Raw genomic sequence first — 55,336 nt, forward strand, 5'->3', positions numbered from 1 at the left:
CTCTTTGTCGAGGATGTCGCGGCGATCGATCAGCCGGGCCTCGGTGTGCCCGGCATACAGCGCCTGGACCTCTGCATCGTCCACCGAGAATGGCGGCCCGTCCATCTCGGACTGGGGATAGTCCAGCGTGATGAGCAGGCCGCGATAGCCGGCGGGCAGCCGGCCGTACACCCCGGCTGCATAGCCGGGGCGCATGGATTCCGGCAGGGCCACCAGCGCGGCGCGGTCGTAGGCGGCGGTGCAGCTTGCCAGCGTGGCGTCATCCAGGTCGTGTATGTCGCCGCAGAGGATCTCGATGTTGCCCGCCGCATAATGCACGCCCATGGCGGACTCGCGCCGTGTCGGGGCGAGGCCTTGTTCCTCGTAGAACTGCGTCACGGCCAGCTCCGAGAGCTCCACGCCCAGCACTGGATGGCCCTGGCCGGCCAGCCACATCATGTCGAGCGATTTGCCGCACAGCGGCACCAGCACGCGCGCGGTGCGCGGCAGCTGCAGGGTGGGCCAGTACTTGGCCAGCAGCGGCGTGACGCGCGCCTGGTGGAAATTCGTGCGGCCGTCGCGCCAGCGTTCCAGCCAGAACTCAGCCTCCATGCGCGGCCTCCCGGGGGGCGGGGATGGCCAGGCCGCGCTGCACCGCCGGCCGCGCCACGAAGGCCTCGAGCGCGCGGCGTACCTGCGGGTACGCCTCGAACTGCACCAGGTCGCCTGCCTCGTAGAAGCCCACCAGGTTGCGCACCCAGGGAAACACCGCCATGTCGGCGATGGTGTAGTCCTCGCCCATGATCCAGGGGCGGCCTTCCAGGCGGCCTTCCAGCACGCCCAGAAGCCGGCGCGACTCCGCCACGTAGCGGTCGCGCGGGCGCTTGTCTTCGTAGTCGCGGCCCGCGAAGCGGTGGAAGAAACCCAGCTGGCCGAACATCGGCCCGATGCCGCCCATCTGGAACATCAGCCACTGCAGCGTCTCGTAGCGGGAGGCCACATCCTCAGGCATGAAGCGGCCGGTCTTGCCGGCCAGGTAGACCAGGATGGCGCCCGACTCGAACAGGCCCAGCGGCCGTCCGCCAGGGCCGTCGGGGTCCAGGATCGCGGGGATCTTGTTGTTCGGATTGAGCGACAGGAACTCGGGGGAGAACTGTTCGTTGCGGTCGAACTCCACCCGGTGCGCCTCATAGGGCAGGCCGGTCTCCTCCAGCATGATGGAGACCTTCACCCCGTTGGGCGTGGGCAGCGAGTACAGCTGCAGCCGGTCCGGATATTGCGCGGGCCACTTGCGGGTGACGGGGAAGTCGGCGAGGGTGTTCATCGGACATCCTGTGCGGTGAGGAGGATGACACCATATCCCACGCGGGCCCGGGATGTCACGGTGCGCCGCCATGGAAAACGGCCGTGCGGGGCGCGTCGTCGCGCCTGCACGGCCGCTATGGGGCGCAGCAGGTTCAGCCTTCCTCGACGAAGGTCTCCTCGCGCTTTTTGCGGATCGAGGGCAGGGCCACGATCACCACCAGGACGATCGCGGCACCGAGCAGGCAGGCCGACAGCGGGCGGCTGACGAAGGTGGCGTAGTCGCCGCGCGACAGCAGCAGGGCGCGGCGGAAGTTCTCCTCCATCATGGGCCCCAGCACCAGGCCCAGCAGCAGCGGGGCCCCCTCGCACTTGAGCTTGGACCACACGTAGCCCACCACCCCGAAGGCCGCCGTCATGTAGATGTCGAACACGTTGTAGTTGAGCGAATACACGCCGATCGAGCAGAACACCAGGATGGCCGGGAACAGGATGCGGTAGGGCACCTTCAGCAGCTTGACCCACAGGCCGATCAGCGGCAGGTTCAGCACCACCAGCATCAGGTTGCCGATCCACATGGAGGCGATCAGGCCCCAGAAGAGCTCGGGGTGGCTCGTCATGACCTGCGGGCCGGGCTGGATGTTGTGGATGGTCATGGCGCCGACCATCAGGGCCATCACGGCGTTGCCCGGAATGCCCAGGGTCAGCAGCGGGATGAAGGAGGTCTGCGCGGCTGCGTTGTTGGCCGACTCGGGGCCGGCCAGGCCGGCGGGGTGGCCCTTGCCGAAGCGCTCGGGATTCCTCGAGAGTTTCTTCTCCAGCGTGTACGACGCGAACGACGACAGCACGGCGCCGCCGCCGGGCAGGATGCCCAGGGCCGAGCCCAGCGCAGTGCCGCGAAGCACGGCAGGGGCCGCTTCCTTGAATTCCGTCTTGTTGGGATAGAGCGAGCCGATCTTGTCGGTGATGTCCACCCGGTTCTCGCGCTGCTCGAGATTCGCCATGATCTCGGCAAAGCCGAACACGCCCATGGCGACGATGGCGAAGTCGATGCCATCCTGCAGTTCGGGGATGCCGAAGTCGTAGCGCGCGACGCCGGAGTTGACGTCGGTGCCGACCATGCCCAGCAGCAGTCCGAGCAGGATCATGCAGATGGCCTTGGGCAGGGAGCCGGAGGCGAGCACGACGGCGCCGACCAGGCCGAGCACCATGAGCGAGAAGTATTCGGCGGGGCCGAACTCGAAGGCGACCTCGGCCAGCGGGGGCGCGAAGGCGGCCAGCAGCACGGTGGCGACGCAGCCGGCGAAGAACGAGCCCAGCGCCGCGATGGCCAGCGCCGAGCCGGCGCGCCCGTTGCGCGCCATCTGGTGGCCGTCGAGCACGGTGACGACCGCGGAGGTCTCGCCCGGCAGCGCGACCAGGATGGCCGTGGTGGAGCCGCCATATTGCGCGCCGTAGTAGATGCCGGCCAGCATGATCAGGCCGGCCACCGGCGGCAGCACATAGGTGATGGGCAGCAGCATGGCGATGGTGGGCACCGGGCCGACGCCCGGCAGCACGCCGATCAGGGTGCCCAGGATGCAGCCCATCAGGGCGTAGAGCAGGTTCTCGGGGGTGAACGCAACCGAGAACCCCAGGGCGAGGTTGTGCAGCAATTCCATGGAGTGTCTCCTCAGTTCATGCCGAGAAAGGCGGGCCAGAGCGGGAAGATCAGGCCCAGGCCCTTGATGAAGGCCAGATACGAGAACACCACCAGGAAGACGGCGTTGCCGATGGCGACCTTCCAGCTGAACTCATGGCTGGCAAAGCTGCTGGCGACGACGAGGATGAACAGCGAGAGGTAGAGGCCGAGGGGGCGCAGCAGCGCGCCATAGAGCACCACCGAGCCCACCACCAGCCCGATGATGCGCCAGTCGAAGGTGCCGACTTCGGTCTTCTCCGCCTTGGGCGATAGCGCAGCCAGCGCAACGACCGCGCCCAGCAAGGCCAGGCAGATGCCCAGCCAGAAAGGGAAATAGCCTGGGCCCATGCGGCCGGCCGTTCCCATCTGGTAGCTGGTCGCCTTCAGCGCGAAGCCCAGCCCCAGCGCAATGAACATCACCCCGGACCAGAAATCCTGCTTCGACCGTAGGTTCATTTCGCCCTATCCATTGTTGATCGTTCCTTTGAATGTGTTATGTAGTCTTGCGGGCACTGAGGTCTTGCCCGGGGCTTTGCGCCGCAGCGCAATACGGCCCCTCACGATCGCGCGGGATCGTGGCGGGACAAGACTGTGCGAATCTTATGGAAAAGCCGGTGGGTGCGACATTACGGTTAGGTAATGTTCGCAGCGGCAGGCCCCGCGCTACACTTCGGGGCGTATACATTTCAGTCCGCATCGACAGGCCGTGGAATATGTGGCGCTGCCTCATCATCGAAGACGACAACGAGAACGCCCGCTACATCGCCAACGGGTTGAAGGAGATGGGCCACGTTGCCTCGATCTGCGGCGACGGCCCGGGAGGCATGCAGCGCGCGCTGGGCGAGCACTGGGACGTCATCGTGCTCGATCGCATGCTGCCCAACGAGGTGGACGGCCTGTCCATCCTCTCAGCGCTGCGCGCGCTGGGCAAGAAGACGCCGGTGCTGGTGCTCAGCGCCCTCACGGCGCTCGACGAGCGCGTGCGCGGCCTGAAGGCCGGCGGTGACGACTACCTCACCAAGCCGTTCGCCTTCCCGGAGTTGGCCGCCCGGCTCGAGGCGCTGGTGCGCCGCGCCACGCCCGGCCCCGACGCGCGGCGGCTGCAGGTCGACGACCTGGTGCTGGATCTCGTCACCGGGCACGTGGAGCGCGCGGGCCGGGCCATCACGCTGCAGCCGCGTGAATTCAAGCTGCTGGTCTACATGATGACCCACTCGGGGCAGGTGCTCACGCGCACCATGCTGCTGGCCGCCGTGTGGGACTACCACTTCGACCCTCAAACCAACGTGATAGACGTGCAGATCAGCCGCCTGCGCCAGAAGGTGGACGGGCGCCTGGGCAGGCCGCTGATCCATACCGTACGCGGCGCAGGCTACATGATCTCGGCCAGCGGCCAGCCGGCCCCGGCAACGTGATGCGCAGTCTGCTGGCCGGGATGCGCAAGCTGTGGAGCTCGGTCGCGTTTCGCCTGACGCTGAACTACAGCCTGCTTGCCCTGGCTGCCGCGCTGGCTTCGCTGGTGATCTTCTATTACCAGACTTCGCACCTGCTGACCTCGCAATTCTCGCGGCAGGTGACCATCACGGCGCAGCGCCTGGGGGCGCACTTCGAGCGTGGCGGTCTGGCCGGACTGATCGACGAAATCGAGCTGGAGCTGGCCGACCGGGTCAATACGGATACCGAGATGTTTCTGCTGCTCGACGGGCAGGGCCGTACGCTGGCCGGCAACATCGAGGCCGACGCCACGCTGCAGGCGGCGCGCCCCGGCGGGATGCGCCATGTCGTCACCCTGCGCGGCCGGCAGGCCGAAGGCTATCTGGAAGGGTACCTGCTGCCGGGCGGCGCGCGCCTCATCATCGGCCATGACCTGCGCGATCTGCAGGAAGTGCGCAGGTTCATGACGCAGATCAGCCTGGCGGCCATCAGCGCCACGGTGCTGCTGGTATTGCTGAGCGCGCTGTTCTTCCGCCGCACGCTGCAGCGGCGCGTCGAGGTCATACGCCGCACCGCCATGCAGATCGGCGAGGGCGAACTCACGCGCCGCATCCCGCCGCACCGGCGCGAAGACGAGTTCGCGCTGCTGGCCCACGACATCAACGGCATGCTCGATCGCATCGAGCGGCTCATGAACGGCGTGCGCAACGTTTCGGACGCCGTGGCCCATCACCTGCGCACGCCGCTCACTCGCATCCTGGTGCGGCTGCGCCAGGCCAGCGGGCCGGACGCCACGCCGGAGGCATTGCGGCATTGCGTGAGCACGCTCGTGGCCGAGGTGGAGGATCTCGCCAAGGTCTCGGAGAAACTGCTGCAGATCGCCGAACTGGAGTCCGGCACGCGGCGCAAGCGGTTCGGGCCGGCCCGCCTCGATCAGATCGCACGCGACGTGGCCGACCTGTACGAGGCCGTGGCCGAAGACCGGAACATTTCGCTGCAATGCCTCTGCGACCGGCCCGTGACGGTCCATGGCGACCGCGACCTGCTGGCCGGCGCCATTGCCACGCTGGTGGAGAACGCCATCCAGTACGCCGGCAGCGGCGCGCACGTGCGCATCGAGGTCGCCCTGCGCGACCTCAACGCGCACGTATCCGTGACCGACGACGGCCCGGGCATTCCCGCCGAGAAGCAGGCCCGCATCGGCGAACGGTTCTACAGGCTGAATCACGACGTCCCCGGCTATGGGCTCGGGCTCACCACGGTGATGGCCATCGCGCGTCTGCACGGGGCTGTCGTGTCCCTGCACGACGCCCGCCCGGGGCTGGCCGTGCGGCTGGATTTTCCTGCCGGCGTCTCGGGCTACGCGAAGGGCGAGCGGTGAGCTCCCGACATTGCCGTACCGTAATGCTCCGGTAATGCCGGACTCGCGCCGCTGCTGCCATGATGTGCTCCCTGGACCGGCGGCAGCCGGCGCAGGCATACGGAGGGCGCGACATGAGCAGGGTCCGGGCCGGCGAGGGCCTGAAGCAGGAATGGAAGATATTCAGGCACATGAGCTTTCATGACCTGGTCGACCTGCTGGCGTTCGGCCAGCTGAGCTTCACTGGCGCCCACCCGCGGTGGCACGACGGTTTGCTGGGCGGCCCGTCCGAATGCACGCCCCGGCGGCCGGGCGATGTCGTGGCGGTGCAGTCATGGTCGCTGCTGCCGCCCGGGGGGCCGCCCGACTGGAACGAGACCGATCTGTCCCGACCCCATGTGTGCGTGGTCTCCAGCCTGGGGGCGCTGGCCGGCGCCTTGGTGGCAGCGGATGTCGACGTGCACATCCGGCGTCTGGCCGACACCAGGCCGTCGCGACTGCAGGTGATCGCCTGCGCGGCGCCACGGGCCGGCGCGGCGGGGTCCGACCACAGCCTGCGGCTGCAGGTGGATCTCGGCACCCTGTTGCAGGGCGTGGCGGTGTCGTCGGGAGCGCCCGGCCGATTCATGGACCTGGTGGCCAGGCTGGTGCAGGCCAATACGCCGGCGCAGGTCATGCGCGCCGGCGTGAAGGCGGGCAGCCGCCTCTTCAGTTTCCGCCCATCATCAGGCGGGCCAGCTCGGCGCCCGGCTCCTCGGCGCGCATGAAGGCCTCGCCGACCAGGAAGGCGTGCACCTCGTGCGAGCGCATCAGGGCCACGTCCTCAGGCTTCAGGATGCCGCTTTCGGTGATCACGCGCTTGCCGGCCGGCACGCGCGGCAGCAGGTCCAGCGTGTTCTGGAGGCGGGTCTCGAAGGTGCGCAGATTGCGGTTGTTGATGCCCAGCAGCGGCGTCCTGAGCTCCAGGGCCACGTCGAGCTCCTGTGCGTCATGCACTTCCACCAGCACGTCCATCCCCAGGTCCAGCGCCACGGTTTCCAGTTCGCGCAGCTGGCCGGCGGACAGCGCCGCCACGATGAGCAGCACGCAGTCGGCTCCCATGGCCCGCGCCGATACGATCTGGTAGGGGTCGATGATGAAGTCCTTGCGCAGCACCGGCAGCGGGCAGGCTGCGCGCGCGCGGCGCAGGTTGTCGTGCGAGCCCTGGAAGAACTGCACGTCGGTGAGCACCGACAGGCAGGCTGCGCCATGCGCGGCATACGAGGCCGCGATCTCGGCGGGGTCGAAGTGCTCGCGCAGCACGCCCTTGGACGGCGAGGCTTTCTTGATCTCGGCGATCACGCCGGGCTTGCCCTGGGCGATCTTGTCTTCGATGGCCTGGGCGAAGCCGCGCACGTCCTGCCGCGCCTGCGCTTCGCGCAGCAGCTCGGCCTCGCTGCGCATCTGGCGGGAGGTCGCGACTTCCTCGGCTTTGACGGCGAGGATCTTCGCAAGAATATCGTTCATTTCTGGTACTTCCGGGTATGGGCGCAGAATTCCTCGAGTTTGTCCCGGGCTGCGCCGTTTGCAATCAGTTCGAACGCCTGGGCCAGGGCCTCGGGGATGGAGGCCGCCTTGTTGCCGGCATAGATGGCCAGGCCTGCATTCAGGGCGACGATGTCGCGGGCCGTGCCATCGACATTATCCAGCGCTTCGAGCACCAGCGCGCGCGACTCCTCGCGATTGGACACCTTGATGCTGCGGTTGGACATCATGGATAGCCCGTAGTCCTCGGGATGGATCTCGTATTCGCGGACCACGCCGTCCTTGAGTTCGCCCACCAGGGTGGCTGCGCCCAGCGAGGCCTCGTCCATGCCGTCCTTGCCATGCACGATGAGCACATGGCGCGAGCCCAGGCGCTGCAGCACCCGCACCTGGATGCCGACCAGGTCGGCGTGGAACACGCCCATCAGCTGGTTGGCGGCGCCGGCCGGGTTGGTGAGCGGGCCCAGGATGTTGAAGATCGTGCGCACGGCCAGTTCCTTGCGCAGCGCCGCGACGTTCTTCATGGCGCTGTGGTGCGCCGGCGCGTACATGAAGCCTATGCCGGTGGCCTGGATGCACTCGGAAACCTGCTCGGGCGTGAGGTCCAGGTTGGCGCCCAGCGCCTCGAGCACGTCGGCGCTGCCCGACGACGACGAGGCGCTGCGCCCGCCGTGCTTGGCGATGGGCACGCCCGCCGCCGCGGCCACGAACATCGCGGTGGTGGAGATGTTGAAGGTATGGCTGCCGTCGCCGCCGGTGCCGCACATGTCGAGCAGGTCCTGCGGGTTGGGGGTGTCGACCTTGGTGGCGAATTCGCGCATCACCTGCGCGGCGGCGGTTATCTCGCCGATGGTTTCCTTCTTCACCCGCAGGCCCATCACCAGCGCGCTGGCCATCTGCGGCGACATCTCGCCGCGCATCAGCATGCGCATCAGGTGCAGCATCTCGTCGTGGAAGATCTCGCGATGCTCGATGCAGCGCGTCAGGGCTTCGGTGGGCGTGATGGTCATGGTCGTCCCCTCGTTATCGGATGTTCAGGAAGTTGCGCAGCATGGCATGTCCGTGTTCGCTCAGCACGGATTCGGGATGGAACTGTACGCCATACAGCGGCAGGGTCTTGTGACGCACGCCCATGATGTCGCCGTCCGGCGCCGTGGCCGTGACCTCGAGTTCGTCGGGCAGGGTGCCCGGATCTATGGTGAGCGAGTTGTAGCGGATCACCGTGTACGGCGTCGGCAGCCCGGCGAAGATGTCGGTGCCCGCATGCCGGATCTGCACGGTCTTGCCATGCATGATCTGCTGCGCGCGCACGATGCGGCCGCCATAGGCGGCGCCGATGGCCTGGTGGCCCAGGCAGACGCCCAGGATGGGCAGCCTGCCGGCGAATTCGCGGATCAGCGGCACCGAGATGCCGGCCTCGGCTGGCGAGCACGGGCCCGGCGAGACGCAGATGCGGTCCGGCTTCAGCGCCGCCACTTCCTCCAGCGTGATCTGGTCGTTGCGCGCCACGCGCACGTCCTCGCCCAGCTCGCCGAAGTACTGCACCAGGTTGTAGGTGAAGGAGTCGTAGTTGTCGATCATCAAAAGCATGGTGTGTCCTCTGCGCTCAGATGGGCTCGTCCAGCCCGTGCTGCACCTGTTCGGCCGCGCGCAGCACGGCGCGGGCCTTGGCCTCGGTTTCCTGCCATTCCTTTTCCGGATCGGAGTCGGCCACGATGCCGGCCGCCGCCTGCACGTACAGCGTGCCGTCCTTGATCACGCCGGTGCGGATGGCGATGGCCACGTCCATCTCGCCGCCGTAGCTCAGGTATCCCGCCGCGCCGCCGTAGACGCCGCGGCGCACGGGTTCGAGCTCGTCGATGATCTCCATGGCGCGCACCTTGGGCGCGCCCGTGAGCGTGCCGGCGGGGAAGGCGGCGCGCAGCACGTCCATGCTGCTCATGCCCGGATGCAGGTTCCCCGTGACATTCGATACCAGGTGCATCACATGCGAATAGCGCTCGATGACCATGGTGTCGCTCACTTTCACCGAACCGACCTCGGCCACCCGGCCCACGTCGTTGCGCGCCAGGTCGATCAGCATCACGTGCTCGGCGATCTCCTTCGGATCCGCGCGCAGTTCCTCGGCCAGGGCCTGGTCTTCCTCGGGGGTGGCGCCGCGCCGGCGCGTGCCGGCCAGCGGCCGGATCGTCACCTGCGAGACGGCCTTGCCGTCCTCCATCGCGCTTTCCTGGCGCACCAGGATTTCGGGCGAGGCGCCCACCACCTGGAAGTCGCCGAAGTTCCAGAAGTACATGTAGGGCGAAGGATTGAGAGAGCGCAGCGCGCGGTACAGCGACAACGGGGCGTCGCGGAACGGCTTGGCGATGACCTGCCCCACCTGTACCTGCATCAGGTCGCCCGCCGCGATGTATTCCTTGGCGCGGCGCACTGCAGCGAGGTAGTCGGCCTTGGCGAAGTCGCGGCGTTCCTCGGTCTGCATGCTGGCGTGGCTGTAGGGGATTTCCACGGGCTTGCGCAGGCGCGCGCGCAGCGCCAGCAGGCGCTGCTGGGCCCGGGAGTAGGCTTCGGGCAGCGTCGGATCGGCGTACACCATCAGGTAGATGCGGCCGGCCAGGTTGTCGACGATCACCAACTCGTCCACGTGCATCAGCATGATGTCCGGCGTGCCCCCTTCCATGCCGGCCGGGTAGGGCTTGACGGCGGGGCCCAGGCGCGGCTCGATGTGGCGCACGGTGTCGTAGCCGAAGTACCCTGCCAACCCTCCGCAGAAGCGCGGCATGCCCGGACGCAGGGCCACCTTGAACCGCGCCTGGTATTGCTCGATGAAGGCCAGCGGGTCGCCCTGGTGGGTCTCGACCACCTCGCCGTCGCGCAGCACTTCGGTGGTCGTGCCGCTGGCTCGGATCACCGTGTGGGCCGGCAGGCCGATGAAGGAGTAGCGGCCGAAGCGTTCGCCGCCCACCACGGATTCCATCAGGCAGCTCATGCGGCCGCCCTGCGGGCCGCTATGGGCCAGCTTCAGGTAGATGGCCAGCGGGGTGTCCAGGTCGGCGTAGGTTTCGGCGACCAGGGGGATGCGGTTGTAGCCTTGTTTGGCGAGGGCCTTGAATTCCAGTTCTGTCATGTCGGTCTCGTGGGCTTTCGGGCGACGGACCGGGCATGCAACAAAAAACCCGGTCCAGTTGGCTGGGGTCCGGGTTTGCGGTTCTTGCTGCGACGGCGCTGGGCGGCAGGTGCGCTCAGGGCCGGGAATGCTTCATCGCCACCCGGAAGACGAACGCCACCAACGCCACGAGGCGTTGCGCACGAGAGGGAGGCGGAGGGCGTTCATCACGGATATGGGCGGATCTGGCAGTTCGGTATTGCAGGGGCTGGGTCTGGCCGGCTGAGGTTGCAGGCCGTGCCCGGCTCAGGTTGCAGGCCGCGCATTCCACAGCGAGATCCAGTGGGCCGCGTCGACAAGCGTGGCTACTATACCATCCGAGTCGAGCGCGTGCACATCCATGCCTTCGTTGTATCCATAGGGCACCACCAGCACCCGCGTGCCCGCCGCGCGTCCGGCCAGCGCGTCGTTGATGGAATCGCCGATGGTGACGGCCTCGGCGGGCCGCACCGCCAGCTGTGCGCAGGCATGCAGGATCTGGTCGGGCTGGGGTTTCTTGCCTGCGCAGGTGTCGCCGCACACCACCACCGGGAAGAAGCCCGCCAGGCCGGTGCGCTGCAGCAGCGGCAGGGTGAATTCGGTGGGTTTGTTCGTCACCACCGCCAGTTTCAGGCCTTGTTCCTGCATGGCCTGCAGCCCCGCGACCACGCCGTCGAACACGCGCGCCTTCTCGCCGTTGACCAGGTGATAGTGGCGGTAGAACGACTCGCGTCCGCGCGCGAAGAGCGCGGGGTCGTCGAGGTCTCCCAGTATGTTTCCGGCCAGGGTGCGCTGCACCAGCACGTCCACGCCCTTGCCCACGAACGTGGCCAGCACGTCCTCGCGCAGCGGCGGCATGCCCAGCTCCACGCGCATGGCGTTCGCGGCGTGGGCCAGGTCGGGGATCGAATCGAGCAGCGTGCCGTCGAGGTCCAGCAGGACGGCCTTGAATGAAGTCATGTCGGCCGGCCTCATGCGCTGAGGGTCTCGCCCTGCGCGATCTGGGCGCGCAGCGTGCGGATGACCTCGGCATAGTCCGGCTTGCCGAAGATGGCCGAGCCCGCCACGAAAGTGTCGGCGCCGGCGGCGCGGATCTCGGCGATGTTGTCGGTCTTGACCCCGCCGTCGACCTCCAGCAGGATGGGCTGGCCGCCGGCCTGCACCCACCGGTCGATGCGGTTGCGGGCTTCGCGCAGCTTGGCCAGCGTGGCCGGGATGAAGGCCTGGCCGCCGAAACCCGGGTTCACCGACATCAGCAGCACGATGTCCAGCTTGTCCATGACGTAGTCCATGAACGAAAGCGGCGTGGCCGGGTTGAACACCAGCCCGGCCTTGCAGCCGTGGTCGCGGATCAGCGACAGGGTGCGGTCGACGTGGCGGCTGGCTTCGGGGTGGAAGGTGATGATGTCGGCGCCGGCCTTGGCGAACATGGGCACGATGTCGTCCACCGGCTCCACCATGAGGTGCACGTCGATGGGCACCTGCACGTGCGGGCGGATCGCGGCGCACACCATCGGCCCGATGGTGAGGTTGGGAACATAGTGGTTGTCCATCACGTCGAAGTGGATCCAGTCGGCGCCGGCGGCGACGACATTGCGCACTTCCTCGCCCAGCCGGGCGAAATCGGCGGAGAGGATGCTGGGAGCGATACGTGTGGACGAAGACATGGCAGGAGTTTCCGGGGGCATAATGTGCAATTATTGTAGTTTGACGCCCCGGCGGCGCCTCGTGCGCACCCGGGAGCCCGTCCGACCGCAGGCCCGCCGCTTTCCGGCCGCCTGTGCCAACCCCGGGAAAGGCGAGTGAAACCCTACGATCTGACCGTATCCGTGACGCCGCGCTTCGTGCCGGAGCAGTCCGACCCGTCCCAGCACCAGTACGTCTTCGCGTATACCGTCCGGATCACCAACTCGGGAACCCAGCCCGCCCAGGTCATCAGCCGGCACTGGATCATCACCGACGGTCACCAGCGCGTACAGGAAGTGCGCGGCCTGGGCGTGGTGGGGCAGCAGCCGCTGCTGGCGCCCGGCGAAACCTTCGAATACACCAGCGGCTGTCCGCTGCCCACGCCGGTCGGCACCATGCGCGGCACCTACCACTGCGTCGGCGAGAACGGCATCCCGTTCGAGGTGCCGATCGCCGAATTCGTGCTGGCCATGCCCCGCACCCTGCACTGACCGCGCCCTAACCAGCCTTTTCCATGAGCCGTATCCCGCGATTCACCTGCCTGTTCCTGGCGGCCGTCCTGGCCGGCTGCGTCACGACCCACGAGATTCCTCCCGACGTTCCCGGCGCCGTCGCGCCGCCCGCCGCGGTCGACGGGCCGCTGGTCGTGCCGCCGCTGTCGGCGCTGCCCGACTCGGCGCCGCGGGCGCTGTCGGGCCGCTACAGCCGCGCCAGCTGGGCCGAGCTGCCGGGCTGGTCCAACGACGATCTCTCCCGGCTGTGGCCGCTGTTCCTGCGCAACTGCAAGGGCCTGATGCGGCCCACCGGCGGCAGCCTCACGGCGCCGGCCCGGGCCACGCCGCGCGCCTGGCAGCCGGTGTGCGCCGCCGCCGCCGATCCGGCGCAGGCCCCGGCTCCGGGCGATGCCGCGGGCGTGCGCCGCTTCCTGCTGGCGCATCTGCAGCCCTGGCGCCTGAACGGCGCCGACGGCGCGCCGGCCGCCAACACCGTCACCGGCTACTACGAGCCGCTGGTCCGGGGCTCGCGCCGCCAGGGCGGGCCCTACCAGTGGCCGCTGTATGGCGTGCCCGACGACCTGCTCACCATCGACCTGGGCAGCGTCTATCCTGAGCTCGCCGGCAAGCGGGTGCGCGGCAAGCTCGAGGGCCGCCGCGTGGTGCCCTATGATGCGCGCTCGGCCATCGACGCTTCCGACCGCAAGCCGCCCGTGCTGGTCTGGATCGACGATCCCGTGGACAACTTCTTCCTGCAGGTGCAGGGTTCGGGGCGCGTCGAACTGGTCGAAGGCCCCGGCGCCGGCCAGACCATCCGCCTGGCCTATGCCGACCACAACGGCCGGCCCTATGCCTCCATCGGCCGCTGGCTGGTGGAGCAGGGCGAGCTCCGGGCCGACCAGGCCTCGATGCAGAACATCCGGGCGTGGGCGAAGCGCAACCCGCAGCGCGTGCAGGAGATGCTCAATGCCAACCCGGCCGTGGTGTTCTTCCGCGAGGAGGCGATCGTCGATCCCGCGCTCGGCCCCAAGGGCGCCTATGGCATTCCGCTGGCCGAAGGCCGCTCCATCGCGGTCGATACGCGTTATGTGCCGCTGGGCACGCCGGTATTCCTGGCCACCACCCAGCCCGCTTCCACCCAGCCGCTGCAGCGGCTGGTGTTCGCGCAGGACACCGGCGCGGCCATCCAGGGCGCCGCGCGGGCCGACTACTACTGGGGCTACGGCGAGGCGGCCGGGCAGCAGGCCGGCCGCATGAAGCAACGCGGCCAGATGTGGGTGCTGTGGCCCAAGCAGGCCGGGGAGCCTTCCGCACGATGAATGCGCAGATCGTCATATGCGGCGCCGGCATCGTCGGCATGGCCAGCGCCCTGGCGCTGGCGCGACGCGGCCAGCGCGTGCTGATCCTCGCGCCGCGCGCCGAGGTGCCGCCCGCCGCCCCCGACCGCTACCATCCCCGGGTGTATGCCATCTCGCCGGCCAGCCGCCGCTTTCTCGGCGAGCTGGGGGTCTGGGATTCCCTGCCTGCCGGCCGCATTGCGCCGGTGCGCGCCATGGAGATCCATGGCGACGGCGCGGGCGTGGTGTCGCTGGATGCCTGGCAGGCCGCGCGCGAAGAACTGGCCTGGATCGTCGAGTCGGGCGAGATCGAGCGCGTGCTGCTGCAGGCGGTGCGGGTCTTCGGCATTCCGTGGGTGGACGACCGCTGCACCGGATGGCGCGACGGCGTCATCGAGACCGCCGACGGGCAGCGGCTGCATGCCGAACTTTTCGTGGGCGCAGATGGCGCCAATTCGCCGCTGCGCCAGGCCGCCGGCCTGCGCCACACTGCGCGCCCGTACGGCGAGACCGGGCTGGTGGCCCACCTGGACGCCGGGCTGCCGCACCAGGGCACGGCCCTCCAGTGGTTCCGCGAGGACGGCGTGCTGGCGCTGCTGCCCCTGCCGGATACCGCCGACGGGCCGCAGGTGTCCATGGTCTGGTCGTTGCGCGACGGTCGCGCGCAGGCCCTGCTGGCCCTGTCCGCGCCGCAGCAGGCCGAGGCCCTCGCCCGCGAGCTGGCCGCCGCCACGGGGGGGCGGCTGGGCAGCCTGCGGCTGCGCAGCGCGGTGCATGGTTTCCCGCTTACCCATGAACAATCGCAGATGACGGGCCCGGGCATCGCCCTGGCAGGGGATGCCGCCCACCGCGTGCATCCGCTGGCCGGGCAGGGCCTGAACCTGGGGCTGGGCGATGTCGAGGCCTTGGCCGCCGCCGTGGCCGGACGCGAGGCATTCCGCCCCGCGGGCGATCCCCGGGTGCTGCATCGTTATCGCCGCGCCCGCGCCGAACCGGTGCTCGCCATGCGCCTGGCCACCGACGGCCTGCATCGCCTGTTCGGCGCCCGCGGGGCTCCCCTGGCCTGGCTGCGCAATGCCGGCATGCAATGGGTCGACGCCCTGCCTTTCGTCAAGCGCCAGCTCATCGAAGGGGCGTCGCGCAACTGAACGGCCCGGCCGCGCTGCGCGTTCCCCGCAACAGGAGTCGCAATGAACTATCGTTTCCTCATCGGCCTGGCCGGCGCCGTGTGGGCGCTGGGCGCCATGGGTCCGGCAGCCTGCGCGCAGGACAAGGTCGTGTCCACGCGCGACGCGGGCCAGGCGGCCCGCGACGGCGGACAGGTCCATTCCACCGCGTCGCTCGAGGACCCCGCCGCCCGGCAGGTGCACGAACGCTTCGCGCAGCGGTTCTCGGGGCTGGACGTGGTGGCGGTGCGTCGCACGCCCTACGGACTGTTCGAAGTCCAGGTCGGCATGGACCTGCTCTATACCGACGAGAAAGTCACCTGGGTCATGGAAGGGCCGCTCATCGACGCCATGACGCGCCGCGACGTCACGCGCGAACGCCTCGAGAAGCTGGGGGCCGTCGACTTCGACGAACTGCCGCTCGATCTGGCCATCAGGCAGGTCAAGGGCAAGGGCACGCGCAAGGTGGCCATCTTCGAGGATCCGAACTGCGGCTATTGCAAGCAGCTGCGCCACACGCTGGAGAGCGTGGACGACGTCACCATCTATACCTTCCTCTATCCCATCCTGTCGCCGGACTCCACCGTCAAGACGCGCAACGTGTGGTGCGCCGCGGATCCGGGCCGGGCCTGGGACGACTGGATGCTGCGGGGCCGGGCGCCGGCCGCCGCCGATTGCAGCGTGCCCGTGGACAAGCTGCTGGCGCTGGGCCAGCGCCTGATGGTGCGCGGCACGCCCACGCTGTTCTTCGCGGACGGCTCGCGCATCAGCGGCGCGCTGCCGCTGGAGATGCTGCAGGCGCGCCTGGACGGCCGCCAGGGCGGGGGCTGAAGCGCCCCGGGCTTGCGTGGCGGGGCTATTCCATCGTGGCGCCGGAAAGCTTCACGATGTCGGCATAGCGGGCGCTCTCGCTCTGGATGAATGCGCCGAACTGCTGCGCCGACCGGGGCGGAGACATCTGCGCGCCCATGGCTTCCATGCGTGCGCGCAGCGCGGGATCCTGCAGCGCGGCGTTGATCTCGCGATTCAGGCGGTCCACCACCGCTACGGGGGCGCCGGCGGGCAGCACCACGCCATACCAGGCCGAGGCGATCATGTCCTTCACGCCGGCTTCCTCGAAGGTCGGCACCTCGGGCAGGGCTGCCAGGCGTTCGTGCGAGGCCACGGCCAGGGCGCGCAGCGCGCCGGCCTGCACCTGGGCCAGCGAGCCGGTGTCCAGCATCAGGTCCACCTGGCCGGCCATCAGGTCGGCCACCGCCGGTCCGCTGCCCTTGTACGGAATGTGCACGATGTCGACCTGGGCCAGGTGCTTGAGCAGCGCGCCGGCCAGGTGCTGCGACGAACCCACGCCGCCCGAGCCGTAGTTGAGCTTGCCCGGCGCGGCCTGCGCGGCGTCCAGCAGCTGCCGGGCCGACTGGTAGGGCGACTGCTTCGGCACTTCGAGGATGTTCGGGATGGCGGCGACGAAGGCCACGGGCGAGAAATCCTTGACCGGATCGAAGCCCAGGCGGGAGTACAGGTGCGGATTTGCGGCGTGGGTCGAGCTGGTGGCCATGAGCAGCGCATAGCCGTCGGCCGGCTCGCGCACGAAGGCTGCCGTGCCGATGTTGCCGCCTGCGCCTGCCTTGTTGTCCACGATGACGGTCTGGCCCATCTGCTGGCTGAGCTGCTGGGCCAGCATGCGCGCCAGCACGTCCGTCGCGCCGCCCGGAGGCCAGGGCACCGTCAGCTTGATTGGGCGCTCGGGGTATTCCGCGTGGGCGGCCGGGCCCAGGGTTGCGACCGCCGCCAGCAATGCGCAGCAGGCGCCGCGGATGAAGCCCATGGACATGAAAGTCTCCTCTGTATCGTTGCGCCGCTTGGTGCTCCGGTGCGCCGGCCGGATCGCCGGCACAGGCGCACCGCAGGGCCGGCGCTGAACCGGGTCCGACTATAAGCCATGCCGCGGGGTCCGCGTGGCCGCCGCGGAATGCGCCTACACTTCCGACTGCGGCAGGCGGCCTGCCGCGGATACCTGGCCAACGGAGGAGACATGAGAATCGCGATACTCGACGACTATCACGGCGTGGCCGACCGCTACGCCGACTGGAGCACGCTGGGTCCGGACGTGCGCGTAGACGTGTTCCGCGAGGCGCTGGCCGAGGGCGAGACCCGGATCGAGGCGCTGCGTCCCTACGATGTCATCGTCGCGATGCGCGAGCGCACGCCTTTTCCCGCCGGCCTGCTGCAGGCCCTGCCGCAGCTGCGCCTGCTGGTCACCACCGGCATGCGCAACAATGCCATCGACATGGCGGCGTGCCGCAGCCGGGGCGTTACCGTGTGCGGCGCGCCCGGCAGCAGCGAGGCCGGCACGGCCACGGCGGAGCTGACCTGGGCGTTGATCCTGGCGCTGTTCAAGCGCCTGCCGCAGGAATTCGATGCCATGCGGCAGGGTCGGTGGCAGACCGGCATGCCGCTGCCGCTGGCAGGCAGGCGCCTGGGCGTGGTGGGCCTGGGCAAGCTGGGGCGCGCCGTGGCACAGGTTGGGCAGGCCTTCGGCATGGACGTGGTGGCCTGGAGCCCCAACCTCACCGTCGAACGTGCCGCCGAGGCCGGCGTGGCCCGTGTCGACAAGCGCGAGCTGTTCGCCACGTCCGACGTGGTGAGCCTGCACCTGATACTCAGCGAGCGCACCCGGCATGTGGCCGATGTCGAGATGCTGGCCGCCATGAAGCCTTCGGCCTTTCTTGTGAACACCGCGCGGGCCGGCCTGGTCGACCAGGAGGCCATGCTGGACGCGTTGCGCAAGGGGCGGCTGGCCGGCGCCGGACTGGACGTGTACGCGGTGGAGCCCCTGCCTGCCGACGATCCGCTGCGCACGCTCGACAACGTGGTGCTGACGCCCCACCTGGGCTATGTCAGCGAATCGAATTTCCGCGCCTTCTACGCCAACGCCCGCGATGCGGTGGCCGCCTGGATGGCGGGCAAGCCGGTGCGCGTGCTGGGCGCCGACTGACGGCAGAACGCCGGCCCGCGGCGGTGGCGCTCAGCGCATGAACACCATGCGCTGCTCGGCCATGCCGTCGGCCGGCGCCGTCGTGCCGGTGTCGCCGGCACAGGGCTCGCCGGCGGTGTCGGGCTCGTGCGGATCCGCGTGGTCGAAGGCGATGTCGCCGTCCGGATCGGGCACGCCGGTGGGACGCAGGCCGGCGAAGTCGAACAGGTCGCGGTCCATCAGGTGCGAGGGCACCACCCGCGACAGCGCGTTGAAGACATTCCACGAGCGGCCGGGGTGCCTGCGGTCCCATTCCTGGATCATGCGCGTGACTTCCTTGCGCTTGAGGTTCTCCTGCGAGCCGCACAGGTTGCACGGGATGATGGGGAACTGCTTGAGCTCGGCATAGGCGACCAGGTCGCGCTCGGGCACGTAGGCCAGCGGACGGATCACGGTGTGGCGGCCGTCGTCGGAGACCAGCTTGGGCGGCATGGCCTTCATCTTGCCGCCATAGAACAGGTTCAGGAAGAAGGTGCCGAGGATGTCGTCGCGGTGGTGGCCCAGTGCGATCTTGGTCGCGCCGAGTTCGGACGCCACGCGGTACAGGATGCCGCGGCGCAGCCGCGAGCACAGCGAGCACATGGTCTTGCCCTCGGGGATCACCCGGGTGACGATGGAGTAGGTGTCCTGCGTCTCGATGTGGAACGGCACGCCCAGCGCTGTCAGGTAGCCGGGCAGCACCTCGGGCGGAAAGCCGGGCTGTTTCTGGTCCAGGTTCACCGCCACGAGCTCGAAGCGGAACGGCGCGCGCTTCTGCAGCGCAAGCAGGATGTCGAGCAGGGCGTAGGAATCCTTGCCCCCCGACAGGCACACCATGACCTTGTCGCCTTCCTCGATCATGTTGTAGTCGGAGATGGCGCGCGTGGTTTCGCGCGCCAGGCGCTTCGTGAGCTTGTTGCCCTCGTGGCGGGCCTTTTCCTGGGCGGGCGTGCGCGGCGCGTCCGCTGTGTCGGTAACCGGTGTGGCGATGGCGTTCATGGCGGTGATGGAAAGCGGCTTCAGCGGCTGAGCTGGATCTCGACGCCCACGGCGGCACAGTCGGAAAAGGCCATGGGCTTGCTGATGCGCAGGCGCAGCGCCCGGATGTCGGCGAACTCGGCGAGCAGCCGCTGGGCCACCTGCTCGGACAGCGTTTCGATGAGGTTGACGTGAGCCTGGGTGCATTCGTGCACGATGGCCTCGCGCAGGCGCCGGTAGTCCAGCACGCTGTGGATGTCATGGTCGTCCACCGCGCGCGTGATGTCGATGTCGAATTCGGCATCGACATGCAGCGGCTGCGTGGCGCGGCGCTCGTGCTCGAGGATGCCGATGCGGGCGTCCAGGGCAAGACCGGAAATGAAGATGCGGCGTGTGGGCATGATGGGAACCTGGGAGGTTGAACCGGGATTGTAAAGGCGAGGCCGGCGGCGCGCGGGTGACTACAATCGGCTGCAGCGCCGGCGCACGGGGCCGGCTACACGGAAGGGAAGCAATGCGGCAGTTCTACGACGCGGTCATAGTGGGTGCCGGTCCGGCCGGCGTGTCGTGCGCCATCTGGCTGGCACGCCTGGGCCTGTCGCCGGTGGTCGTCGAGGCGGGGGCGCGGGTGGGCGGGCTGGTGGCCGGCAATCCCTTTGCCGACGAGTGGAACGCCACGCTCCCCGGCCAGACCGGCGTGCAGGTGGCCGCCAATCTGGCCGAGAGCCTGGAGCGCGCAGCGGTGCCGGTGCGCCTGCAGGCCCCGGCCACCGGCGTGCGGCGATGCCACGGCGGCGTGCAGGTCGCGCTCGGCGGCGATCGGCCCGCCACGCTGGCGGGCGGCTGCCTGGTGATCGCCTCGGGGGTGCGCGCGCGGGGCCTGCCCGGCCATGGACCGGACGCGCGCTGGCCGGGCGTGCTGGTCGGCCCGGGCTCGCCCATCGTGGCGCAGGACTACTCCGGGCGCGCCGTGGCCGTGCTGGGCGGCGGCGACAACGCTTTCGAGAATTTCGTCTATGTGCGCAACCGGGGCGCGCGCGAAGTGCACCTCTATGCCCGCACCGTGCGGGCCCAGCAGCAATGGGTGGCGCGGGCCGGCACGCAGGGCGTGCGCGTGGGCCCCTATGTGGTGGATCCGGCGGCACGCACCGTCGACGGGCGCGCCTATGACCTCATCCTCGTGTTCTACGGCTGGGAACCCCAGGCTGCCTTTGCCGACGACCTGGCGCTCGCGCGCGACGCGCGCGGCTACATCCACACCGATTTCGCCACGGCGCGCACCAGCGTGCCCGAGGTCTACGCCATCGGCGAAGTGGCCAACCGCATGCACCCCTGCGTCGTGACCGCCATGGCCGACGGCGTCGTGGCTGCCAAGGACATCCAGCGGCGCTGGGAGCGGGCATAGGGTTCCGTCCCGCAAGTTGCCCGGCGACGCGCTGCGCGCGCGGGTAAACCTGCAGGACAGGACACCAGCCCCCGGCCTCGCTCAGCCTGCCGACAGCACGCAATCCAGCGCTTCGGGCGGACCCAGCCGTACGCTATACGCCCGCAGCTCATCGCGGCGGAACACATGCACGGTGATGCGCTCTCCCGGGCGATACTGGGCCAGCAGCACGTCCAGGCCGGAAGGCGGCTCGACCTTCAATCCGTCCATGGCCACCAGCACGTCGCCCGCCGACAGCCCCGCATGATGGGCGGCGCCGCCTTCGAACACGGTGGCCAGCGCCAGGGCGTCGCCCTGCTTGCGCGTACGCACGCCCAGGCTGGGTACGTTGAGCGCGGGCTTCCAGCGCATGCTGATGCCCTGGCTGGCCAGCAGCTCGGCCAACGGCACGTCGGCGGTGCCCTCGGCATGGCGGGCGATGAAGCGGCGCACGTCCACCCCGGTGGCTTCGCGCACCAGGGCGGGCAGGGCGTCCTCGGGCACGCCCTGCGGCCTGCCGCGGTAGAAATCCCGGCCGTAGCGCTGCCACAGCAGGCGCATCACGTCGTCCAGCGAGCGGGTGCCGCCGCTGGCCTGGCGCACGGTGAGATCCAGGCCCAGCGCCACCAGCGCGCCCTTGGTGTAGTAGCTGACCAGCGCGTTGGGCGAATTCTCGTCCTGCTTGTAATAGCGCGTCCAGGCATCGAAGGAGCTCTCTGCCACCGACTGCTTGCGGCGGCCCGGCGTGCGCGCCACCGAAGTGATGGTCTTGGCCAGGAGCCGGAGATAGTCGTCGCGCCCGATGACGCCCGACCGCACCAGGAACAGGTCGTCGTAGTACGAGGTGAAGCCCTCGAACACCCACAGCAGCCGGGTCAGGTTGGGGCGGTCGAGCCGGTACGGCACGAAGGCCGCCGGCTTGATGCGCTTGACGTTCCAGGTATGGAAGTATTCGTGGCTGACCAGGCCCAGGAAGCCGCGGTAGCCGTCGCCCTGCCCCTGCTGGCCCAGCACCGGCAGGTCCTTGCGCGAGGCCATGAGCGCGGTGCTGGCGCGGTGCTCCAGTCCGCCGTAGCCGTCGCCCGTGACCATGGTCATGAAGACGTAGCGGTCGCTGCTGTCCAAGAACGGCGCCCGCTTGCTGCGCGGCTCGAAGAACGCGATCTGGGCTTCGCAGATGCGGCGCACGTCGTCGGCGATGCGCGCGAGATCCAGCCGCGGCGCCGCGCCGGTGAACACCAGTTCGTGTTCGGCGCCGTGGGCCGTGAAGCGCGCCACCTGCGGCGTGCCCATCTCCACAGGGTGGTCGATCAGGGCGTCGTAGTCGGGCGCGCGGTACAGGCCGAACCCGTGTCGCCGCGCCGCGCCGGGCAGCCCGCGCGCCTCCGGCAGGGCGGTGTAGACCTTCCAGCCTTCGATGCCCCGGGGCGGAAGCAGCTCCAGCAGGCAGGGGGCGTCGTCCTGGCCCTCGGCCCTGAGGAACACGCTGGTGCCATTGAAGAACGCGTGGGTTTCGTCGAGATGGGCTCCCCGCACGGAGAGATCCCAGGCATAGACCGTGTACGTGACGCGCAGCGGGCCGCGGCAGGGCGCCACCCGCCAGGTGTGGTTGTCGAGTTTGGTGGCGGCGACGGCGCGGCCGCCGGCGTGCGCGGCCAGGGTCTCGACCTGGCGGGAGAAATCGCGGATCAGGTAGCTGCCCGGGATCCAGGCCGGCAGCGACAGGCGCTGGCCTTCGGGATCCGGACGGGCAAGCAGGAGTTCGACCTGGAAGCGGTGCCCGGCCGGATCGGCGGGCTGCAGGCGGTACATTACGGGTGCGTCGTTCATCCATATATCTTACTTTCATCCCTACTGGAGACATGCCATGAGCGAATCCGAGTCCCTCGTGCTGGTCGAGACCCGCGGCCGGGTCGGGCTGCTTACCCTGAATCGTCCCAAGGCGCTGAATGCGCTCAATGACGCGCTGATGGACGAACTGGGCGCGGCGCTGCTGGCCTTCGACGCGGACGAGAACATCGGCGCCATCGTGGTCACCGGCAGCGAGAAGGCGTTCGCGGCGGGGGCCGACATCGGCGCCATGAAGAACTGGTCCTACATGGACGTCTACGGTTCGGAATACATCACCCGCAACTGGGAAACGCTCAAGCGCGTACGCAAGCCGGTGATCGCCGCCGTGGCGGGCTACGCGCTGGGCGGCGGCTGCGAGCTGGCCATGATGTGCGACATCCTGATCGCCGCCGACACGGCGCGCTTCGGCCAGCCCGAGATCAAGCTGGGCGTGATACCGGGAGCGGGCGGCACGCAGCGCCTGCCCCGCGCCGTCGGCAAGGCCAAGGCCATGGACCTGGTGCTGACCGCCCGCATGATGGGAGCCGAAGAGGCCGAGCGCGCGGGGCTGGTTTCCCGCGTGGTGCCGGCGGCCCGCCTGCTGGACGAGGCCATCGAAGCCGCCACCGTCATCGCGTCGATGTCGCTGCCTTCGGTCATGATGGCCAAGGAGTGCGTCAATCGGGCCTACGAATCCCCGCTCAACGAAGGCCTGTTGTTCGAACGCCGGGTGTTCCATTCGCTGTTCGGCACCGAAGACCAGAAGGAAGGCATGGCCGCCTTCGTGGAAAAGCGGGCGCCCGCGTTCAAGCACCGTTAGCCTTGGTTACAACGGCCCCGCTCCACCGCGGGGTCGGAACAGGCGCGCCGGCCATGCCGTAACAACTCCGGCGGCCCGCCGGCCGTCTTTTCGGGGCGCCGTGCGCGTTGCCCGTTGAAACCTTTGCGCAGCACCCTGTTGCATCTCGCCGACCTATCCTGAACGGGCGTGTTCAGAGAGGAGCCGCGACTGGTCGCAGCCTGTGCCCCGGGAGGGCCGGCGCGGGCCCTCGTGTCCTGTCCCACAAGTCCGTTGCCGCATGCTTGCGAGGCAGGGCATTCGTTTCGTTCCACAACGACGAAGGAGCCTCACATGCGTAATCACGTTTTTTCCGTCAGGCCACGGTGGCAGGCCGCGATCCTGGCCGGTGCCCTGGGCGCAGGCCTGGCGTGTTCCGTCCAGGCCCAGATGCCCATGTCCAGCCTGAGGCTGGTATCCGAGACGCCCACGGCCGCGCCGGCCCCCGTCATGACCGCCGAGGCACTGCGCGACGCGGCCGTGGACGCCTACGTCTATGCCTATCCCATGGTCCTGATGGAGGTGACCCGCCGGGCCGCGACCGGCGTGCAGACGGCCGTCGCGGGCCGCGCGCCCATGAACCAGTGGGGCCACCGCACCCAGTTCCCCGACCCGCAGACCACCGACGTGGCCTGGCCGGGCACCGAGGCACTGTATTCCAGCCTGTGGTATGACGTGACGCGCGAGCCGCTCATCATCGACGTGCCCGATGCGGGCCAGCGCCACGTGCTGCTGACCCTGCACGACATGTGGTCGGACATGTACGCGGCGCGCGGCACGCGCACCACCGGCAACGGCGCCCAGCGTTTCGCCATCGTGGGGCCGTCGTGGCAAGGCACGCTGCCGGCCGGCGTGGAGATGGTGCGCAGCCCCACGGGCATGGGCTGGGCGATCGCCCGCATGCAGACGGCCAGCCCCGCCGAGTTCGGCATCGTCAACCAGTTCCAGGGCAGCCTGGCCGCCACGCCCCTGCGCGTGGCGCAGCCTTTCGGAACGGCGGCGCCAGGGCGTGCCGAGCCGGCGTGGAGCGCGTCCCAGCAGGCCACGCCGGCCGAGCAGGTGGCGGCGATGGACGCGGCCAGCTACTTCACGCTCTTTGCCCAGCTGCTGCGTGACAATCCGCCCCATGCGAACGACCACCCCATGCTCGACCGCCTGCGCCGGCTGGGCTTCGACGGCATGCGGCCGTTCAGCTTCGGCACCTTGAATCCGTCGGTGCAGCAGGCGCTGGCGGAGGCGGCGCCGATCGCGGGCCGGCGGATCGCCGATGCCGTGCAGAATCTCGGCACCGAGGCAAACGGCTGGAGCGTGGTGCGCCATGGCATCGGCACATACGGCACCGATTACCTGCGGCGCGCCGCCGTGGCCTATGCCGGCCTGGGCGCCAGCACCGCGGAAGAAGTGCTCTATCCGGTGACCACCCGGGACGACGAGGGCGAGCCGCTGAACAGCGACGAAGACTACGTGCTGCACTTCGAGCCCGGGCAGTTGCCGCCGGTCGACGGTTACTGGTCGCTCATCCTCTACGACTCGCGTCTCGGCCTGGCCCGGAATCCGGCCAACCGCTATGCGATCCACAGCACCGATGCGCTTGCGTACAACCCGGACGGCTCGCTCGACCTCTACATCCGGCGCGACCCGCCGCGCTCCGGCAAGGAGGCGAACTGGCTGCCGGCGCCCCAGGAGGGCCCCTTCATGCTGAACCTGCGCCTGTATGCCCCGCGCGACACGGCCCTGGACGGTCAGTGGGCCCCTCCGCCGGTGCGCGAAGACTGAGCCGGGGCCTGGCGTGCCAGGCCTGTCCCGAAGCCGGCTGCGGCCTGCTGCATGGCGGCCGCAGCCGGCTTTCAATTTGCTGGCAGGGTTGGAAACAGGCTATACTCTGCGGGTTTGACGCTTGCGGGAAATCGATGCCGCCGCGTTGGCTGGGGGGCTTCACACCTGGGGATCAGGGGAGCTTGCCAGTGGCAGCGGCAGCGTGGCTCGCGGCGAGCAAGGCAGTCTGAACGAGGCAGTCCGAGAGACCGTCCGGGGAGGCAGCCGGCAGGCCATTACGGGCAGGCAGGTGGCGGGGCATCGTTGCCGGGCGGCCGCAGGATCATGCGGCTGGCGTAGTGCGGCGGGGTGCGGCCACGGATCTGGCCGGGGTTTGCGGGCGGGGAGCGTGATGCAGAAGAGTCTGGTCCTTACCGACGCCGATCGCGTCGCGCTCAATACCCGTGCCTGTCGGGAAATCGTCCTGGTACTTGTGGCTCAGGCTGCCATGGGGCTCGCGGCGGCAGCAATGGCGGGGATATTTGCAGGGGCGGCAGCGGGGCTGTCGGCGTTGCTGGGAGCGGGGGCGTATTTCTTGCCCAATGCACTGTTTGCATTGCGCTTGCTGGTCAATGTCGTCAAGTCTGCACGGTCCAACCCTTTTGCCTTTCTTTATGGTGAGCTGCTCAAGCTGCTCATGACGGCGGTGCTGTTGTGGCTGCTTTCCTGGCTCGCGCAGGGCTGGCTGGTCTGGCCGGCGGTGCTGCTCGGGCTGGTGCTCACCCTGAAGGGCTATCTCCTGTTGTTGATGCTGCGCAAGCTGTCATAGCGGTACTTAACAATCGTGCACCGTCCGGGCCGCAAGGTTCCGGACTACACAGCAAAGGGTAGGATTTCACATGGCTGCAGCCAGCGGCGCGTCGCCTCAGTCCGAGTACATCCAGCACCACCTGGTGCACCTGAACAACCTGGGCGAGAAGCAGAGCGCCATCGCCCAGTTCGAAGTCATCAACTATGACTCGATGTTCTGGTCGGCCCTGATGGGCCTGATTGTGGTCTTCTGCCTGTGGCTTGTCGCCCGTCGGGCCACGAACGGCGTGCCGGGCCGTTTCCAGGCCTTCGTCGAGATGATCGTCGACATGGTCGACGACCAGGCCAAGTCCATCGTGTCCAATGCCAAGAGCCGCCTCTTCGTGGCCCCCCTGGCCCTCACCGTGTTCCTGTGGATCGTGCTGATGAACGCGCTCGATCTCGTGCCGGTCGACCTGCTGCCCGCGATCTTCCGCTGGACGGGGCTGGGTCACCACCACGGCGATCCCCTCTACTACCACCGCATCCTGCCCACGGCCGATCTCAACGTGCCCATGGGCATGGCGCTGGGCGTGCTGCTGCTGATGCTCTACTACGGCATCAAGATCAAGCGCCCCGGCGGCTTCGTCAAGGAATTGTTCACGGCGCCGTTCCACGGCCATGGCCTGGCGGGCCTGGTGCTGTCGCCCTTCAACCTGCTGCTCAACCTGATCGAGTACGCCGCCAAGGCCGTCTCGCTGGGCATGCGGCTCTTCGGCAACATGTTCGCGGGCGAACTGATCTTCATGCTGATCGCGCTGCTGGGCGGCGCCTGGACCGGCCTCAATGCATCCAGCATCGGGTTCGGCATCGGCCACGTGCTGGCCGGCTCGGTATGGGCGATCTTCCACATCATGATCGTGCTCCTGCAGGCCTTCATCTTCATGATGCTGACGCTGGTGTATATCGGCCAGGCTCACGAGGGGCATTGATCCCGTTTTTTCCGGCGCGCGTTTCGCGGCGCGCGCCGGGTCGCAAGATTGTCTTGCAAATACGCGCAGTACCTGTTTTCCAACAATCCTGACTTCAGATTTCTAACCAAGGAGTTGTCATGACCAACGTCGCTTTCGTTGCTCTCGCTTGCGGTCTCATCATCGGTCTGGGCGCCATCGGCGCCTGCATCGGCATCGCACTGATGGGCGGCAAGTACCTGGAAGCTTCGGCTCGTCAGCCCGAACTGATGAACGCCCTGCAGACCAAGATGTTCCTGCTGGCCGGCCTGATCGACGCGGCGTTCCTGATCGGCGTGGGTATCGCCATGCTGTTCGCCTTCGCCAACCCGTTCGTCGGCTGATGGCGTCGCGCCCGCCGGCGTGAAGGGCGGGCACGGACCGGCGGCGGGTACCTTGGTGCCGCCTGCCGGCAAAGTATCGAGCTCCGCGTCCGCCTCGGCGGACGGGAGCGTAAGGTGTTAAAGGAACGACCGTGAATCTGAACGCGACGATCTTTTTCCAGATGCTCGTGTTCTTCGTTCTGGGCTGGTTCACGATGAAATTCGTGTGGCCGCCCCTGACGAAGGCGATGGACGAGCGCCGCCAGAAAATCGCCGACGGCCTGGCTGCCGCGGAGAAGGGCAAGGCCGATCTGGCCCAGGCCCAGGCGCGCGTCAGTCTGATCGAAGCCTCTGCCAAGTCCGAGACCCATGCCCGCATCGTCGAGGCCGAGAAGCACGCGGCTGCGCTGATCGAGCAGGCCCGTCGCGACGCCGAGGCGGAACGTGCCCGTATCGTGGCCCAGGCGGCCCAGGACGCAGCCCAGGAAGTCCAGCGTGCCCGCGACGCGCTGCGCGACGACGTGGCGGCGCTGGCCGTGAAGGGTGCCGAGCAGATCCTCAAGCGCGAGGTGGATGCCCGCGCCCACGCCGAGCTGCTGGACCAGCTCAAGGCGCAGCTTTGATCCGGGACGGGATGATGACCCCCACGCTCACTATTCGTTCGCTGCCTCCCGAGGGGGCTTCAGCCACCTCCGGGCGGCCGCGCGGAGGCTGACATGGCTGAACTTTCCACTGTCGCCCGTCCGTACGCCGAGGCCCTGTTCGCCGCCGCGCGCGAAGATCAGGCCGGCCTCGAGCAACTGGCCGGGCTGGTCGACGAACTGGCCCAGGTCGCCGCGAATCCCGACGTGCGCGAGGCCATGGCCGATCCGCGCCTCGACGACGCGCAGCGCACCCAGGTGTTCACCAGCCTGGTCAAGTCCGAACTTCCGCAGGCCGCGCGCAATTTCATCGAGCTGCTGGTGCAGAACGACCGGCTGCTGCTGCTGCCCGAGATCGCCCGGCAATTCATGGCGCTGAAGAATCGTCACGAGGGCACGGCGCAGGCGGAAATCACCAGCGCGTTCGAGCTCAGCGACGCCCAGGTCAACGAACTGGTCGCGGCGCTCGAGGTCAAGTTCGGCCTCAAGCTCAAGCCGCACGTGACGGTCGATCCGTCGTTGATCGGCGGCGTGCGCGTGGCAGTCGGCGACCAGGTCCTCGATACTTCCGTACAAGCCCAATTGGCCCGCATGCGGGATACGCTGGCCGCCTGAACACGACCAAGCCGGCCAGACAAACAGGATTCCAGGAGTCAATATGCAACTCAATCCCTCCGAGATCAGCGAACTGCTCAAGAGCCGCATCGAGGGCCTGGGCGCTTCGACCGATGTCCGTACCCAGGGCACCGTCGTGTCCGTGACCGACGGCATCACCCGCATCCACGGCCTGTCCGACGTGATGCAGGGCGAAATGCTCGAATTTCCCAACAACGTCTACGGCCTGGCCCTGAACCTCGAGCGCGACTCCGTCGGCGCAGTGATTCTGGGCGAGTACACCAGCGTGTCCGAAGGCGACCCGGTCAAGACCACCGGCCGCATCCTCGACGTGCCGGTCGGCCCCGAGCTGAAGGGCCGCGTGGTCAACACGCTGGGCGCCCCGATCGACGGCAAGGGCCCGATCAACGCCAAGGAAACCGACATCATCGAGAAGGTGGCGCCCGGCGTCATCGCCCGCCAGTCGGTGTCGCAGCCCCTGCAGACCGGCATCAAGGCCATCGACGCCATGGTGCCCATCGGCCGCGGCCAGCGCGAGCTGATCATCGGCGACCGCCAGACCGGCAAGACCGCGGTGGCCGTCGACACCATCATCAGCCAGAAGGGCAAGGGCGTCACCTGCGTGTACGTCGCCATCGGCCAGAAGGCCTCCACGATCAACAACGTGGTGCGCAAGCTCGAAGAGCACGGCGCCATGGAGTACACCATCGTCGTGGCCGCCTCGGCCTCCGACTCGGCCGCCATGCAGTACCTGGCCGCCTATGCCGGCTGCACGATGGGCGAATACTTCCGCGATCGCGGCGAAGACGCGCTCATCATCTATGACGACCTGACCAAGCAGGCCTGGGCCTACCGCCAGGTGTCGCTGCTGCTGCGCCGCCCGCCGGGCCGCGAAGCCTACCCCGGCGACGTGTTCTACCTGCACTCGCGCCTGCTCGAGCGCGCCGCGCGCGTCAACGCCGAGTACGTCGAGAAGTTCACCAACGGCGCCGTCAAGGGCAAGACCGGCTCGCTGACCGCGCTGCCGATCATCGAGACGCAGGCCGGCGACGTGTCCGCCTTCGTGCCCACCAACGTGATCTCGATCACCGACGGCCAGATCTTCCTGGAAACCGACCTGTTCAACGCCGGCGTGCGTCCCGCCATCAACGCCGGCATCTCGGTGTCGCGCGTGGGCGGCGCCGCCCAGACCAAGGTCATCAAGAAGCTGTCCGGCGGTATCCGTACCGACCTGGCCCAGTACCGTGAGCTGGCCGCCTTCGCGCAGTTCGCCTCCGACCTCGACGACGCCACGCGGCGCCAGCTCGAGCGCGGCAAGCGCGTGGTCGAGCTGCTCAAGCAGCCGCAGTACCAGCCGCTGCAGGTCTGGGAACTGGCCGTGTCGCTGTATGCCGTCAACAACGGCTACCTCGACGACGTCGACGTGGCGCAGGTCCTGGCCTTCGAGAAGGCCCTGAAGGATCACCTCAAGGCCAAGCACGAGGCCCTGATCCAGCGCATCGAAGACACCAAGGAGCTCTCCAAGGACGACGAGGCCGAGCTGGCGGCTGCGGTGCAGGATTTCAAGAAGCACGGTGCTTTTTAAGGCAGCAGTCTGACGCGCCGGCGGCCGGTCCGCCGGCGCGAGATGGGCCGGAACAGTCCAGCTGAGTCCGCCAAGCCGAATCAACAGGAAAGCGCAATGCCCGGAATCAAGGAAATCCGAACCAAGATCAAGAGCGTGCAGAACACGCGCAAGATCACCAAGGCGATGGAAATGGTCGCCGCGTCCAAGATGCGCAAGGCGCAGGACCGGATGCGGGCCGGCCGTCCGTACGCCCAGAAGGTGCGCGAGATCGCGGCGCACCTGATGCAGGCCAACCCCGAGTACAGCCATCCCTACCTGGTCGAACGCGACATCAAGTCGGTCGGCGTGGTGCTGGTCACCACCGACAAGGGCCTGTGCGGTGGCCTGAACACCAACATCAGCCGCGTCACGCTGGCCAAGCTCAAGGAATTCCAGCAGCGCGGCATTGCGGTGCAGACCACGGCCTTCGGCAACAAGGGCCTGGGCCTGCTGACCCGGGTCGGCGCCAAGCTGGTCTCCCAGGAAGTGCACCTGGGCGACAAGCCGGACCTCCACCGCCTGCTCGGCGCGATCAAGGTCCAGCTCGACGACTACCTCGAGGGCCGCATCGACGCCCTGTACGTGGCCACCACGCGCTTCATCAACACGATGCGCCAGGAGCCGGTGTTCCTGCGCCTGCTGCCGCTGGCGTCCGGACTGGACGATCCTTACCAGTCCGGCAGCGACGACCTCGAACAGGTTTCCGAGATCAAGTCGTCGTACAGCTGGGACTACATCTACGAGCCCGATGCCAAGAGCGTGATCGACGACCTGCTGCAACGCTACGTCGAGGGCCTGCTGTACCAGGCCGTGGCCGAGAACATGGCCTCGGAGCAGTCGGCCCGCATGGTTGCGATGAAGGCGGCGTCGGACAACGCGAAGAAGGTCATCGGCGACCTGCAGCTGGTCTACAACAAGACCCGCCAGGCGGCGATCACCAAGGAAATTTCGGAAATCGTAGGGGGCGCCGCCGCGGTCTGACCCGGCGGACACCCATCAAAATATCAAGGAATCGACATGAGCAACGGAACCATCGTTCAGTGCATCGGCGCCGTGGTGGATATTCAATTCCCCCGCGATAGCATGCCCAAGATCTACGAGGCGCTGACCCTCGTCGAAGACGGCTCTTCCTCGTACGCGGAAAAAGGCCTGACCCTCGAAGTGCAGCAGCAGCTGGGTGACGGCGTGGTCCGTACCATTGCCCTGGGTTCCAGCGACGGCCTGCGCCGTGGCATGCAGGTGCAGGGCACCGGCGCCCCGATCTCGGTGCCCGTGGGCACCGGCACGCTGGGCCGCATCATGGACGTGCTGGGCCGTCCCATCGACGAGGCCGGTCCGATCAAGTCGGACGTCAAGCGCGCCATCCACCAGCCCGCTCCCGCCTTCGACGAGCTCTCGCCCTCGGTGGAACTGCTGGAAACCGGCATCAAGGTGATCGACCTGGTCTGCCCGTTCGCCAAGGGCGGCAAGGTGGGCCTGTTCGGCGGCGCCGGCGTGGGCAAGACCGTCAACATGATGGAGCTCATCAACAACATCGCCAAGCAGCACAGCGGCCTGTCGGTGTTTGCCGGCGTGGGCGAGCGTACCCGCGAAGGCAACGACTTCTACCACGAAATGGAAGAGTCGAAGGTGCTGGACAAGGTGGCCATGGTGTTCGGCCAGATGAACGAGCCCCCCGGCAACCGCCTGCGCGTGGCCCTGACCGGCCTGACCATGGCCGAAGAGTTCCGCAACGAAGGCCGCGACATCCTGTTCTTCGTGGACAACATCTACCGCTACACCCTGGCTGGTACCGAAGTGTCGGCGCTGCTGGGCCGCATGCCGTCCGCCGTGGGCTACCAGCCCACGCTGGCCGAGGAAATGGGCAAGCTGCAGGAACGCATCACGTCCACCAAGACCGGCTCGATCACTTCGATCCAGGCCGTGTACGTGCCCGCCGACGACCTGACCGACCCGTCGCCCGCCACCACCTTCCAGCATCTGGACTCCACCGTGGTGCTGTCGCGCGACATCGCCTCGCTGGGCATCTACCCCGCCGTGGACCCGCTGGATTCCACCAGCCGCCAGCTCGACCCGCAGGTCGTGGGCGAGGAGCACTACCAGGTGGCCCGCGGCGTGCAGCAGACCCTGCAGCGCTACAAGGAACTGCGCGACATCATCGCGATCCTGGGCATGGACGAACTGTCGCCGGAAGACAAGCAGGCCGTGGCCCGCGCCCGCAAGATCCAGCGCTTCCTGTCCCAGCCGTTCCATGTGGCCGAAGTGTTCACCGGTTCGCCGGGCAAGTACGTGCCCCTGGCCGAGACCATCCGCGGCTTCAAGATGATCATCAGCGGCGAGTGCGACTCCCTGCCGGAGCAGGCCTTCTACATGGTCGGCACGATCGACGAGGCCTTCGAGAAGGCCAAGAAGCTGCAATAAGGATCCGATATGGCTACCCTGCATGTGGATGTCGTCAGCGCAGAAGAAGCGATCTTCACCGGTGAGGCGAAGTTCGTCGTGCTGCCTGGCGAGGCGGGCGAGCTGGGCATACTGCCCGGCCACACCCCGCTGATTTCGCGCATACGCCCCGGGACGGTCAAGATCGTCCGTGCCGACGAAGGCGAGGAAAACATCTTCGTCGCCGGGGGCATACTGGAAGTCCAGCCGGGCAGCGTCACGGTGCTGGCCGACACGGCCATCCGTGCCGCCGACCTCGACGAGGCCCGCGCCGTGGCGGCGCGCGAGAAGGCCGAGGAGGCCCTGCGCAACGCCAAGGACAAGGCTGACATCGCCGTGGTGGAAGCCGAGCTGGCCATGCTGGCCGCCCAGGCCGCTGCCGCGCGCCGGCTGCGCGAGACCAAGGCGCGTCACTGACGCTCGCGCGGCCGCACCGGCCGCGCCGCACGGGGCTGCAGGGGCACGATTGTGCCGCTGCAGCCCCGTTTCTTTTGGTGCGCGCCTCGCCGGTTCCTGCTGCAGCGGCGCCGCGGGCGCCGCCCTCGCGGGGCCGTGGCGTCGGGCCGTAGGTATGAGCCGCAGTGCGTCGACTGCGCATAGCCGGGCCGGGCAGCGCCCCGTAAGCTGCGTCCTGTGTCCGTCACGTCACAGGAAACGCAATGCGCGAAATTCTCGAATGTGCGGTTCTGTCCGCTCCGGGCCGGCCGGCGGGCCTGCCCTCCTGGGGCGGGTCTGCCGCCACCGGCTCCGTTCCCGCCCTGCCGCTGCGCCTGCATCTCGACGCATTCGACCTCGCCATCGGTGCGGCCGGCGATGAAGCCGGCCTGATCGCCGCGGCAGCCCTGCGCCTGCGCCGCTACGACGCCTGCCTGCTGCCGGTGGAACCGGCCACGCTGCCGTGGGTCCGCATGGCGCTGTCGCGCGCGGGGTCCGTGCTCACCACGCCGGTGATCGCCCTGGTGCGCGAAGTGCGCGCCCCGGCCATGGCCGACCTCTTCGAGCTCGGCGTGGCCGACTTCCTGCCCGCGCCGCTGTGCCAGGAAGAACTGCGCGCGCGCATGCTGCGGCTGCTGGAGCGGCGGCGCGCTTCTTCCGGCGCCCTGCAGCCGACCATGCCGCAGGCGGCGCCGTCATGGCCGTCCGCCGCGTCCGCCCGGCTCGAGGCGCTCTCCGAAGGCTCGCCCGGATATGGCGTGGGGCGGGGGCCGGCGTCATCGGGGGCGGAAGGGGCGGCTGGCGTGGCGGTTCCGTTCCGCGAGGCCAAGGCCCGCGTGGTGGCCGGCTTCGAGCGCGAATACCTGTGCCGCGCGCTCGAGCGGCACGGCGGCAACGTGGCGCGGGCGGCGCGGGCCTCCAGCAAGCACCGCCGGGCCTTCTGGGCGCTGATGCGCAAGCACCGCATCGATGCAGCGCCCTATCGCGGGCAGCCGCAAGCGCCGTCGCCCGAACCCTGAGGCGCGCGCGCGGCCGCGGATGCGGGGCAGGGGCGTAAAATCACGGCTTCCGCTTTCCAAGGATCGTCGTGGCCGGCTCCCCCCTCAAGAACGATGTCTTCCTGCGCGCGCTGCAGCGCCAGCCCGTGCCCTATACGCCCACCTGGCTGATGCGCCAGGCGGGCCGCTACCTGCCCGAATACAACGCCACCCGCGCGCGGGCCGGCTCGTTCATGAGCCTGGCGCAGAATCCCGACTTCGCCACCGAAGTCACGCTGCAGCCCCTGCAGCGCTACGCGCTGGATGCCGCCATCCTGTTTTCCGACATCCTCACGGTGCCCCATGCCATGGGGCTGGGGCTGGACTTCGCGCCCGGCGAGGGGCCGCGCTTCGCGCATCCGGTGCGCAACGAAGAAGACGTCGCCCGCCTGGCCGTGCCCGACATGGCGCGGCTGCGCTACGTGTTCGACGCGGTGGCCAGCATCCGGCGCGAACTCGACGGCCGCGTGCCGCTCATCGGCTTTGCCGGCAGCCCCTGGACCATAGGCTGCTACATGGTGGAGGGGCGGGGCAGCGACGACTACCGCCTCATCAAGTCCATGCTGTACGCCCGTCCGGACCTGCTGCATCGCATGCTGGAGATCAATGCGGAAGCCACGCGGCAATACCTCAACGCCCAGATCGAGGCCGGCGCACAGGCCGTCATGCTGTTCGACAGCTGGGGGGGCGTGCTGGCCGACGGCCTCTACCAGCGCTTCTCGCTCGCCTACATCCGCCGGGTCGTGGAAGGCCTGGTGCGGGAACACGAAGGGCGGCGCGTGCCCGTCATCGTCTTCACCAAGGGCGGCGGCGGCTGGCTCGAGGAGATCGCGGCCTGTGGCTGCGATGCGGTGGGGCTCGACTGGACGGTAAACCTGGGAACCGCGCGCCAGCGGGTGCGCGACGCCGTGGCCCTGCAGGGGAACCTGGATCCCATGACGCTGTTCGGCGGGGAGGGCGCGGTGCGCGCCGAGGTGCGCCGCACGCTGGATGCCTACGGCACGGTCGGCGCGGGCGGTCACGTGTTCAACCTCGGCCACGGCATTTCCCAGTACACGCCGCCCGAAGCCGTGGCGGCGCTGGTCGACGAGGTGCGCACCTACAGCCCTCGCTTTCATGGGCAGTGAGCGTGCGCTATCGGCGTAGAGCCGCCTGGCGCCATGCGTCTGCGCTCGAGTTGTGCACAGCACACAAGCAAGACGGGGAAACCCCGAAAACTTGCCTTACATTCTCGGAATTCGCCATATCTATATGATTTTTCTGGGAAAACAGGAAATTTGCATAAGCATGGTCTATCGTGGTAGGCCAGCTTATTGCCCGATGCCGTCATTCTTCCCGTCTTTTTCCCCAAAGTTATCCACAGCCCCGGAGGAGAAGTGGAGTTCTCCGAATCAGGAGCGCACCTTAGCGCTCAAAACGAGAATTCACTTTAAGTCGGGACTGGTTCCCGGCTGCGATGCGCCCCGTCATGGCTGAGGCCGTCGCTGCCGAAGCGGGAAATCCGGCCGTCGCCTGCTGGGTCAGGGTGGCGCTGGACGTGCCGCTGCCGGGCCCCTTCGACTACCGCTGCACGGCCCCCGTGGCGCCCGGGCTGCGCGTGATCGTGCCGTTCGGCAGGCGCACCCTGGTGGGTGTGGTGCTCGAAGTGGTGGGGGAGCCTGCCGTGGATCCGTCCCAGGTACGCGACGTGGAACAGGTGCTGCACGACCTGCCGCCGTTTCCGCCGGACTGGATGCGGCTGACCCGTTTTGCTGCCGACTACTACCAGCGTCCATTGGGCGAGGTGATGCTGCCGGTGTTGCCGCCGCCCCTGCGCAAGCCCTCGGCCTACCAGGGCAAGCGCTCCGGGGCGGGGCCTGTGGCGAGGCGCGAAGCCCGGCGCGCGCGCACGCCGGGCTCGCCCGTCACCCCCGACGAGCCGCCCGCGCTGAATGCCGAGCAGCAGGAAGCGGTGGACCGCATCGCGGGCCTGCATGCCTTCCAGCCCGTACTGCTGCATGGCGTCACCGGCAGCGGCAAGACCGAGGTCTATCTGCATGCGGCGCAGCAGGTGCTGGCGGCGGGCCGCCAGGTGCTGCTGCTGGTGCCCGAAATCAACCTCACGCCGCAGCTGGAACAGGCGTTGCGTGCCCGGCTGGAACCCTTGGTGGGCGCCCAGGCATTGGCGGTGCTGCACAGCGGCCTGGCCGACGGCGAGCGGGTGCAGGCCTGGGCCGACGTCCAGTGCGGACGCGCCCGCATGCTGCTGGGCACGCGCATGGCCGTGTTTGCGCCCATGCCCGAACTGGGCCTGATCGTGGTGGACGAGGAGCACGATCCGTCCTACAAGCAGCAGGAGGGGCTGCGTTATTCGGCCCGCGACCTCGCGGTGTGGCGCGCGCACGACCTCGGCATACCGGTGGTGCTGGGCTCGGCCACCCCGGCCCTGGAAACCTGGCACCATGCCGAGCGCGGCCGCTATCTGCGCCTGGCGCTGGCCGCGCGTGCGCGCACCGCCAGCGTGCCCACGGTCCGCCTGGTCGATACGCGGCGCCTGCAGATGCGCCATGGCCTCTCGCCGCAGCTGATCGACGCCATCGGCCAGCGCCTGGAGCGCGGCGAGCAGGCGCTGGTGTTCCTGAACCGGCGCGGCTATGCGCCGGTCCTGCATTGCAGTTCGTGCGCATGGGTGAGCCATTGCCCGCGCTGCACCGCCTTCACCGTGCTGCATCGCGCCGAAGGGGCCGGATACCGGCTGCAGTGCCACCACTGCGGCTACCAGGCGCCGGTGCCGCGCGCCTGCCCGGAATGCGGCGACCAGGACCTCGCTCCCATGGGGCGCGGCACGCAGCGCATCGAGGAGCATCTGGCCGAGCTCTTTCCCCAGGCGCGCGTGTCGCGCATCGACGCCGACAGCACCCGCCGCAAGGGCAGCGCCCAGGCCCTGTTCGCCGCCGTGCACGCCGGCGAGGTGGACATCCTGGTGGGCACGCAGATGGTGTCCAAGGGGCATGACTTCGCCCGGCTGGGGCTGGTGGGCGTGCTCAACGCCGACTCCATGCTGTTCGCCCAGGATTTCCGCGCGCCGGAACGCCTTTTCGCCCAGCTCATGCAGGTCTCGGGCCGGGCCGGCCGGCATACGGGCGGCGGCGAAGTGCTGATCCAGACCGGGTATCCCGAGCAACCGGTCTACCAGGCGCTGGTGCGCCACGATTATGCGGGCTTCGCCCGCCATGCGCTGGCCGAACGCGAGGCCATCGGCCTGCCGCCCTTTGCCTACCAGGCGCTGCTGACCGCCGAGGCGCGCGAGCTGGCCCAGGCGCTGGCGTTCCTGCAGCGCGCCCGCGACGTGGCGGAAGAGGCCGGCCTGCCTGCGCGCGACCTGGTTACGCGCTACGATCCCGTACCGCTGCGCGTGGTGCGCGTTGCGCATATCGAGCGCGCGCAGCTGCTGATCGAGAGCGCCAGCCGTCCTGCGCTGCAGGCCTTCCTGGCAGCCTGGTCCGCCTGGCTGCCGCACCTGGCGGGCGAGGCGCGGGTGCGCTGGCAGCTCGAGGTCGACCCGCTGGAAATCTGAGCGCGCCGCCACGGGTCGACACCACCTGATCGGCGCCACCCCGGCGCCGCCGCCCAACCGAACGAGGTCACGTTACCTGCATGTCCGCAAGCCAATCCGCCATCGGCGCCGGGATGAACCCGGCGCAGAAAGAAGCCGTGCTCTATCTCGACGGACCCTGCCTGGTCCTGGCGGGCGCCGGCAGCGGCAAGACGCGGGTCATCACGCAGAAAATGGCCTATCTGCTGCGCGAGTGCGGCTACATGGGTCGCAACATCGTGGCGCTGACCTTCACCAACAAGGCGGCCCGCGAGATGGCCGAGCGCGTCAAGGGCCTGGTCGACCGCAAGCTGGCCAAGGGCCTGACGATCAGCACGTTCCACGCGCTGGGCGTGCGCCTGCTGCGCGAGGAGGCTGCGCATGCCGGACTGAAGCCCCAGTTCTCCATCCTCGATGCGGACGACGCGCTCGGCATCATCCAGGACCTGCTCGCCACCACCGACCGCGGCCGCCTGCGCGAGGTGCAGTCCATCATCTCGCTGTGGAAGAATGCGCTGATGGATCCCGACGCGGCGGATCGCGCTGCGTCCACGCCCAGCGAGGTCGAGGCGGCGCGCGTCTATCGCAGCTACGCGGCCACGCTGGCGGCCTACCAGGCCGTGGATTTCGACGACCTGATCCGCATTCCCGCCGAACTGCTGTCGGCCAACGAAGCGGTGCGCACGCGCTGGCAGAACCGCGTGCGCTACCTGCTGGTCGACGAATACCAGGACACCAACGTCTGCCAGTACCGCCTGGTGCAGCTGCTCACCGGCACGCGCGCCATGTTCACCGCCGTGGGCGACGACGACCAGGCCATCTATGCCTGGCGCGGCGCCACCATAGAAAACCTGGCCAAGCTCACCACCGACTACCCGCAGCTCAAGCTGATCAAGCTGGAGCAGAACTACCGCTCGGTGCAGCGCATCCTGGCCGCCGCCAACAGCGTGATCGAGCGCAATCCCAAGCTGTTCGAGAAGAAGCTGTGGTCGGAGCTGGGCGTGGGCGAACCCATCACCGTGTCTCCCATGGACAGCGAGGAGCACGAGGCCGAGTCCATCGCCATGAAGATTTCCGCTTCGCGTTTCGAGCGCCAGGCGCAGTGGAAGGACTACGCCATCCTGTATCGCAGCAATCACCAGTCGCGGGTGCTGGAGCAGGCGCTGCGCAACCTGAAGATTCCCTACACCATCTCCGGCGGGCAGAGCTTCTTCGACAAGGCCGAGGTGCGCGACATCCTGGCATACCTGCGGCTGGTGGCCAACGACGAGGACGACCCGGCCTTCATCCGCGCCGCCACCACGCCGCGGCGCGGCATCGGCCAGGGCACGCTGCAGGCCCTGGGGCAGTATGCCGCCCAACGCCAGATCTCGCTGCTCGCCGCCGTGGACGAAACCGGCCTGGAAGCGCAACTCGCGCCGCGGCAGCTCGAGCCGCTGCGCACCTTCGCCGAATTCATCCGGCGCATCCAGTGGCGCGCCGGACGCGGCACGGCAGGCTCGGCCCCGCGCGCAGCCGAGCCTGCGGGCGTCATCCTCGACGACCTGCTCGGCGCGATCCAGTACGAGCGCTACCTGTACGACACCCTGGAGGAGCGGCCGGCCCAGAATCGCTGGCAGAACGTCCTGGAACTCACCGGCTGGCTCAAGCGCAAGGCCGAGGAAGACGGCATGACGCTGTTCGAGCTGGTGCAGCACGTGGCCCTGGTCACCATGCTGGAGCGCGGCGAGGACGAGGAGCCGGATGCGGTGAAGCTGTCCACGCTGCACGCCTCCAAAGGGCTGGAGTATCCGCACGTGTACCTGGCCGGCGTCGAGGAAGGGCTGCTGCCGCACCTCGGCAAGGACGACGAGGACCTGGGCGGACCGGAACGCGCCGCCGAGGTCCTGGCCACGCGCATCCAGGAAGAGCGGCGCCTGATGTACGTGGGCATCACGCGGGCCCAGCGCAGCCTGCACCTGAGCTGGTGCCGCAAACGCCGCCGCGCCCGCGAGGACCGCGTCTGCGAACCCTCGCGCTTCATCGAGGAAATGGGCCTGGACCAGCCCGGCATCAAAGAAGACGAGGCCACCCGCGCCATGAGCCCCAAGGAACGCCTCGGCATGCTCAAGGCCCTGCTCAACAAAACCTGATACGTTGGTGTCAGACACCTTTTGTACGTACAGCCGGTGTCAGACACCTGCTGTGTTGTACGTACAGATGGTGTCTGACACCTTCTGCGCCTCAGTCGAGTTCGCGCAGCAGCAGGTGCCAGAACTTCACGCGGGTCTCGAGGGTGGAGACGAGGATGTGCTCCTTGAGCGTGTGCGCGCCGTCGCCGTCGGCGCCCAGGCCGTCCAGGGTGGGCACGCCCATGGCGGAGGTGAAGTTGGCGTCGCTGCCGCCGCCGGTCATGGGGGCGTCGTCGAGCTGGAAGCCGGCTTCCCGGGCGTAGGCCCGCGCCTTGTCGAGCAGGGCGGCGGTTTCCGGCGTTTTCACCATGGGCGGGCGGTTGAGCTCCACGTCGATGTCCAGCTGGGTGTCGGGGTCTACGGTGCACAGCTCGCGCATGCGCCGCAGCACGTAATCGGCCGACGCCATGTCGGGGACGCGGAAATCCACCACGCAGCGGCAGCGCTCGGGCACGGTGTTGGTGGCGGTGCCGCCGCTGATGCTGCCCACGCTCACGGTGATGCCGCGCTCGTAGTCGGTGAGGGACTCCAGCGCCAGCACCTGGTGGGCCATTTCCTTGATGGCGCTGCGGCCCTTCTGGTGGGCCACGCCGGCGTGCGCCGGCACGCCCTTGACGCCCAGGCGCAGCATGCCGGTGCCCTTGCGCGCGGTCACGCACATGCCGCGCTCGGCGCGTGCCGGTTCGCAGACCAGCCCGTAGCGCGCCGTGGCGGCCAGGCGCTCGATGTGCACGCGCGAGGCGTGGCTGCCGGTTTCCTCGTCGGGGACCATCAGGAAGTCGATGGGCAGCCGGGTGGAGCCGGGCTGGTCCAGCCCCGCCATGGCCGACAGGGCGATGTAGGTGCCGGCTTTCATGTCGTAGCCGCCCGGGCCGTAGAGGCGGTCGCCCTCGATGCGGATGGGATTGTCGTCCAGCGTGCCGATGGGGTGCACGGTGTCCAGGTGCGCCAGCACCAGGATGCCCGGACGCGTGTCGCCCTCGGCGCGGTTGGTCACCTCGAGCAGCGGGCCGACGTGGTCGCCCAGCGGCGTGACCGTGGCCTTCAGGCCCAGCGCGCGCGCGTGCTCCGCCACCATGTCGGCCATGGCCGCCACGCCCGCGGGCGAGCTGGTGGGGGATTCGCAGCGCATCCAGGCCTGGATGCCTGCGACCAGTTGATCGGTATCGGGTAACGTGCTCATGGAGACCTCGCGGGAAAGCGGAAACGGGATCAGGCGACGTGCTGGCCGGCCAGGCGCGCCATCTCGGCGGCGTCGGGCATGCGGCCCTCGAACCACAGGCTGGCGCATACGGCCGACATGGCGCGGCCGTCGTGGCCGATGCCGGGCACCACCTGCAGCGTCCAGTTGAACGGCACGCCGCGCCGCGCGGCTTCGGCGCGGCCGGCCTCGAAGTAATGGTGGGCGCGCGCGAACCGGTGCGGGCCCTGGCGCAGGGCCGCGGGTTCGGAGGGCAGGTGCGGATCGTTGGTGGCGATGTCCTGGTCGCCCGCCAGGATGGTCATGGGATAGGCCAGCAGCTTCACCAGGTGCTCCTCGGTGAGGCCGACGCCATCCAGGCCTTCGGGAAACTTGTGGTCGAAGGTGGGCAGGGTGTACCAGCCCGGATTGCCCGCCGTGACGGCGTGGTAGGGATCATGCGGCTGGCTGCTCATGAGCCTGTGCACGAACTGGCCGCCGGCCGAGTGGCCGAACAGGTGGACGCGGCTGCAGTCGGAGATCTCCGCCTTGCGGATGTCGGCCAGCACGCGCGCGGGCAGGGCGTAGGTCCAGCCGTCGACGTGGCGCGGGTTGCCCGCCGGCGTATAGACGCGGCCGTTGTTGTAGCTCTCGACGCCGGGCCAGATCTCGTTCGAGAAAGTGGGCGCCACGATCAACAGGTTGTGGCGGTCGGCGGCGGGGATCCAGAAATCGCGGTATTCGTCGCCGTTGCGCAGCACGCCATGCTGCACGATCACCACCGGGCGGTCGGGCGTGTAGCCGAACGGCCGGTAGGTGTGCAGGGTGAAGGGACGGTCGGCGTTGCGGTCTTCGTCGACGTACGGAATGGCGTTGCGGCCGGCATGGCCCAGTTCCAGGGCCAGGCGTTCGGCGTTGCTGAGGTCTGCGGGTTTCATCGTGTTCAGGCGGACGTGTCGTTCAGGTGGCAGGCCGACCAGTGGCCGGGGGCGATGGTCTTGAGTTCGGGGCGCTGCTCGCGGCAGCGCGGCATGGCGTGGGGGCAGCGCGGATGGAACGTGCAGCCCGGGGGCGGATTCAACGGGGATGGGATCTCGCCGCGGATGGGCGTGAACTTGCGTCCGCGCCGGCTCACGTCGGGCATCTCGGCCATCAGCGCCTGCGTATACGGATGGTTGGCGCGCGCGAAGATGTCCGCCGCGCTGGCCTGTTCGACGATGCGGCCCAGGTACATGATGGCCACGCGGTCGGAGATGTGCCGCACCACGCCCAGGTCGTGGCTGATGAACAGGTAGGTGAAGCCATGCTGTTCGCGCAGGTCCATGAAGAGGTTGATCACCTGGGCCTGGATGGACACGTCCAGCGCGGCCACCGGCTCGTCGCACACCAGGAACCTGGGCGACACCATCAGCGCCCGGGCGATGCCGATGCGCTGGCGCTGGCCTCCCGAGATCTGGTGGGGATAGCGGTCGCGGTACTCGCGGTCCAGGCCCACCTCGGCCAGGGCCCGGTCCACCCGTGCGGGAATCTCGGCCGGCGCGGCCAGCCTGTGCACCTTGAGCGCCTCGCCCAGGATCTGGCGCAGGCGCTGGCGCGGGTTCAGCGAGGCCTGCGGGTCCTGGAAGATCATCTGCACGGCCAGCGTGTAGGCCAGGCGGTCGGCCCCGCGCAGCCCGTCGACGGCGCGCCCCTGATAGAGCAGCTCGCCTTCGGACTGCCGGTGCAGGCCGGCCACGACGCGGCCCAGCGTGGACTTGCCGCAGCCGGATTCCCCGACCAGGCCGACGACCTCGCCGCGCTGCAGGCTCAGCGACACGCCGTTGACGGCATGCACCGTGCGGCGGTCGACGGCGCGGCCGGCCAGCGCCAGCAGGCGCTGGGCCACGTCGGGGCGTTGTTCGAAGCGCTTGTGGACGTTGCGCAGCTCGATGACGGGGGTTTGGGCTTCGGTCATGCTTGGAGGATGGGGCGGGCGATGGGCGCGTAGCAGCGATAGCTGCGCGCGCCTTCCTGGATGGGGGCGGGTGCCTGTTCGGTGCAGCGGGTGACGGCATTGGGGCAGCGCGGCCGGAACGCGCAGCCCGACGGCCGGGCCGACAGGCTGGGCGCCATGCCGTCGATCTGCTGCAGGCGGGCACCGGGCCGGGTCTGGGCCGGCATGGATTCGAGCAGGCCGCGGGTGTAGGGATGGCGCGGCGCGTCCAGCACCTCGTCGACCGGGCCCGTTTCCACGATGCGCCCGGCATACATCACGGCCACGCGGTCGGCCAGTTCGGCCACCACGCCCAGGTCGTGCGTGATCCAGATCAGCGCGGTGTCGTGCTCGCGGCAGATCTGCTGCATGCGGTAGAGGATCTGGCCCTGGATCGTCACATCCAGCGCCGTGGTGGGTTCGTCGCAGATGATCAGGTCGGGCTTGTTGAGCATGGCGATGGCGATGGCCACGCGCTGGCGCATGCCGCCCGAGAACTCATGCGGATAGCTCTGCAGCCGCTTCTCCGGCGAGGGAATGCCCACCATCTCGAGGGCCTCGCGGCAGCGTTCCAGGGCTGCCGCGCGCGGCACGTCGGCATGCGTGAGGATGGCTTCCAGCATCTGTTCCCCGATGCGCAGCACCGGGTTCAGCGTCATCAGCGGATCCTGGAAGATCATGGCGATGCGGTTGCCGCGCAGCCGGCGCATCTGCTCTTCCGGCAGGCCGCGCAGGTCCTGGCCCTTGAAGCGGATCTCGCCGGCCACCACCTCGCCCGGCGGGTCTATCAGGCCCAGCAGGGAGAAGCCGGTGACGGACTTGCCGGAGCCCGACTCGCCCACCAGCCCCAGGATCTCGCCGCGGCGCACGCTGAGGTCCACGCCGTCGACCGCCGGCCAGGCGCCGGCTTCCGTATGGAATGCGGTGCGCAGGCCGCGCACGTCCAGGATCAGTTCGTTCGTTCGGGTCATGCTCGTCGCGGGTCCAGGGCTTCGCGCAGGCGATCGCCCACGATGTTGATGGTGAGGATGAGCACCAGCAGCGCCAGGCCGGGGAACATGCTGATCCAGTAGTCGCCCGACAGCAGGTACTGGAAGCCGTTGGCGATCAGCAGCCCCAGCGACGGTTCGGTGACGGGCACCCCGACGCCCAGGAACGACAGCGTGGCTTCCAGCACGATGGCATTGGCGATCTGGATGGTGGCGAACACCAGCACCGGGCCCAGGCAGTTGGGCAGCAGGTGGAACAGCATGATGCGCCAGGCCGGAAAGCCCAGGTTGGCGGCGGCCTCCACGTATTCCTTGCGGCGCTCCTGCAGTGCGCGGCCGCGCATGATGCGCGCATAGTGGGCCCATTGCACGATGACCAGCGCGAGGATGACCTTGTCCACGCCGCGGCCCATCATGGCCAGCAGCACCAGCGCCACCAGGATGGTCGGAAAGCCCAGGATGAAGTCCACGATGCGCATCAGCACGGCGTCGACGAAGCCGCCCGCATAGGCGGCCAGCAGGCCCACCAGGCTGCCGATCACGGTGGCCAGCGCCACCGCCGTCAGGCCCACCATCAGGCTGATGCGCAGGCCATACAGGATGGCGCTGAGCATGTCGCGCCCCTGGTCGTCGGTGCCCAGCCAGTAGGTGATGCCGTCCATGGACTCGGCGCCCGGCGCCAGGCGCCCGTCCAGCAGGTTCAGGCTGGCGAGGTCGTACGGATTCTGCGGCGCGAAGAAGGGGGCCAGCAGCACCAGCAGCACCAGCGCCAGCAGGGCCAGGCCGGCGCCGCGCACCGTGGGGCGGCTGCGCAGCTTCTTGATGATGCGGGCGCGCTGCGGCGTGTCGGCCAGCGGCTGGGCCGTGCGCGTGCGTGCGGTGTTGAGGGAATCTTGCATGGTTGTGTGCTCTTACTGGGCGGGCGCGACCAGTTGCACGCGCGGATCGAGCGCCGCGTACAGGATGTCGACGACGAGGTTGATGACGACGAAGATCAGGGTTACCAGCATCACGTAGGCCACCACCACGGGGCGGTCGAGCTGGTAGACGCTGTCGATGAGCAGCTTGCCCATGCCGGGCCAGGCGAACACGGTCTCGGTGATGGTGGAGTAGGCGATGAGGCTGCCGAATTCCATGCCGATCACGGTGACCACCGGGATCAGGATGTTGCGCAGGATGTGGCGGCGTACGATGCGGCCGGGGCGCACGCCCTTGGCCCGCGCGAACTTCACGTAGTCCTGCGAGCGCGCCTCGACCACGCCCGTGGCCGTGAGCCGCAATACCAGGGCGATGTTGGCCAGGGCCAGGTTGATGGCGGGCATGATCACGTGCGGCCAGCCGTCTGCCGTGAGCAGGGAGATGGGCACGCCCAGCACCTCGACGGTGTCGCCGCGTCCGGAGGCGGGCAGCCAGCCCAGCCAGACCGAGAACAGCAGGATCAGCATCATTCCCTGCCAGAAGTTCGGCAGCGAATAGCCCAGCACCGACGTCGCCATGATGCCGCGGCCCAGCGGCTCGTCGCGGTACAGGCCGGCCACCAGGCCGAGCGGGATGCCGATCACGCAGGTCAGGGTGATGGCCACCACCACCAGCTCGAAGGTGGCGGGGATGCGCTGCACGATCAGCTGTATGGCGGGGATGCCGTGCACGAACGAGGTGCCGAGGTCGCCATGCAGCGCGCGCCACAGGAAGTTGGCGTATTGCTGCCATACGGGCAGGTCCAGGCCCAGGCGCGCGATCATCGCCTCGCGGGCTTCCTGGCTGGCTTCGGGGCTCACCAGCAGTTCGATCGGGTCGCCCACCGCGTAGACGGCGAAGAACACCACGACCGAGACGGCCAGCAGGACGAACAGGCTCTGGATGAGCCTGCGCAAGATGAACAAGGCCACGTTGACGTATTTCCTGTCTTACAGCATGGGGCGCCGGCGCGTCAGGGCGCGGGCTTTACAGAAGAAGCGAGAGTGTACTGGTCGGCGCGGCCTTCGTACGTGAGGCCCTTGCGGAACGCCCAGAGCGTGCTCTCGAAGTGCAGCGGGATGGCGGGCAGGTCGGCGAGGGCCAGGGTGAGCGACTGCTGCAGCAGCTTCTCGCGCTCGGCCGGATCCATCGTGCCCATGGCCTTGCGGAAGACGGCATCGAGCTCGGGATTGCTGTAGCGGCCGTAGTTGCTGGTGCCCATGCCCAGCTCGGGCGCATAGGAGGTGACCCAGTACTGCAGGAAGGACGAGGCCTCGCCGGTTTCCGAGGCCCAGCCGCCCAGGGCGAAGCTGAACTCCCGCTTGGCCCGCCTGGGGAAGTACACCGAGCGCGTCATGGCGTCGACGTGCGTCTTGATGCCGACCCGCGACAGGAACTGCGCCACGGCCTGCACGATCTGCCCGTCGTTGATGTAGCGGTCATTGGTGGCCGAGAGGGTGAGTTCGAAGCCGTCGGGGTAGCCGGCCTGCGCCAGCAGCTTCTTCGCGCCTTCGGGGTCGTATGCGAGCTCCGGCGGGTTGGGCAGGGTGCCGGACATGCCGTCCGGCAGGAACTGGTATGCCGGCGTGGCCATGCCATCCATGATGCGCGCGACGATGGCCTTGCGGTCGATGGCCATCGAGATGGCGCGCCGCACGCGCACGTCCTGCAGCGGGTTCCTGCCGTCGGCGGCCTTCACCAGCGGGCTGGCGCTGCGCCCCACGTCGGGCTGGAAGTAGATCACCCGCACCGACGGCGTCATGACGTAGCCGAACCCGGGCGTGTTCTTGATGCGCGCGATGTCGCGCGCAGCGGGGCTCTCTATCACATCGAAGTCGCCCGCCAGCAGTCCGGTCAGGCGCGGGCCGGCGCTGGGCACCGGCGCCAGGTGCACCGTGCGCCAGGCCGGCTTCTCGCCCCAGTAGTCTTCATTGCGCACCAGGTCGATGCCGGTGCCCTTGGTGTAGGACTTGAGGGTGTAGGGGCCGGTGCCGATGGCGTTCTTGCCGCTGTTGAAGTCGGCCACCGCGGGCCAGGGGCCCGTCACGCCGCACTGGTTCTGCAGGTCGAACCGTATGGTCTCGTGCTGCGCGATGCCGCTCCAGAGGATGCCGGTGCGGGTCAGGTCGTTGGCCAGCAGCGGATAGGGCCGCTTGGTGTGGATGCGCAGCGTATGGGCGTCGGGCGTCTCGATCGATTCGAACTTCTGCACGATGGTCTCGAACGAGCCGCCGATCGCCTGCTCGTTGTTCATCACGCGGCAGAAGGTGAAGATCACGTCCTGGGCCGTGAACGGCTCGCCGTTGGAGAATTTCACCCCCTCGCGCAGCTTGAATTCCCAGGTGTTGTCGTCCAGCGTGCGCCACGACGTGGCGAGCTGCGGCACCAGGTTCATTCTTGCGTCCTGGGCGACCAGGGTCTCGAAGACATGCGCCGCCAGGGCGTTGTTGGGCGTTGCCTGGTGGTAGTGCGGATCCATGGCCGTCGGCTCGGATGCCAGCGCGATGCGCAGGGTGTCGTCGGCCTGGGCCTGCGCACAGGACGCCGCGCCGGCCAGCACGGCCAGCGCAGCGGCGCGCAGGCGGGAAAGCGGGGTGCTCATTGCGGTTTTCTCCTTGGACTGTTGTTCGTGATGGCCCGGGTTCAGGCGATGGGTTGCGCGAGGCGCAGCACCGTGACGCCGGGCCGCACATTGGCCAGCGACGGCATGATGAGCACGCAATCGTCGTAGGGGGTGCGCACCGGCACGCCTTCGTTCCAGCCGATGACCGTGCCCTGCTGCGGAATGGATTCCAGGCCCTTCCAGGGTTCGGCGAAGCGGAAGTCGGTGCCGGTGGCGGCGATGGCGTCGGTCACGCGCAGCGCCTGCTGGCGCGGGGCCGCGGGCGCCAGCCAGGCCGCGGGAATGTCGGCCTGGTCCAGCGCGCCCGACTTCACCAGGAAGCGGGCCATCATGTCCTCGGCCACGGCGCGGGCCGAGGGGGCGCCGTGGAAGCCGCACTCGATCAGCAGCGAGCGCGTGCCGTTGTCGCCCGGTTCGCCGAACCTGCCGTAATCGCGCATGCGCACGCCCGCGGCATGGCCGGCATCGGCGATCAGGTACTGCGGGTTGCCCAGCTCCAGGGCCAGGTCGATGTTGCGCTGCTGCAGGCCCGTCATCTGCAGCGGGACTTCGGAGTTGCTCATGGAATGGAAGTCCAGCAGCCAGTCGGCGCGCTGCACCCAGGGCAGCAGCTCGGCCGCGCGGCGGCGCTCCTGGGTGCCCGCGTCGGCCAGCTTGTCGTCGCTCCAGACGCGGTTCATGTCCTCGTCCACGAAGCGCGAGCGCAGGTAATTCTGCGGGTCGAAGCGGTCGAAGGCAGCCAGGTTGCAGAAGGCCAGGGTCAGCGTGCCGCGGCGCGGCCGCAGTCCCGAGGCGAGCAGCGTCTTGAGCGCCCAGGCGCCGCACAGCTCGTTGCCATGGATGAGCGCGGTGAGCAGCACGTGCCGCCCCGGTTCGCCCGAGTCGAAATGCCAGACGCCTGGGGTGCCGGTGTTGCCGGCGCGTTCGGCGGCGAGATCCGGACAGGGCAGTTCGAACGGGCGTGGGGTGATCGCGGCGGCGGACATGGCGGCTCCTGGACAGGCGGGGATGGGCAAGTCGGGAATTCTAGAAGCCACATAGCTTTCTCTACAATTAGAGAAATTGTCATAGTCTTTGCCGTTATGGCAAATCACAGGCAGGGGTCCGGACATCGTGCATGGCGTGGCGCTCAAGTATTTTCTGGAGGTGGCCCATTCGGGCAGCCTCAGCGAGGCCTCGCGCCGTCTGCACGTGGCCGTCTCCGCCATCAGCCGGCAGATCGCCCGTCTCGAGGAAGAAGTGGGCGCGGCCCTGTTCGAGCGCGCGCCGCGCGGCATGGTGCTCAGCCCCGCCGGCGAACTGATGCTGGCGCACGTGCGGCGCACGCTGCTGGATGCCGACGCCGTCCGGACCCAGATCGCCGCACTGCAGGAGACGCCGCGCGACCGCATCCGCATCGCGGCCTCGGAAGGGCCGGCGCAGGGCTTCCTGCCCGAGGCCATGGCCGCCTTCCATTCCCGGCATCCTCAGACCCACTATACGCTGCATGTGATGCCGCCGCGGGAGGCCGTGCGGCGCACCGTCGAGGGCGAGGTCGACCTGGCCCTGTGCTTCACCGTGGAGAAGCCCGAAGGCGTGGCGGTGCGTCATGCGCAGCGGGCTCCGGTATGCGTGGTGATGTCCGCCTCGCATCCGCTGGCGCGGCGCCGGCGCGTGGCGCTGGACGACCTCCGGCCCTATCCCCTGGCGCTCACGGATGCCCGCAGCACCGCGCGCTACCTGCTCGAGCGGGGCGGCGCACTGGATGCGCTGGACATGGACAGGGTGCTGGAGTCGACGTACTCCGAGGCATTGCTGGGTTTCGTGCGCCATTCCATGGCGATCACCTTCGCCGGCTACGCTTCGGTGGCATGGCGCCTGAAGCGCGACGGCATGGTGGCGCTGCCGATCGCCGATGCCGACCTGCAGGCCCGCCACCTGCAGCTGCTCACGATGGCCGGACGGGAACTGCCGCCGGCCATCGAGCGATTCGTGGCATTCCTGCAAGGCCGGCTCGACGCCATGTCGGCCAGCCTGCCGGGATGAGGAATGCCGGCGGGAATGCCGGCGGCGGCCCGGGCCGCCGCCCCTGCGGGCAGAGCGCCGCTTACTTGTCGGCCGGCTTGACCGACATGGCCAGCGTGAACTGGTCGCGGCGGCCTTCGTAGGTGATGCCCTTGCGGAAGGCCCAGATGCTGCTTTCGAAGTGCAGCGGGATCAGCGGCACGTTGTCCAGGGCGATCCGCGTGGCCTGCTCCAGCAGCGGCTTGCGCTGGGCCGGGTCGACCGTCACGATGGCCTGCTTGTAGACCTTGTCGAACTCGGGATTCGAGAAGCCGCCGTAGTTGCTGGTGCCCAGGCTGTTGGGCGAATCCAGCGAAGCCACCCAGAGCTGGAACAGTCCCGAGGCCTCGCCCACTTCCGACGGCCAGCCGCCCATCGAGAAGCTGAACTCGCGCTTGGCGCGCTTGGGGAAGTAGATGGACGCCGTCATGGCATCGACGTGGGCCTTGATGCCGATGCGCGACAGGTACTGCGCCACGGCCTGCGCGACCTGGCCGTCGTTGACGTAGCGGTCGTTCGGCGTGGAGAGCGTCAGCTCGAAACCGTCGGGGTAGCCGGCTTCCGCGAGCAGCTTCTTCGCGCCTTCCGGGTCGTACTTGATCTCGGGGGCGTCGGCCAGGCCGCCGAACATGCCGTCGGGCATGTACTGGTAGGCCGGCGTGGCCATGCCGTCCATCAGGCGCGCGACGATGGTCTTGCGGTCGATCGCCATCGAGATGGCGCGGCGCACGCGCAGGTCCTGCAGCGGATTCTTGCCGTCGGCGGCCTTGACCAGCGGGCTGGGATTGCGGGCCACGTCGGGCTGGAAGAAGATCAGGCGGGTCGAGGGCGTGGCCACGAAGCCGAAGTCCTTGTTGGACTTCAGGCGCTGCAGGTCGCGCGCGGCGGGGTTCTCGATGACGTCGAAGTCACCCGACAGCAGGCCGGTCAGGCGCGGGCCGGCGTTGGGCACCGGCACCATCTTCACTTCTTTCCAGTAGGGCTTGGGGCCCCAGTAGTTCTCGTTGCGCACGAGCTGGATGCCGGTGCCCTTGACGTAGGACTTCAGCGTGTACGGGCCGGTGCCGATGGCATCCTTGCCGTTGTTGAAGTCGGCCACGGTGGGCCAGGGGCCCGTCACGCCGCAGCCGGCCTTGGGGTCGAAGTGCAGCTTGCCGTGCTCCACGATGCCGTTCCAGAGGATGGGCAGGCTGCGCGCCACTTCGGCGGGCAGCAGGGGCAGCGGGGCGGAAGTCTTGATGATGACCGTGTGGGCGTCCGGCGTCTGCACGTCGGTGATGCGCTTGGTCAGGTCCATGTACGACTGCGAGACGTTGGTCTCGTTGTTCAGCGTACGGCAGATGGTGAACAGCACGTCTTCGGAGGTGAAGGGCTGCCCGTTGGAGAACTTGACGTCGTCGCGCAGCTTGAATTCCCAGGTCAGGTCGTCGAGGTTCTTCCACGACGTGGCCAGGGCGGGCACCAGGTTCATCTGGGCGTCGCGGCCGATCAGGGAGCTGTAGACGTGCGCCGAGAAGGCGTCGTTTTGCGTCTGCTTGTGGTAGTGCGGGTCGGCCGAAGTGGGCTCGGACGACAGCGCGATGGTCAGCGTCTGGGCCTGTGCCGCCCCGGTCAGGCCGGCGATGCCGGCGCCGGTGGCCAGCATGGCCAGCAGGTTGCGCAATTTCATGTGACGACTCCGGAAGGACAAGGGCGCGATTATCGGTAGCCGATTCGCGCGTTGTCAATGCGAAGCCGCCGGGCGTGCCGGCTCGGTGAAGCCTTCCGGCATGCGCTGCAGAAGTGCCGCCCGGGGGCGGCGTCAGGGCCTTTGGACGGGCCCCGGGCGTCTTACCACTGCGAGCCGCTGTAGTGGGCGCTCTGGGCGCGGGCGCGGTTCATGGACTCGTTCACTTCGTCGATGAAGGCGAACAGGTTGCCGATGGCGCGGCCGGTGCGGCGGGTGGCGGACTTCAGGGCAGCCAGCGGGTGCAGGCCGGATTGCTTTTCCATAGCGCCGCGCAGCAGCTCACGCTCCAGCGCATCGGTGAGGCGGGCGTTTTGGCTCAGGGTCAGGTCGCTCATGGTGGTCTCCAGTGCGGGGTGTCGATGGAAACCATTATAGGGATAACCCTAAGTGCACTGCAACAAAAATCTAGGGAAAACCCTAGTTGTCTTGTAACTGATCCTGACTGTGGCCATTGCGCAACTTTCGCGCGGCATCGGCAAGCTCGCCGGCGGTGAGGCCGATCGGCCCCACACCGGCAGCCACCAGGGCGTCCGCGGCGGCGCCGTGGAGCCAGACGGCGCCCGCCACGGCCTGCAGCCGGGGCAGGCCCTGCGCCAGCAGGCTGCCCAGCATGCCTGCCAGCACGTCGCCGGTGCCGGCGGTGGCCAGGCCGGGGTTGCCCGTGGTGTTGACCCGGCAGCGGCCGTCCGGCGCGCAGACCAGGGTGCCGGCGCCCTTGAGCACGCTCCAGGCGCGGTATTTCCGGGCCAGCGCGCGGACGGCGCCGAGGCGGTCGGCCTGCACCGCGGCGGTGCCGCAGCCCAGCAGGCGGGCAGCCTCGCTGGGATGGGGCGTGAGCACCACCGCATCCGGGTCTGCCCAGTGGGGGTGCACCCGGCCGGCGGCCAGCAGGTTGAGGCCGTCGGCGTCCAGCACCAGGGGAGCGGCGCCGCGCCGCTGCAGCAGGCGGTCGAGCAGGCCGGCAGCCTCGTCGGTGGCGCCCAGGCCGCAGCCGGCCACCCATGCGCCGATGGCGGGCGCGCCGTCGGCCATCAATTCGGCTGCCCCGCGCAGCATGAGCTCGGGCTGCAGCGGGTCGCAGGCGAGCGGGGTCTGGTGCTGGGCGAAGCCGACCAGCACCTTGCCGGCCCCGATGCGCAACGCCGCGCGCGCGGCCAGCAGCGCCGCGCCGGCCATGCCCGGGCCGCCGCCCAGGATGGCCAGGGTGCCATGCGTGCCCTTGTGGCTGTCGGGAGCACGCGGGGCGAACAAGGCGGGCAGGTCTGCGGGGCGGATGGGCAGGGGAGTGTCCATGGGCTGAGAGGGCTTGCGCGCACGGCGCGCGATGCTTCTATAGTGCCCCAAAGCCCCGCGCCGCTCCATCGGCGCGGCGCAACGCCAGAGGTTCCAACCCAGATCGAGGAGACTGCCTTGCCCGACGCCACGCTCGACCACTACGCCCATTACCAGTCACTCAAGTTCAAGCGGCACCCCGACGGCGTGCTCGAACTCATCATGGCAGCGCCGCCGGCGCGCGCCGGCAAGCTGTCCACGGCCGACGACCGCATGCACAGAGAGCTGGCGGCGGTCTGGCGCGACATCGACACCGATCCCGACACGCGCGTGGTGGTGCTGCGCGGCGAGGGCAAGGGTTTTTCCGGCGGCGGGGATCTCGACCTGGTGCAGCAGATGGCCGACGATTTCCAGGTGCGCGCGCGCGTCTGGCGCGAGGCGCGCGACCTGGTCTACAACCTGATCAACTGCAACAAGCCGATTGTGTCCGCCATGCATGGCGCGGCGGTGGGCGCGGGCCTGGTCGCCGGCCTGCTGGCCGACGTGTCGATCGCAGCGCGCGATGCCCGCATCATCGACGGACATACGCGGCTGGGCGTGGCCGCCGGCGACCACGCCGCCATCGTCTGGCCGCTGCTGTGCGGGATGGCCAAGGCCAAGTACTACCTGCTGCTGTGCGAGACGGTGAGCGGCGAGGAGGCCGAGCGCATCGGCCTGGTGTCGCTGTGCGTGGAGCCCGGCGACCTGCTGCCGCGCGCCTTCGAGGTGGCGCAGCGGCTGGCCGCCGGTTCGCAGAGCGCCATCCGCTGGACCAAATATGCGCTGAACAACTGGCTGCGCATGGCCGGCCCCAGTTTCGATACTTCGCTGGCCCTGGAATTCATGGGTTTCGGCGGGCCGGACGTGCAGGAGGGCATCCAGTCGTTGCGCGCGCGGCGACCGCCCACGTTCTCGGCGCAGGAGCCATTCTGAGCGGCGGATGTTCTGCCTCCTGGCGCGGCCACCTCGTCGCCGTCGGGCCTCATGCGGGGTCGCGCTTGTGGAGAAATCGCGCGAAGGCCTGCTGCGCTTCGGGAGACCGCAGGCGCAGCCGGAACTGTTCGGCCTCGGCGTCCAGGGCGGCATGGATCTCCGCGCGTTCGGCGCGCCGCAGCAGGGCCTTGCTGGCGCGCAGCGCCGCGGGCGGCAGTGCGGCGAGTTCGGCGGCGGTGGCCCTCGCGGCGTCCAGCGCGCCGCCCGGCGGCGTGAGGGCGCTCACCAGTCCGGCCTCGCAGGCGGCCTGGGGATCGATGGCTCGCCCCAGCAGCAGCCATTCGGCGGCACGGCGCGCGCCCGCCAGGCGCGGCAGCATCAGGCTGGAGCCGCCCTCCGGACACAGGCCGAGGTTCACGAACGGCATGCGCAGCCGCGCGTCGCTGGCCGCGTAGACGAAGTCGCAATGCTGCAGCAGCGTCACGCCGATGCCCACGGCGTGGCCTTCCACTGCCGCCAGCACCGGCACGTCCAGGTCCACCAGCGCGCGCAGGAAGCCCAGCGCGGGGCTGTCGCCCGGCGGGCGTTCGGCCTGGAAATCGCGCAGATCGTTGCCGGCCGTGAACTGGCCGTCCGAACCGGTGAGGATCACCGCGGCCAGCGCGGGATCGGCCGCGGCCTGCCGCAGCTGGGCAGCCAGCGATGCATACGCGGCGTTGTCGAGCGCATTGCGGCGTTCGGGGCGCCGGATGGCGAGCGTGAGCACGGCGCCGTCGCGCTCCGCGGCGATGCCGGTCATGGAAAGCTCCGGGCCTGCACGCGGCCTGCCGCGGCGGCATATTCGGCGCGCAGCCGGGCCACGATCTCTTCGGCGGGCAGCACGCTGTCGATGCTGCCCACGCCCTGGCCCGCGCCCCAGATGTCTTTCCAGGGCTTGCTGCGCGTGGTGCCGAAGTTCGAGGCCGCGGCGTTGGGGGCGGGCAGGCTGGCCGGGTCCAGGCCGGCGGCCACGATGCTGGATTTCAGGTAGTTGCCCGGGATGCCGGTGAAGAACGGCGTGTACAGGATGTCGGCCGCGCCGGCGTCCACGATGGCCTGCTTGTAGGCTTCGGGGGCATGCGCCTGCGTGCTGGCGATGAAGCGCGTTCCCATGTAGGCGAAGTCGGCGCCCATCGCCAGTGCCGCCAGCACCCCGGCGCCGGTGGTGATGGCGCCCGAGAGCACGATGGGCCCGTCGTAGCGCCGCCGCACTTCGGCAAGCAGCGCGAAGGGGCTCAGCGTGCCGGCATGGCCGCCTGCCCCCGCACACACCAGGATCAGGCCGTCCACGCCCGCCTCCAGCGCTTTCTCGGCGTGCCGCAGCGTGGTGACGTCGTGGAAGACCTTGCCGCCCCAGGCATGCACGCCGTCGACCACGTCGTTGGGCGCGCGCAGGCTGGTGATGATGTAGGGCACGCGATGCGCGGCGCACACGGCCAGGTCCTGGTCCAGGCGGTCGTTCGAGGCGTGGATGATCTGGTTCACCGCATACGGCGCGACGCGCGCCTGCGGATCCGCGGCCCGCAGCGACTGCAGGCCGGCCTCGACCTCGTGCAGCCAGTCGTCCAGCAGGCTCTGCGGGCGTGCGTTGAGGGCGGGAAATGCGCCCAGCACGCCCGCGCCGCACTGGGCCAGCACCAGCTGCGGCTGCGACACGATGAACATCGGCGCGCACACCACCGGCAGGGTCATGCGGGCGTAGAGCCCGGCCACCAGCGGATGCAGCGGCGGGGATGCGTTGGAATCCATGTCTCGTCCTCTGAGCTTGACGGCGCGGGCGCGCCTCATATAATTACCTACCGGCCGTCCGGTAATTAATCTGAAAGTATTTAACGGCAGGGGCCGAAACGCTGTCAATGCGCGGCTCCCCCTCCCATGGCAGACACGTCCCATCCCGCTTCAAGGCGGCCGCGCGCAGGGCGCCCGCCCACGCTGGCCGCGCCGCGCGAACGCATCCTGCAGGAAGCGGCCCGCC

The 55,336-nt window shown here is 68.9% G+C and carries 54 protein-coding genes (2 of these 54 running past the window's edge); 27 read left to right on the top strand and 27 right to left on the bottom strand.

The genetic code is table 11. The features are described from left to right. From ACYBYQ_RS01300 to ACYBYQ_RS01315, 4 genes are all read right to left on the bottom strand, one after another. On the bottom strand, positions 1–591 hold the 5' portion of the coding sequence (locus tag ACYBYQ_RS01300) for a thiopurine S-methyltransferase (RefSeq protein ID WP_459616595.1). 75 nt of this gene lie to the left of the window's left edge; the window shows 591 of its 666 coding nt (coding positions 1–591); its start codon is at positions 589–591; the stop codon falls past the left edge of the window. Further along, positions 581–1,303, bottom strand: a complete 723-nt coding sequence (locus tag ACYBYQ_RS01305; protein WP_459616596.1) for a glutathione S-transferase N-terminal domain-containing protein — start codon at positions 1,301–1,303, stop codon at positions 581–583. The genes ACYBYQ_RS01300 and ACYBYQ_RS01305 overlap by 11 nt, the downstream gene beginning before the upstream one ends. Positions 1,304–1,436: 133 nt before the next feature. Continuing rightward, on the bottom strand, positions 1,437–2,942 hold the full coding sequence (locus ACYBYQ_RS01310) for a tripartite tricarboxylate transporter permease (protein ID WP_459616597.1): 1,506 nt from the start codon (positions 2,940–2,942) through the stop codon (positions 1,437–1,439). An 11-nt stretch (positions 2,943–2,953) separates the two neighbouring features. Further along, on the bottom strand, positions 2,954–3,418 hold the full coding sequence (locus tag ACYBYQ_RS01315) for a tripartite tricarboxylate transporter TctB family protein (RefSeq protein WP_459616599.1): 465 nt from the start codon (positions 3,416–3,418) through the stop codon (positions 2,954–2,956). A gap of 257 nt (positions 3,419–3,675) precedes the next feature. On the opposite strand from ACYBYQ_RS01315, the gene ACYBYQ_RS01320 reads away from it, so the two are divergent. The 3 genes from ACYBYQ_RS01320 to ACYBYQ_RS01330 all read left to right on the top strand — a co-directional run bounded on the left by ACYBYQ_RS01320 (position 3,676) and on the right by ACYBYQ_RS01330 (position 6,523). Next, the gene (locus tag ACYBYQ_RS01320) at positions 3,676–4,377 is read left to right on the top strand and encodes a response regulator transcription factor (protein ID WP_459616600.1); all 702 of its coding nucleotides are present in this window, start codon (positions 3,676–3,678) and stop codon (positions 4,375–4,377) included. After that, positions 4,377–5,777, top strand: a complete 1,401-nt coding sequence (locus ACYBYQ_RS01325) for a sensor histidine kinase (protein WP_459616601.1) — start codon at positions 4,377–4,379, stop codon at positions 5,775–5,777. The genes ACYBYQ_RS01320 and ACYBYQ_RS01325 overlap by 1 nt, the downstream gene beginning before the upstream one ends. Before the next feature lie 113 nt (positions 5,778–5,890). Beyond that, a complete protein-coding gene (locus tag ACYBYQ_RS01330; protein WP_459616602.1) occupies positions 5,891–6,523 on the top strand; it encodes a hypothetical protein in 633 nt (210 codons plus the stop codon). On the opposite strand, the gene trpC is transcribed toward ACYBYQ_RS01330, so the two are convergent. From trpC to rpe, 6 genes are all read right to left on the bottom strand, one after another. Continuing rightward, positions 6,465–7,262: an indole-3-glycerol phosphate synthase TrpC gene (gene trpC, locus ACYBYQ_RS01335; protein WP_459616603.1), complete on the bottom strand. Its 798-nt coding sequence runs from the start codon at positions 7,260–7,262 to the stop codon at positions 6,465–6,467. The two genes, ACYBYQ_RS01330 and trpC, sit on opposite strands and share 59 nt — an antisense overlap. Next, the gene (gene trpD, locus ACYBYQ_RS01340) at positions 7,259–8,290 is read right to left on the bottom strand and encodes an anthranilate phosphoribosyltransferase (RefSeq protein ID WP_459616604.1); all 1,032 of its coding nucleotides are present in this window, start codon (positions 8,288–8,290) and stop codon (positions 7,259–7,261) included. The genes trpC and trpD overlap by 4 nt, the downstream gene beginning before the upstream one ends. A gap of 13 nt (positions 8,291–8,303) precedes the next feature. Next, a complete protein-coding gene (locus tag ACYBYQ_RS01345) occupies positions 8,304–8,870 on the bottom strand; it encodes an aminodeoxychorismate/anthranilate synthase component II (protein ID WP_459616605.1) in 567 nt (188 codons plus the stop codon). A gap of 16 nt (positions 8,871–8,886) precedes the next feature. Continuing rightward, on the bottom strand, positions 8,887–10,407 hold the full coding sequence (gene trpE, locus ACYBYQ_RS01350) for an anthranilate synthase component I (protein ID WP_459616606.1): 1,521 nt from the start codon (positions 10,405–10,407) through the stop codon (positions 8,887–8,889). A 285-nt stretch (positions 10,408–10,692) separates the two neighbouring features. Beyond that, positions 10,693–11,385 (bottom strand): phosphoglycolate phosphatase, encoded by a 693-nt coding sequence (locus tag ACYBYQ_RS01355; RefSeq protein WP_459616607.1) that lies wholly within the window; start codon positions 11,383–11,385, stop codon positions 10,693–10,695. Between the two features lie 11 nt (positions 11,386–11,396). Further along, positions 11,397–12,113 carry a ribulose-phosphate 3-epimerase gene (gene rpe, locus ACYBYQ_RS01360; protein WP_459616608.1) on the bottom strand — a complete coding sequence of 239 codons (717 nt, stop codon included), beginning with the start codon at positions 12,111–12,113 and terminating at the stop codon, positions 11,397–11,399. 114 nt (positions 12,114–12,227) lie between these two features. Here rpe and apaG point away from each other — a divergent pair, with 114 nt between their 5' ends. From apaG to ACYBYQ_RS01380, 4 genes are read left to right on the top strand one after another with little or no spacing between them, the layout of a single operon-like run. Then, positions 12,228–12,602 carry a Co2+/Mg2+ efflux facilitator ApaG/CorD gene (gene apaG, locus ACYBYQ_RS01365; protein ID WP_459616609.1) on the top strand — a complete coding sequence of 125 codons (375 nt, stop codon included), beginning with the start codon at positions 12,228–12,230 and terminating at the stop codon, positions 12,600–12,602. Between the two features lie 32 nt (positions 12,603–12,634). Continuing rightward, on the top strand, positions 12,635–13,924 hold the full coding sequence (gene mltA / locus ACYBYQ_RS01370; protein ID WP_459618677.1) for a murein transglycosylase A: 1,290 nt from the start codon (positions 12,635–12,637) through the stop codon (positions 13,922–13,924). Further along, positions 13,921–15,090 carry a UbiH/UbiF family hydroxylase gene (locus ACYBYQ_RS01375; protein ID WP_459616610.1) on the top strand — a complete coding sequence of 390 codons (1,170 nt, stop codon included), beginning with the start codon at positions 13,921–13,923 and terminating at the stop codon, positions 15,088–15,090. Before mltA ends, ACYBYQ_RS01375 begins: the two co-directional genes overlap by 4 nt. Positions 15,091–15,132: 42 nt before the next feature. Beyond that, a complete protein-coding gene (locus ACYBYQ_RS01380; RefSeq protein ID WP_459616611.1) occupies positions 15,133–15,939 on the top strand; it encodes a DsbC family protein in 807 nt (268 codons plus the stop codon). A gap of 25 nt (positions 15,940–15,964) precedes the next feature. Here ACYBYQ_RS01380 and ACYBYQ_RS01385 read toward each other — a convergent pair whose 3' ends face one another. Continuing rightward, a complete protein-coding gene (locus ACYBYQ_RS01385; protein WP_459616612.1) occupies positions 15,965–16,939 on the bottom strand; it encodes a Bug family tripartite tricarboxylate transporter substrate binding protein in 975 nt (324 codons plus the stop codon). A gap of 201 nt (positions 16,940–17,140) precedes the next feature. Between ACYBYQ_RS01385 and ACYBYQ_RS01390 the strand changes: the two genes are divergently transcribed. Next, positions 17,141–18,103 carry a D-2-hydroxyacid dehydrogenase family protein gene (locus tag ACYBYQ_RS01390; protein WP_459616613.1) on the top strand — a complete coding sequence of 321 codons (963 nt, stop codon included), beginning with the start codon at positions 17,141–17,143 and terminating at the stop codon, positions 18,101–18,103. A 30-nt stretch (positions 18,104–18,133) separates the two neighbouring features. On the opposite strand, the gene ttcA is transcribed toward ACYBYQ_RS01390, so the two are convergent. Both ttcA and folB read right to left on the bottom strand, forming a co-directional pair. After that, positions 18,134–19,120, bottom strand: a complete 987-nt coding sequence (ttcA, locus tag ACYBYQ_RS01395; protein WP_459616614.1) for a tRNA 2-thiocytidine(32) synthetase TtcA — start codon at positions 19,118–19,120, stop codon at positions 18,134–18,136. 20 nt (positions 19,121–19,140) lie between these two features. Further along, on the bottom strand, positions 19,141–19,500 hold the full coding sequence (folB, locus tag ACYBYQ_RS01400; protein ID WP_459616615.1) for a dihydroneopterin aldolase: 360 nt from the start codon (positions 19,498–19,500) through the stop codon (positions 19,141–19,143). A 113-nt stretch (positions 19,501–19,613) separates the two neighbouring features. On the opposite strand from folB, the gene ACYBYQ_RS01405 reads away from it, so the two are divergent. Further along, a complete protein-coding gene (locus ACYBYQ_RS01405) occupies positions 19,614–20,504 on the top strand; it encodes an NAD(P)/FAD-dependent oxidoreductase (RefSeq protein WP_459616616.1) in 891 nt (296 codons plus the stop codon). An 81-nt stretch (positions 20,505–20,585) separates the two neighbouring features. Here ACYBYQ_RS01405 and ACYBYQ_RS01410 read toward each other — a convergent pair whose 3' ends face one another. Continuing rightward, complete coding sequence (locus ACYBYQ_RS01410) at positions 20,586–22,358, bottom strand: M61 family metallopeptidase (RefSeq protein WP_459618678.1); 1,773 nt, start codon at positions 22,356–22,358, stop codon at positions 20,586–20,588. A gap of 31 nt (positions 22,359–22,389) precedes the next feature. Between ACYBYQ_RS01410 and ACYBYQ_RS01415 the strand changes: the two genes are divergently transcribed. The 15 genes from ACYBYQ_RS01415 to ACYBYQ_RS01485 all read left to right on the top strand — a co-directional run bounded on the left by ACYBYQ_RS01415 (position 22,390) and on the right by ACYBYQ_RS01485 (position 39,546). Then, on the top strand, positions 22,390–23,172 hold the full coding sequence (locus ACYBYQ_RS01415) for an enoyl-CoA hydratase (protein ID WP_459616617.1): 783 nt from the start codon (positions 22,390–22,392) through the stop codon (positions 23,170–23,172). Positions 23,173–23,484: 312 nt separating this feature from the next. Beyond that, positions 23,485–24,966, top strand: a complete 1,482-nt coding sequence (locus ACYBYQ_RS01420) for a DUF1254 domain-containing protein (RefSeq protein WP_459616618.1) — start codon at positions 23,485–23,487, stop codon at positions 24,964–24,966. A 391-nt stretch (positions 24,967–25,357) separates the two neighbouring features. Then, entirely contained in the window at positions 25,358–25,774 is a 417-nt protein-coding gene (locus tag ACYBYQ_RS01425; RefSeq protein WP_459616619.1) for an ATP synthase subunit I, read from the top strand. A gap of 70 nt (positions 25,775–25,844) precedes the next feature. Continuing rightward, a complete protein-coding gene (gene atpB / locus ACYBYQ_RS01430) occupies positions 25,845–26,726 on the top strand; it encodes a F0F1 ATP synthase subunit A (RefSeq protein ID WP_459616620.1) in 882 nt (293 codons plus the stop codon). A gap of 119 nt (positions 26,727–26,845) precedes the next feature. Next, positions 26,846–27,088 (top strand): F0F1 ATP synthase subunit C, encoded by a 243-nt coding sequence (gene atpE, locus ACYBYQ_RS01435; protein WP_003815363.1) that lies wholly within the window; start codon positions 26,846–26,848, stop codon positions 27,086–27,088. 131 nt (positions 27,089–27,219) lie between these two features. Continuing rightward, entirely contained in the window at positions 27,220–27,690 is a 471-nt protein-coding gene (locus ACYBYQ_RS01440; protein ID WP_459616621.1) for a F0F1 ATP synthase subunit B, read from the top strand. A 93-nt stretch (positions 27,691–27,783) separates the two neighbouring features. Next, positions 27,784–28,323, top strand: coding sequence for a F0F1 ATP synthase subunit delta (locus tag ACYBYQ_RS01445; RefSeq protein ID WP_459616622.1), 540 nt, complete (start codon positions 27,784–27,786; stop codon positions 28,321–28,323). 43 nt (positions 28,324–28,366) lie between these two features. Then, positions 28,367–29,908 (top strand): F0F1 ATP synthase subunit alpha, encoded by a 1,542-nt coding sequence (gene atpA / locus ACYBYQ_RS01450; RefSeq protein WP_459616623.1) that lies wholly within the window; start codon positions 28,367–28,369, stop codon positions 29,906–29,908. Between the two features lie 96 nt (positions 29,909–30,004). Next, a complete protein-coding gene (atpG, locus tag ACYBYQ_RS01455) occupies positions 30,005–30,910 on the top strand; it encodes a F0F1 ATP synthase subunit gamma (RefSeq protein ID WP_459616624.1) in 906 nt (301 codons plus the stop codon). A 36-nt stretch (positions 30,911–30,946) separates the two neighbouring features. Next, entirely contained in the window at positions 30,947–32,350 is a 1,404-nt protein-coding gene (atpD, locus tag ACYBYQ_RS01460) for a F0F1 ATP synthase subunit beta (RefSeq protein WP_459616625.1), read from the top strand. 9 nt (positions 32,351–32,359) lie between these two features. Then, complete coding sequence (locus tag ACYBYQ_RS01465) at positions 32,360–32,785, top strand: F0F1 ATP synthase subunit epsilon (RefSeq protein ID WP_459616626.1); 426 nt, start codon at positions 32,360–32,362, stop codon at positions 32,783–32,785. 242 nt (positions 32,786–33,027) lie between these two features. Then, complete coding sequence (locus tag ACYBYQ_RS01470) at positions 33,028–33,822, top strand: helix-turn-helix domain-containing protein (protein ID WP_459616627.1); 795 nt, start codon at positions 33,028–33,030, stop codon at positions 33,820–33,822. Between the two features lie 68 nt (positions 33,823–33,890). Continuing rightward, complete coding sequence (gene hemE / locus ACYBYQ_RS01475) at positions 33,891–34,967, top strand: uroporphyrinogen decarboxylase (protein ID WP_459616628.1); 1,077 nt, start codon at positions 33,891–33,893, stop codon at positions 34,965–34,967. A gap of 341 nt (positions 34,968–35,308) precedes the next feature. Continuing rightward, positions 35,309–37,396, top strand: coding sequence for a primosomal protein N' (locus ACYBYQ_RS01480; RefSeq protein ID WP_459616629.1), 2,088 nt, complete (start codon positions 35,309–35,311; stop codon positions 37,394–37,396). 80 nt (positions 37,397–37,476) lie between these two features. Then, positions 37,477–39,546, top strand: a complete 2,070-nt coding sequence (locus ACYBYQ_RS01485; RefSeq protein ID WP_459616630.1) for a UvrD-helicase domain-containing protein — start codon at positions 37,477–37,479, stop codon at positions 39,544–39,546. Between the two features lie 91 nt (positions 39,547–39,637). Here the strand turns inward: ACYBYQ_RS01485 and ACYBYQ_RS01490 are convergent, their stop codons facing one another. Genes ACYBYQ_RS01490 through ACYBYQ_RS01525 form a run of 8 tightly spaced genes read right to left on the bottom strand, consistent with a single transcriptional unit; the run spans position 39,638 to position 48,292 of the window. Then, positions 39,638–40,768 (bottom strand): M20 family metallopeptidase, encoded by a 1,131-nt coding sequence (locus tag ACYBYQ_RS01490; protein ID WP_459616631.1) that lies wholly within the window; start codon positions 40,766–40,768, stop codon positions 39,638–39,640. Positions 40,769–40,797: 29 nt separating this feature from the next. Next, the gene (locus tag ACYBYQ_RS01495) at positions 40,798–41,703 is read right to left on the bottom strand and encodes an alpha/beta hydrolase family protein (RefSeq protein ID WP_459616632.1); all 906 of its coding nucleotides are present in this window, start codon (positions 41,701–41,703) and stop codon (positions 40,798–40,800) included. Between the two features lie 5 nt (positions 41,704–41,708). Continuing rightward, positions 41,709–42,719: an ABC transporter ATP-binding protein gene (locus tag ACYBYQ_RS01500; RefSeq protein WP_459616633.1), complete on the bottom strand. Its 1,011-nt coding sequence runs from the start codon at positions 42,717–42,719 to the stop codon at positions 41,709–41,711. Then, entirely contained in the window at positions 42,716–43,708 is a 993-nt protein-coding gene (locus ACYBYQ_RS01505) for an ABC transporter ATP-binding protein (RefSeq protein ID WP_459616634.1), read from the bottom strand. The genes ACYBYQ_RS01500 and ACYBYQ_RS01505 overlap by 4 nt, the downstream gene beginning before the upstream one ends. Next, positions 43,705–44,625, bottom strand: a complete 921-nt coding sequence (locus ACYBYQ_RS01510) for an ABC transporter permease (protein ID WP_459616635.1) — start codon at positions 44,623–44,625, stop codon at positions 43,705–43,707. Before ACYBYQ_RS01510 ends, ACYBYQ_RS01505 begins: the two co-directional genes overlap by 4 nt. Before the next feature lie 12 nt (positions 44,626–44,637). Further along, a complete protein-coding gene (locus ACYBYQ_RS01515) occupies positions 44,638–45,615 on the bottom strand; it encodes an ABC transporter permease (protein WP_459616636.1) in 978 nt (325 codons plus the stop codon). A gap of 41 nt (positions 45,616–45,656) precedes the next feature. Beyond that, a complete protein-coding gene (locus ACYBYQ_RS01520; protein ID WP_459616637.1) occupies positions 45,657–47,285 on the bottom strand; it encodes an ABC transporter substrate-binding protein in 1,629 nt (542 codons plus the stop codon). Positions 47,286–47,326: 41 nt separating this feature from the next. After that, entirely contained in the window at positions 47,327–48,292 is a 966-nt protein-coding gene (locus ACYBYQ_RS01525; RefSeq protein WP_459616638.1) for a M14 family metallopeptidase, read from the bottom strand. A gap of 136 nt (positions 48,293–48,428) precedes the next feature. On the opposite strand from ACYBYQ_RS01525, the gene ACYBYQ_RS01530 reads away from it, so the two are divergent. Continuing rightward, positions 48,429–49,331, top strand: a complete 903-nt coding sequence (locus tag ACYBYQ_RS01530) for a LysR family transcriptional regulator (protein WP_459616639.1) — start codon at positions 48,429–48,431, stop codon at positions 49,329–49,331. Positions 49,332–49,392: 61 nt separating this feature from the next. On the opposite strand, the gene ACYBYQ_RS01535 is transcribed toward ACYBYQ_RS01530, so the two are convergent. The 3 genes from ACYBYQ_RS01535 to ACYBYQ_RS01545 form a co-directional block, all read right to left on the bottom strand. Continuing rightward, a complete protein-coding gene (locus tag ACYBYQ_RS01535; protein ID WP_459616640.1) occupies positions 49,393–51,018 on the bottom strand; it encodes an ABC transporter substrate-binding protein in 1,626 nt (541 codons plus the stop codon). 161 nt (positions 51,019–51,179) lie between these two features. Continuing rightward, on the bottom strand, positions 51,180–51,413 hold the full coding sequence (locus ACYBYQ_RS01540; protein ID WP_459616641.1) for a hypothetical protein: 234 nt from the start codon (positions 51,411–51,413) through the stop codon (positions 51,180–51,182). 82 nt (positions 51,414–51,495) lie between these two features. Beyond that, positions 51,496–52,371 carry an NAD(P)H-hydrate dehydratase gene (locus ACYBYQ_RS01545; protein WP_459616642.1) on the bottom strand — a complete coding sequence of 292 codons (876 nt, stop codon included), beginning with the start codon at positions 52,369–52,371 and terminating at the stop codon, positions 51,496–51,498. Positions 52,372–52,488: 117 nt separating this feature from the next. Between ACYBYQ_RS01545 and ACYBYQ_RS01550 the strand changes: the two genes are divergently transcribed. Next, positions 52,489–53,322, top strand: coding sequence for an enoyl-CoA hydratase/isomerase family protein (locus ACYBYQ_RS01550; protein ID WP_459616643.1), 834 nt, complete (start codon positions 52,489–52,491; stop codon positions 53,320–53,322). A gap of 49 nt (positions 53,323–53,371) precedes the next feature. Here ACYBYQ_RS01550 and ACYBYQ_RS01555 read toward each other — a convergent pair whose 3' ends face one another. Then, positions 53,372–54,121 carry an enoyl-CoA hydratase-related protein gene (locus ACYBYQ_RS01555; RefSeq protein WP_459616644.1) on the bottom strand — a complete coding sequence of 250 codons (750 nt, stop codon included), beginning with the start codon at positions 54,119–54,121 and terminating at the stop codon, positions 53,372–53,374. Then, positions 54,118–55,110 (bottom strand): NAD(P)H-dependent flavin oxidoreductase, encoded by a 993-nt coding sequence (locus ACYBYQ_RS01560; protein ID WP_459616645.1) that lies wholly within the window; start codon positions 55,108–55,110, stop codon positions 54,118–54,120. Before ACYBYQ_RS01560 ends, ACYBYQ_RS01555 begins: the two co-directional genes overlap by 4 nt. A gap of 126 nt (positions 55,111–55,236) precedes the next feature. On the opposite strand from ACYBYQ_RS01560, the gene ACYBYQ_RS01565 reads away from it, so the two are divergent. Then, a protein-coding gene (locus tag ACYBYQ_RS01565; protein ID WP_459616646.1) for a TetR/AcrR family transcriptional regulator crosses the window boundary here: on the top strand, positions 55,237–55,336 show its start. The gene runs 581 nt beyond the window's last position; the window shows 100 of its 681 coding nt (coding positions 1–100); its start codon is at positions 55,237–55,239; its stop codon lies beyond the right edge, outside the window.

It is taken from the genome of Bordetella sp. 2513F2 (assembly GCF_054642735.1).

Excerpts from the sequence above, each read along its gene's own strand:
- ACYBYQ_RS01305 (WP_459616596.1), bottom strand. The coding sequence starts at position 1,303 with ATGAACACCCTCGCCGACTTCCCCGTCACCCGCAAGTGGCCCGCGCAA.
- ACYBYQ_RS01310 (WP_459616597.1), bottom strand. The coding sequence starts at position 2,942 with ATGGAATTGCTGCACAACCTCGCCCTGGGGTTCTCGGTTGCGTTCACC.
- ACYBYQ_RS01315 (WP_459616599.1), bottom strand. The coding sequence starts at position 3,418 with ATGAACCTACGGTCGAAGCAGGATTTCTGGTCCGGGGTGATGTTCATT.
- ACYBYQ_RS01320 (WP_459616600.1), top strand. The coding sequence starts at position 3,676 with ATGTGGCGCTGCCTCATCATCGAAGACGACAACGAGAACGCCCGCTAC.
- ACYBYQ_RS01325 (WP_459616601.1), top strand. The coding sequence starts at position 4,377 with ATGCGCAGTCTGCTGGCCGGGATGCGCAAGCTGTGGAGCTCGGTCGCG.
- ACYBYQ_RS01330 (WP_459616602.1), top strand. The coding sequence starts at position 5,891 with ATGAGCAGGGTCCGGGCCGGCGAGGGCCTGAAGCAGGAATGGAAGATA.
- trpC (WP_459616603.1), bottom strand. The coding sequence starts at position 7,262 with ATGAACGATATTCTTGCGAAGATCCTCGCCGTCAAAGCCGAGGAAGTC.
- trpD (WP_459616604.1), bottom strand. The coding sequence starts at position 8,290 with ATGACCATCACGCCCACCGAAGCCCTGACGCGCTGCATCGAGCATCGC.
- ACYBYQ_RS01345 (WP_459616605.1), bottom strand. The coding sequence starts at position 8,870 with ATGCTTTTGATGATCGACAACTACGACTCCTTCACCTACAACCTGGTG.
- trpE (WP_459616606.1), bottom strand. The coding sequence starts at position 10,407 with ATGACAGAACTGGAATTCAAGGCCCTCGCCAAACAAGGCTACAACCGC.
- ACYBYQ_RS01355 (WP_459616607.1), bottom strand. The coding sequence starts at position 11,385 with ATGACTTCATTCAAGGCCGTCCTGCTGGACCTCGACGGCACGCTGCTC.
- rpe (WP_459616608.1), bottom strand. The coding sequence starts at position 12,113 with ATGCCCCCGGAAACTCCTGCCATGTCTTCGTCCACACGTATCGCTCCC.
- ACYBYQ_RS01375 (WP_459616610.1), top strand. The coding sequence starts at position 13,921 with ATGAATGCGCAGATCGTCATATGCGGCGCCGGCATCGTCGGCATGGCC.
- ACYBYQ_RS01380 (WP_459616611.1), top strand. The coding sequence starts at position 15,133 with ATGAACTATCGTTTCCTCATCGGCCTGGCCGGCGCCGTGTGGGCGCTG.
- ACYBYQ_RS01385 (WP_459616612.1), bottom strand. The coding sequence starts at position 16,939 with ATGTCCATGGGCTTCATCCGCGGCGCCTGCTGCGCATTGCTGGCGGCG.
- ACYBYQ_RS01390 (WP_459616613.1), top strand. The coding sequence starts at position 17,141 with ATGAGAATCGCGATACTCGACGACTATCACGGCGTGGCCGACCGCTAC.
- ttcA (WP_459616614.1), bottom strand. The coding sequence starts at position 19,120 with ATGAACGCCATCGCCACACCGGTTACCGACACAGCGGACGCGCCGCGC.
- folB (WP_459616615.1), bottom strand. The coding sequence starts at position 19,500 with ATGCCCACACGCCGCATCTTCATTTCCGGTCTTGCCCTGGACGCCCGC.
- ACYBYQ_RS01405 (WP_459616616.1), top strand. The coding sequence starts at position 19,614 with ATGCGGCAGTTCTACGACGCGGTCATAGTGGGTGCCGGTCCGGCCGGC.
- ACYBYQ_RS01415 (WP_459616617.1), top strand. The coding sequence starts at position 22,390 with ATGAGCGAATCCGAGTCCCTCGTGCTGGTCGAGACCCGCGGCCGGGTC.
- ACYBYQ_RS01420 (WP_459616618.1), top strand. The coding sequence starts at position 23,485 with ATGCGTAATCACGTTTTTTCCGTCAGGCCACGGTGGCAGGCCGCGATC.
- ACYBYQ_RS01425 (WP_459616619.1), top strand. The coding sequence starts at position 25,358 with ATGCAGAAGAGTCTGGTCCTTACCGACGCCGATCGCGTCGCGCTCAAT.
- atpB (WP_459616620.1), top strand. The coding sequence starts at position 25,845 with ATGGCTGCAGCCAGCGGCGCGTCGCCTCAGTCCGAGTACATCCAGCAC.
- atpE (WP_003815363.1), top strand. The coding sequence starts at position 26,846 with ATGACCAACGTCGCTTTCGTTGCTCTCGCTTGCGGTCTCATCATCGGT.
- ACYBYQ_RS01445 (WP_459616622.1), top strand. The coding sequence starts at position 27,784 with ATGGCTGAACTTTCCACTGTCGCCCGTCCGTACGCCGAGGCCCTGTTC.
- atpA (WP_459616623.1), top strand. The coding sequence starts at position 28,367 with ATGCAACTCAATCCCTCCGAGATCAGCGAACTGCTCAAGAGCCGCATC.
- atpG (WP_459616624.1), top strand. The coding sequence starts at position 30,005 with ATGCCCGGAATCAAGGAAATCCGAACCAAGATCAAGAGCGTGCAGAAC.
- atpD (WP_459616625.1), top strand. The coding sequence starts at position 30,947 with ATGAGCAACGGAACCATCGTTCAGTGCATCGGCGCCGTGGTGGATATT.
- ACYBYQ_RS01465 (WP_459616626.1), top strand. The coding sequence starts at position 32,360 with ATGGCTACCCTGCATGTGGATGTCGTCAGCGCAGAAGAAGCGATCTTC.
- ACYBYQ_RS01470 (WP_459616627.1), top strand. The coding sequence starts at position 33,028 with ATGCGCGAAATTCTCGAATGTGCGGTTCTGTCCGCTCCGGGCCGGCCG.
- ACYBYQ_RS01480 (WP_459616629.1), top strand. The coding sequence starts at position 35,309 with ATGGCTGAGGCCGTCGCTGCCGAAGCGGGAAATCCGGCCGTCGCCTGC.
- ACYBYQ_RS01485 (WP_459616630.1), top strand. The coding sequence starts at position 37,477 with ATGTCCGCAAGCCAATCCGCCATCGGCGCCGGGATGAACCCGGCGCAG.
- ACYBYQ_RS01490 (WP_459616631.1), bottom strand. The coding sequence starts at position 40,768 with ATGAGCACGTTACCCGATACCGATCAACTGGTCGCAGGCATCCAGGCC.
- ACYBYQ_RS01495 (WP_459616632.1), bottom strand. The coding sequence starts at position 41,703 with ATGAAACCCGCAGACCTCAGCAACGCCGAACGCCTGGCCCTGGAACTG.
- ACYBYQ_RS01500 (WP_459616633.1), bottom strand. The coding sequence starts at position 42,719 with ATGACCGAAGCCCAAACCCCCGTCATCGAGCTGCGCAACGTCCACAAG.
- ACYBYQ_RS01505 (WP_459616634.1), bottom strand. The coding sequence starts at position 43,708 with ATGACCCGAACGAACGAACTGATCCTGGACGTGCGCGGCCTGCGCACC.
- ACYBYQ_RS01510 (WP_459616635.1), bottom strand. The coding sequence starts at position 44,625 with ATGCAAGATTCCCTCAACACCGCACGCACGCGCACGGCCCAGCCGCTG.
- ACYBYQ_RS01520 (WP_459616637.1), bottom strand. The coding sequence starts at position 47,285 with ATGAGCACCCCGCTTTCCCGCCTGCGCGCCGCTGCGCTGGCCGTGCTG.
- ACYBYQ_RS01525 (WP_459616638.1), bottom strand. The coding sequence starts at position 48,292 with ATGTCCGCCGCCGCGATCACCCCACGCCCGTTCGAACTGCCCTGTCCG.
- ACYBYQ_RS01535 (WP_459616640.1), bottom strand. The coding sequence starts at position 51,018 with ATGAAATTGCGCAACCTGCTGGCCATGCTGGCCACCGGCGCCGGCATC.
- ACYBYQ_RS01540 (WP_459616641.1), bottom strand. The coding sequence starts at position 51,413 with ATGAGCGACCTGACCCTGAGCCAAAACGCCCGCCTCACCGATGCGCTG.
- ACYBYQ_RS01545 (WP_459616642.1), bottom strand. The coding sequence starts at position 52,371 with ATGGACACTCCCCTGCCCATCCGCCCCGCAGACCTGCCCGCCTTGTTC.
- ACYBYQ_RS01555 (WP_459616644.1), bottom strand. The coding sequence starts at position 54,121 with ATGACCGGCATCGCCGCGGAGCGCGACGGCGCCGTGCTCACGCTCGCC.
- ACYBYQ_RS01560 (WP_459616645.1), bottom strand. The coding sequence starts at position 55,110 with ATGGATTCCAACGCATCCCCGCCGCTGCATCCGCTGGTGGCCGGGCTC.